This is a genomic window from Pantoea sp. PNT03, assembly GCF_014852515.1.
Classification (GTDB): Bacteria; Pseudomonadota; Gammaproteobacteria; order Enterobacterales; family Enterobacteriaceae; genus Pantoea; species Pantoea leporis.
In genome coordinates, this window is sequence record NZ_JACVBT010000002.1 from 519,045 (window position 1) to 576,715 (window position 57,671).

Sequence of the window (57,671 nt, forward strand, 5' to 3'; positions counted from 1 at the left end):
ACGTGATGGTGGCGGGTATTGAATCTGAAAACACACCTTCAATCGCGTTACATCGTAAGTTAGGATTTACCGACGCCGGACAGATTCATCAGGTAGGAACGAAATTTCACCGCTGGCTGGATCTGACATTCATGCAATTACGGCTGGATAACAGGGACAATCCTTAATTGACGATGACGTGCTAAATGGAGGAACTATGACGCCAGAAATCAAAACGCAACGATTAATCCTGAAACCTCTGGAAAGCGGTGATGGGCAGGCGATGCAAATCGCCTTTCCGCGCTGGGAGATCGTGCGTTATCTCAATGCTGCCGTGCCCTGGCCTTATCCTGAAGGTGCCGCACAGAATTACGTTGATAACGTGGTGTTGCCCGCCGTTAAGGAAGGTCGAGGCTGGTGCTGGAGTATCAGACGTCAGGAGAAGCCTGAGGAATTAATCGGTCTGATCGAACTGCGCGATGCAGAAAATGATAACCGCGGATTCTGGTTAATACCTGAGTGGCAGCAATGTGGCTATATGAGTGAAGCGTGCAACGCCGTGAATGATTTCTGGTTTAAAACGCTGGGTCGCGAAGTATTACGTGTGCCAAAAGCGGCGGTGAATACAGGCTCAGTGAAGATCTCACGTAAATCCGGCATGCGTCTGATAGAAACCGGCAAAAAAGAGTATGTCGCGGGTGTTCTCGATTATGAATTGTGGGAAATAACCCGCGATGAGTGGTGCGCCAGAGAAATAAACTTATGAAACCATGATTTCCTCTATATCCAGGTGGGCATTAATGCGCGCACTATATTGTTTTGGCGCGGTTTTTCGCAAGGTTGCCATTTATGGCGTAATGCTTGTCAGTTAAGACATGAAAAACCCTAATTACCGAAAGCACGCATTGTAGCGGCGCAATTTATTGCGCGATAAATCGCGCCACTACGGAAGGTGCGGCGATTTGATTCAGCGCTTAACTGATCGGTATTACGTCATTAGAGTTGACCGATTAACACGTATTTCACCGCTGCTCCGTTACACATACCCCATCATCCGCAGCATCGACTGCGCCTGATTCATCGCTTCCGCGCGGTGCGTTACGCCCAATTTTTGGTACAGATTGCGGATATGCGTTTTGATGGTGGTAGCAGCGACATCCAGCTCGCCAGCAATTTGGTCGTTGCTGTATCCCGAATAGATCAGCCCCAAAACCTGCCATTCACGTTGGGTTAGCGGGCTGGTGCGGATCAGCTCCGGCACATCGGGATGATTAATCAGGCGGCTAACAAAGCCTTCGTCAAAATGGGCAAACTTATGGCGATGATATTTATTAATCTCGCTGAGAATGCGTCTGGCACGATGATTATCGAGTTCATCCAGCGTGTTGAGCTGAATCAGCTGACGCAGCTGCTGCGCCATCGCTTCACCTTCAATCACAAAATGGCTGACGAAACCGGTGCTGCGCGCCAGTTTCAGCGCTTCGGTCAGCGCCTGCTGCGCTTCTGCTTTGCGCTGAGTTTGCCAGTAAATCTGATTTAGCAGCAGCAGATTGCGATTCATATCGCTCATCAGATTCAGCGCGCGCGCATTGTCATTCAGCTCATCGAGCACCACTTCGGCCTGGCTCATATTTCCCAGCAAGATCTGCGCGCGCGCGACATTGCGCCACTGGCCTTGCAGGAAATGATTGTTGGCAAATTCCGGTTTCACCGTCTGGCGCATCCAGCTACTGGCGCTTTGGCTGTCGCCGGTCATCTGCCAAAAAATCACTCTCACCTTATCGGCATTGGCGATCCAGTCGCTGTGCAGCGATCCGTTGTTAAGCAGATTCTCCAACCGACTCAGGTGGCTGCGCGCATTATCGAGATTGCCGCGCGCCAGCGAACACTGCACCAGCAAACCGAGGCACTGAATCTGCTGCTGCGGCTGATAGCCTTTCAGCACTTTTATCCCTTCGCGCGCCGCCTGTTCTGCTTCGTCAAGCCGGCCCCACGCCCACAACAGTTGAGCGCGAATTCGCAGCAGGAATTCATGCATCGGGAACTGTGTCAGATGCTGCTCTTTCACCAGCACAAATGCCCGCTCCTGTATCTCATATGCGGACTGTAAAAACCCCTGCGCAAAGAGAATCTCACTCTGCTGAATCAGACTCCACAACGCGTAATTCCACGCTTCCTCACGGCGCGCCATCTGCTCGGTCTGGCGCATCAGCTTCAGCGAACTGCTCAGCTCGCCTTTGCAGTGCATCACTTCGCCCAATACCGACGTCGCTACGATGCAGCTGTATTGACGGCTTTCCGGCAGCGCACCGAGCGCCAGCAACGCCAGCCGCTCGGCTTCTTCGGCGTTACCGTCATTTATCGAAACCTGTGCCAGCAGCGCGTTGAATTCGCCGCGCAGCACATCATCAATCTGTTCGCTGCAGGAGTGCTCAAAACGCGTGAGCAAACTGCTCACCTCGGAAAACCGGTGCTGGCTTTGCATCAGCCACGCCTGTAACAGCACTAACTTTGGATTTTCCAGCAGAATCTCCCATGGCAGTGCCTTGAGAGAATCTTCCAGCAGCGTGAGTTCGCTCTGATTAAACAGCGTCCAGGCGTATTGCAGCAGCACATCGCGCAGCATCAACGCATCACCGGCGGCCAGCGCATGATGGATCGCTTCGCCAGGGAAACCCAGCCGCATCCAGCTTTCAGCCGCCGCGCGATGCAGCGCAGGCAGTTCCGCCGCCAGTTCCCACTGACAGCGCTGACGCAAAAAACTGCCAAACAGCGGATGATAGCTAAACCACTCGCCCGAGTTATCCATGCGCTGCAAAAACAGGCCCTGACGTTCAATCTCTTCCAGCCGCATCTGCCCTTGTTCTTCGCCGGTTACGCAGGCGATCAGCGTATCGTTCATAGATCGCAGCAGCGCGCTTTTCAGTAAGAAATGTCGTGTGGCGCTATCCACGTTATTCAGCACCTCCTCAACCAGATAATCCGCCAGATGGCTGGCGTTAATGCCGGAAAGGCGGCGCGCGGAATCCTGAGCGGAGCTCGCGCCCTGACGCGTCGAGAGCGCGATCAGCTGCAGCGCCGTCGCCCAACCCGCCACGTCATCGCACAGACGCCCGCTCTCTTCCGATTCCAGCGGCGTTGTCAGGCGGCAATCAAAAAACTGTTTGGCTTCGTGATGGTTAAACGCCAGCTGCTGGCTACCTAACTCAATCAGCTGTTCGCGCACGCGCAGGTTGGCAATGCCGAGCTGCGGCAGATTGCGCGACAGCAAAATCAGCGTCACATTTTCCGGCTGGTTACGTAAAAAGAAGCGCATTGCGTCGTGAATCGCAGGATTAGTGATGTGATGGTAATCATCGATGATCAGCCAAATCGGTTGCTGCCACGCCGCCAGCTCACTGAACAGTTGAGCGAACAGCGCATTTAAGTTGATGTACTGCCGTTTCTGCGCCAGCGCTTCGCTGGAGGCGCAGCCGCCCTGCGTTGCCTGCTGCAGAGCCGCGATGAGGTAATCGACGAAGCGTTCTGGCTGATTGTCGCCCTCATCCAGTGAATACCAGCCCAGATTGGCTTTCCCCGCCGCCCATTGGGAGATCAGCGTGGTTTTGCCATATCCCGCCGGACTGGTCACCAACACCAAACGGTAATTGCCCGCTGCGCCGAGTTTTTGCATCAGGCGCTCGCGCGCAACCGTGTTCTCAAGGCGGACCGGTCGGCTAAGTTTGGAGGGTATTAACATCGGTAAACGCTTCTCCCTAAACGTGGCGCATCATTATTTTACGCTTCGTAATTAATAGTCACATACGTTCAGATATTCGTTTACCTAATGCAAGCTAACCCATTAAGCAGTCTTAACAAAAGCGACGGTTATCACATTCCTGTCACACTTTAAGATTTCCCTCAGCCTCTCCTCCCCGCTCATCCTCCCCGCTGAATTTGGTGCAGGAGGAGGAGCGCGTCATGGCTGACGCGCAGAATGAAGCACATTCACCTCCGCCCTGACAGGACTGATTATGAAATTTGATCGCACCCGTTTTAAACACGCGCTAACCCGACAATGGCAACGTTTTGGTCTGCACGATGCGCAAGAGATGACGCCAAACCAGTGGTGGCAGGCGCTGAGTGGCGCACTGGCCGACATGCTGGCGGAGATGCCTGCGCCACCAGCGGCCACGCCGCAGCGTCACGTTAACTACATCTCGATGGAGTTTTTGATTGGCCGACTGACCGGCAACAATCTGCTCAACCTTGGCTGGTATGACGAGGTGAACGAGGCGCTGGCCGAGTGGAATATCACGCTGAGCGACGTGGAAGCGTGTGAAACCGATCCGGCGCTGGGCAACGGCGGTTTGGGCCGGCTCGCCGCCTGTTTTCTCGATTCGATGGCAACCGTGGGACAACCCGCCACCGGCTACGGACTCAGTTATCAGTACGGTCTGTTCCGCCAGCACTTTGTTGATGGTGCGCAACAGGAGATGCCGGATGACTGGCAGCGCGACAGCTATCCGTGGTTTAACCATAACGCGGCGTTAACTGTGCCGGTGCATCTCGGCGGCAAAGTCAGCACCCATAATGGCGTTGCGCGCTGGGAGCCGGCGGTGCAAATTCTCGGCGAAGCCTGGGATCTGCCGGTGGTCGGTTATCAGAATGGCGTCACTCAGCCGCTGCGCTTGTGGCAGGCGAAACATGCGCAGCCGTTTAATCTGCAGCGCTTCAATAACGGGGATTTTCTGCGCGCCGAGCAGCCGGGCATTGAAGCTGAAAAACTCACTAAAGTGCTCTACCCCAACGACAATCACGACAACGGCAAAAAGCTGCGCCTGATGCAGCAGTATTTCCAGTGCGCTTGCTCGCTGGCGGATATTCTGCGCCGTCATCAGCGCGCCGGCCGTAGCATTGCCAGCTTGCCGGATCATGAAGTGATTCAGCTCAACGATACCCATCCCACGCTGGCGATCCCCGAGCTGATGCGCCTGCTGTTGGATGAACACGCGCTGAGCTGGGACGAGGCGTGGCACATTACCCAGCGCACCTTTGCGTACACCAATCACACCTTGATGCCTGAAGCGCTGGAGTGCTGGGATGTGCGCATGGTGCGCGCCCTGCTGCCGCGCCACATGCAGATCGTTACCCAACTCAATGCTCAGTTGAAGAAGCAGGTGGAAGCGCGCTGGCCGGGCGACGAAGCGACCTGGGCGAAACTGGCGCTGGTACACAATAACCAGCTGCGTATGGCTAATCTCTGCGTCACCAGCGGCTTTGCGGTGAACGGTGTGGCGGCGCTGCACTCGCAGCTGGTGGTGAAAGATCTGTTCCCGGAATATCACGCGCTGTGGCCGGAGAAATTCCATAACGTCACCAACGGCATCACGCCGCGCCGCTGGATTAATCAGTGCAATCCGGCGCTGGCGGCGTTGATCAGCCAAACCCTCGATCAGCCGTGGCTCACCGATCTCGATCAGCTGAAAACGTTAGAAACTTACGCCGATCACGCCGCATTCCAGGCGCAGTATCGCGCCATCAAGCAGCAGAACAAGGTTGCGCTGACGCAATGGATCGCAGAACGCACCGGCATCCAGGTGAATCCTGAGGCGATGTTTGATGTACAGATCAAGCGCCTGCACGAGTACAAGCGTCAGCATCTGGCGTTGCTGCACATTATCGCGCTGTGGCAAACGCTGGTGAGCGATCCGCAGGCCAACCTGACGCCGCGCGTGGTGCTGTTTGGTGCCAAGGCCGCGCCGGGTTACGTGCTGGCCAAAAACATCATCTATGCAATCAACAAAGTGGCGGCCACCATCAACAACGATCCGCGCATTGGCGATCGCCTGAAAGTGGTGTTTGTGCCTGATTACAACGTTACGGTTGCCGAGCGGCTGATTCCGGCGGCGGATCTCTCCGAGCAGATTTCTACCGCTGGCAAAGAGGCATCCGGCACCGGCAACATGAAGCTGGCGCTGAACGGCGCCTTAACCATCGGCACGCTGGATGGCGCCAATGTGGAGATCGCTGAGCAGGTTGGGCGCGACAATATCTTTATCTTTGGTCATACCGTTGATCAGGTCAGCGCGTTGCAAGCAGAAGGTTACTCGCCTGACGCGTGGCGCAAAAAAGATGCGCAGCTGGATCGGGCATTGAAAGCGTTAGAAGACGGCACCTTTAGCGACGGCGACGTCACCGCGTTCGAGCCGCTGCTGCACAGCCTGAGCGCCAAAGGCGGCGATCCTTATTTGGTGCTGGCCGATTTTCGTCACTATCTCAACGCGCAGGCACAGGCAGAAACCTTGTGGGCCGATCAGCATGGCTGGACGCGCGCCGCGATTCTCAACACCGCGCGCTGCGGCATGTTCAGCGCCGATCGCGCCATCCGCGACTATCAGCAACGCATCTGGCAGGCCGCGCGATGAACAGCACTATCACGCCAACCGCCGAAATCGCCAGCGAATACATCGACGCCCACGGCCAGCTGCAATCGGTTTCTGCCGTTACCCGCCAGCGTTTGCTGGCGGCGATGCATCCCACGCAACCGCACGCTTCGCCGCTGCCGCAGGTATTGATCGTGCAGGAAGAACACGCGGAGATTGTGCTGCCTGCGCCCGGCATAACAGGCGAATGGCAGCTGATCGCGGAACAGGGCGAACGCTGGCAAGGGCGCGCTATCGCCAACCAACCGATCGCTTTGCCTGGACTGCCTTTGGGTTATCACCAGCTCAGCTTTAGCGCCCAGCAACAGGCATTTCACTGTCGGATTATTGTCGCGCCCGTGCGATGTTACGAGCCGCCAGCCATCCAGCAAGGGCAATCGCTGTGGGGCGCCTGCATTCAACTTTATACGTTGCGGTCGGCGTCCAACTGGGGAATCGGTGACTTTAGCGACTTAAAGCAGATGCTGGTTGAGGTTGCGCAGCGCGGCGGTGCCTGTATTGGGCTGAACCCGCTGCATGCGCTGTTTCCGGCAACGCCGGAAAGCGCCAGCCCTTACAGCCCTTCGTCGCGGCGCTGGCTCAACATGCTGTATATCGATGTCGCCGCCGTTGAGGATTTTACGCTGAGTGAAGAAGCGCAACGCTGGTGGCAGGCGACCAGCACGCAGCAGGCGTTACAGGCGGCGCGGGACGCTGAGTGGGTCGATTACTCAGCGGTTACTCACCTCAAGCTGGAGGCGCTGCGTCTCGCCTGGCAGCAGTTCAGGCAGCGCGGTGCGGATGATGACCTGGTTGTCGCCTTTGAATGTTTTATGCAGCAAGGCGGTGAAAGTCTGCTGCATCAGGGCGTGTTTGATGCGCTGCACGCTGCGCAGATCGCCGAAGATCCTCAGCGCTACGACTGGACAACCTGGCCTGCGGCGTTGCAGTCGCCCAACAGCGCGGCGGTACGCGCATTCCGCATCGAACACACCTATGAAGTGCGCTTTTATCTGTGGCTGCAATGGCTGGCCGCGCGCCAGTTTGCTGATTGCTGGGCGGTGTGCCAGCAGCAGGCGATGCCGATTGGCTTATACCGCGATTTGGCCGTGGGCGTGGCGCAGGGCGGCGCGGAAACCTGGAGCGATCGCGAGCTTTACTGCTTACAGGCCAGCGTCGGCGCCCCGCCGGATATTCTCGGTCCGCTGGGACAGAACTGGGGATTGCCGCCGATGGATCCGCAGATTATGCAGGCGCGCGCCTACCAGCCATGGATTGATCTGCTGCGCGCCAACATGCACGACTGCGGCGCGCTGCGCATCGATCACGTGATGGCGCTGCTGCGACTGTGGTGGATCCCACAGGGCGAAAGCGCGGCTGAAGGCGCGTATGTGCATTATCCCATCGACGATCTGCTGGCGATTCTGGCGCTGGAGAGCCAGCGTCATCACTGCATGGTGATTGGTGAGGATTTGGGTACGGTGCCGGAGAAGATCATCGGCAAGCTCTACCACGCGGGCGTTTACTCCTACAAAGTGCTCTATTTTGAGCAGACGTCCAAAGTGGCGTTTCGCGCGCCCGCCCGCTGGCCGCGTCAGGCGATGGCGGTCGCTACTACCCACGATATGCCGACCCTGCGCGGCTGGTGGCAAAGCGACGATTTACGGCTGGGCAGCGAGTTGGGGCTTTATCCTGACAAGCAGATTCTTGCCGGTCTGAGTAAGTCACGCTTAGCCGCGCGCCGCGCGCTGTTTAAGAGCCTGCAACGCAGCAATTGCTTGCCCGAACAGGCCGAACCGCAGGTAATGGATCGCGCGTTAAGTGCGGCGATGCAGCGTTATCTGGCCGACAGCAATAGCGCGCTGCTGGGCCTGCAACCTGAAGAGTGGCTGGATATGGCTTCCCCGGTGAATATTCCCGGCACCACCAGCCAATATCCCAACTGGCGCCGCAAACTCAGCGCTTCGCTGGAGGCGATGTTTAACGACCCGCAGATCAATGCGTTGTTGGCGGATATCGATCAACGCCGGCGGAAAGTGAAATAATTCACAGCGGTCGCCATGGAAGGCGATCTTAAAAACGCACACATCCGTAGCGGCGCGATTCATCGCGTTGTTTTGACTTTCGTGCTCCGACACAGCATTGCGCAATAAATTGCGCCGCTACGAACTTTGGCTCCCAATAAAAAAGGTGCGCCGAAGCGCACCAGATGGGACAAATCAGCACTGCCGGGGCGGATTACCCCTTGCCTTTAACACTGCTGATAAACACCTGTCTGGCCGACGTGGAGCCTAAACGCTCGGCCTCGTCCAGCAGCTTCAACGCCTTATCGATATTGCCCTTCTCAACCGCCTCGCGGATGTTCTGATTAAAGTAACCTTCGGTATCCGTCATGATCGGTTTAGGTTTTGCATCCGAAATCGGGGCAGCACGATAAGTCGCCGGCGCAACCGGCTGCGTATTGCCCACCGTTACCGGCGCAGGACTCGATGATCCAAACAGCGGTCCAACCAAAATGGATGAACCTGAACTGGTTTTCACTTTCAGTTTCAGGGTGCCATCGCGGCTGTGCTGCGCAATCGGATCGGGAATATCCGGCACCGCATTGCCGGTACCGCGGGCGTAGGCTTTCGCCGGATCCAATAGCGTGGTGGTTTCGGTCAAATCCTTCTCGGTGGTGAATACCAGCAGATAGATCTTTTGCTGACCCAGCGCAGGCGTCAGTTTCATCACGCCTTCCAGCCTATCAGCCGCCATCACGCCCGGCTGCTGATAGGTGAAAAAGCGCGCCGGGAACCAGGCCGCCGGACGCATGTTCTCATCCAGCACCAGCACATTCGGTGCGAACACCTGATTTTGTTTCACTTCACTGCTCAGCGTAATGGTGAGTTCACCGATATTGGCTGGCAAGCTGTAGGCCGCCACCGAACCCGTCACGCCCGCTGCATTCAGATTGCTGTGGCTCTCGCTCAGCGTAGTGACCTGCGTGCGGGAGGTATCGACCGGCAGCCAGCTCAGCGTTTGCAGGCTGGCGGCAGGGAATGTGGGCGCGGCAGAGAGATCCTGTGGCACCAGATTGACATCCGCGAGCGCCGGTAAACTTTGACCGGCCAGCAGCGCGGCGCTCAGGCAGAGCGCAAAAACCGTTTTTTTCATTCTCATTGTATAACCTCAAAAAACTGTCAGGCGGCGGCGCGAACCAGGCAATGGCGCGCCGCGCCGAAAAGAGATCGTCTCAGTTAAGCCACATGCGGGAGCATTACCACCAAATCTCCATCTGCGCCCCGAATGTCACCTCATCGTCGTTGCCACGGCTGTTGGTCAGAATGCCGTTGCCGCTGCTGTCGTTAGAAGCAAAGGAGGTCAAATCACCTGAGCTGTCTTTGCTGTAGCCCCATTTCTCATCCCACTTGGCGTAGGTCGCGAACAGACGCAGCGCCGGACGCGACCAGATGCTGTCGCCCGCCTGCCACTGTTGCGCCAGCGTCACTTTGTACTGGCCGTTGCGCTCGTTAACCTGCTGCGACTTCACGTTGTCGTAGCCCACTTCAAGCAGCGTGCTCATGATTGGCGTCCATTTGTACATGGGGCGCACGCCCACGGTGTACCACTCGGTACCACGGTTGTTATCGAGATCGGTGTTCTGGTACATGGCGACATACATCAGATCCCAGCGATCGGCGAGGCTAATTGCACCGTGATCGAGTACGCGATACATGCTGCCGCTGTTGTTGATGTTGGTGCCCTGCGGCAGCCCTTTACCCTGTGAAGTCAACGCATCAGTGGCGTACTGCAGCACGAATTTGTTGTAGCCCTTCAGCATGCTCTGCGTGTGTTCGGCGGTGAACATCCAGCCATCTTTGGAGGCGTTATCTTCCAGGCGATAACCGTCACGCGCGTTGGCGCGGCCATAATCGACGCCCAGCTCCAGCACGCCGTTCGGGTTGGTTTCAAGACCTGCGAGGCGCACATCAAACACGTCGTTGGCGGTGCTGGTGGCGTAATCACGAATCTGATCGCTGGAGAAGGTGTAAGAACCGCCCGCTTCGGAGGAGCGCGTGGCGGCGAAAGAGAGTTTGCCAAAGCCGAGATCGACATCTTCCAGACCGGCACCGGGACCGGAAATATCCCAGTAGTAGAAGTCGATCATATGCACGTCATGACGCTGGTAGAAACGCTTACCGGCCCAGATGGTGGAACCCGGCAGCGATTCGATCAGGTTTTTGCCCTTGACGTTGGCCTCGCGGAACGCGGGCGAGGTCGCTTCCCAGTCATTCTGCTGAGAAACCGAATAGGCGACGTTGGTATCGAAATAGAAGCTCTTATCGCCCTCTTTCCACACTTCCTGGCCCAGCTTCAGTTCAGCGTAGGTTTCACATTCGTTGCCCAGACGGTATTTACTTTGAGTGCCGGTGGCCTGAAAACATTGCTGTTCCCCGCCGCTGCCGGTCCAGCCGATGCCGGAACGGGCATAGCCGGTAAAATCGACTGCCATCGACGGGGCAGCGAGCGTGCCTGCCGCGATAGCAACCGCGATAGGGAGTTTGCGCAGAGTTAACATTTTCTATCTCCTGAGGTCATTGCTTTTATTGTTTTGCAGGGCTAAACACCGGGTTCCTGATGTAGCCGGCGACAGGCGCTGCCATCTTCACGGAAAAGATGGCAACGCTCTGGCGGCAGGCCGATGCCCATCAGGGCGCCCTCTTCTACCAGCACGACGTCCTCCTGGCGATAAACCAGGCTTTGACGAATGGCGGGAATCTGGATGTGAATTTGCGTTTCGTGTCCCAACTGCTCCACCACCGTCACCTCGCCTTCGAGGGTGACGTCAGCGATATCGCTGGAGAGCAGATGTTCGGGACGAATGCCTAACGACATGTTGCTGCCCACCTGCACACCGGCGCTGTCGACCGGCAGCCACACCAACTGGGTATTGGGTAAACGCACCTGAACCTGATCGATGGCGGTGGCGGTGACTTTTACCGGTAGGAAATTCATGCGCGGTGAGCCGATAAAACCGGCGACGAAACGATTGGCGGGATAGTGATACAGCTCGAGCGGCTTGCCGACCTGGGCAACGTGGCCGCCATCCAGCACCACGATCTTATCGGCCAGCGTCATCGCTTCGGTCTGATCGTGGGTGACGTAAATCATGGTGCGCTTCAAACGCTTATGCAGGCGTGAGATCTCGATGCGCATCTGCACGCGCAGCGCCGCGTCAAGGTTGGAGAGCGGCTCATCAAGTAAAAACACGCGCGGTTCCGCCACCAGCGTACGGCCAATCGCCACGCGCTGACGCTGACCACCCGACAACGCTTTCGGACGGCGATCCAGCAGATGCGCCAGCTGCAGCACTTCCGCCACCTGATTGACCCGCTGCTGAATCTCCGCTTTGCGCGTGCCGGCCAGCTTCAGGCCGAACGACATGTTCTCAGCCACCGAAAGGTGGGGATACAACGCGTAGGACTGAAACACCATGCCGATGCCGCGCTCGGCGGGCGGCACCTCATTCATGCGTTTGTCGCCAATAAACAGATCGCCGCTGGTGATGGTTTCCAGACCGGCAATCATGCGCAGCAGCGTCGATTTGCCGCAGCCTGAAGGTCCGACAAAAACCACGAACTCGCCTTCAGCGATCTCAAGGCTGATGTTTTTCGACACCTCGGTTTCGCCCCACACCTTGGAGACACTGCGCAACGTAACGCTCGACATGATGCTTTCCTCTCAGCTTGCTATTCCTTGTCCGCAAGTCGGCGGACAGACCCCGGCGACCACTATGGGCAAGGAGATAACCGCCGACATCCTCCACCGCACGGCGGCAGCGTGGGGGAGGAGACGGGAGGAGGAGATCGCGCAGACGCGTCTGATAAAACGCGGCAGGCAACCATTTTTGTGAGCTATGACGCAGAGCAGAGCGACGATTGTGTGCGCCAGCCCGTGATAACCGGGTGGTTTTGCAACGCAGATCACATCAGTTGTCGGGCAGGCGTAGAGCCGGGGAGGATGAGAAGCGGCGGCAGATACTCACAATGTGGCAGGTAAAACGATTTCCGTTTCCGCTAACAGGATGGAGTTATGACAATGAAAACCGGTGCACGCATTCTTGCCCTTTCCGCCCTGACGGCCGTGCTGTTTTCAGCTTCTGCCGTTGCAAAGATTGAAGAGGGAAAGCTGGTCATCTGGATCAACGGCGACAAGGGCTACAACGGCCTGGCTGAAGTGGGTAAAAAGTTTGAGCAGGAGACCGGCATCAAAGTGACGGTTGAGCATCCGGACAAAATGGAAGAGAAGTATCCGCAGGTGGCCGCCACCGGCGACGGCCCGGACATCATCTTCTGGGCGCACGATCGCTTTGGCGGCTATGCGCAGTCAGGCTTGTTAGCGGAGATCTCGCCGGATGCGCGCTTCCAGGAGAAAATCTTCCCCTTCACCTGGGACGCGGTGCGCTTCAACGGCAAGCTGATCGGTTATCCGATTTCGGTTGAATCCTTGTCCCTGATCTACAACAAAGATCTGCTGCCTGAGCCGCCAAAAAGCTGGGAAGAGATTGCCGCCATTGATAAAAAAATGCGCGCGCAGGGCAAGAGCGCCATGATGTTTAACCTGCAGGAGCCGTACTTCACCTGGCCGCTGTTGGCGGCGGGCGGCGCTTATGCCTTTAAACTCAACGATGGCCGCTACGACGTAAAAGATACCGGCGTGGATAACGCGGGGGCCAAAGCGGGCATGAGCTTCCTTGTTGATCAGGTGAAGGCCAAAACGCTGAATGCCGATACTGATTACTCCATCGCTGAAGCCGCCTTTAACAAGGGGCAAACCGCCATGACCATTAACGGGCCGTGGGCGTGGAGCAACATCGATAAGAGCAAAATCAACTACGGCGTCACGCTGCTGCCCACGCTGCATGGCAAAAATTCGAAAACTTTCGTCGGCGTGCTGAGTGCCGGCATCAATGCCGCCAGCCCGAATAAAGAGCTGGCCAAAGAGTTCCTGGAAAATTACCTGCTGACCGACGCCGGTCTTGATGCGGTCAACAAAGACAAACCGCTCGGCGCGGTGGCGCTGAAATCGTTCCAGCAGACGCTGGAAAAAGATGAGCGTATTGCCGCCACCATGACCAACGCGCGCAACGGCGACATCATGCCGAACATTCCGCAAATGGCTGCCTTCTGGTACGCGATGCGCACCGCCACGTTGAATGCGTTGAGCGGACGTCAAAGCGTTGATGCGGCGCTGAAAGATGCGCAGGCACGACTCAACAAGTAATCCTCTCTACCAGAGCCGGCGCAATCCGGCTCGTTACTGGCTGTTAAGGAAAACCGCATCATGTCAGGAAAACCGAAAACAGCACGGTTCAGCGCCGTGCTGAAGGCTCTTTTTCTCGGTATCTGCTGTCTGCTGGTCGGCTATCTGCTCGTGCTGATGTATGCAAAAGGTGAATATCTGTTTGCGCTGGTGACGCTGATTATCAGCGCCGTCGGCATCTGGATTTATGCCAATCGTCGCGCTTACGCCTGGCGCTATGTCTATCCCGGACTCGCCGGTATGGCGCTGTTCGTGCTGTTTCCCCTCGCCTGTACCGTGGCGATTGCCTTTACCAACTACAGCAGCACCAACCAATTGACGCTGGAACGTGCACAACAGGTGTTGCTGAGCCGTCAATATCAGGATGGTTCGGCGCTGAACTTCTCGCTGATCCCGGCGGGCGATCGCTGGCAGCTGGTGCTGACCGAAGCCGCCAACGGGCAAACCTTCGTTTCGCCGACGTTTGCCTTTGGCGGATCGCAAAAACTGAAACTCACCAGCGCCCCGCCACCGCCGGGCGAACGCGCCACGTTGCGCATCGTCACCACCAATCGTCAGGCGCTGAACCAGATTCAGGCCGAACTGCCGGATGGTCGTCTGGTTGTGATGAGCTCACTGCGTCAGTTCTCCGGTACGCGGCCATTGTATGTGCTGCAAGCCAACGGCGACCTGAAAAATCAGCAAAGCGGCGCGCTTTATCAGGTCAATCGTGAAAGCGGTTTCTATCAGAACAGCAGCGGCGAAGCGCTGAGTCCGGGCTTTACGGTGAATACCGGCTGGAAGAATTTCATTCGCGTGTTTACCGATGAAGGGATTCAAAAACCGTTTCTGGCGATCTTTGGCTGGACGCTGCTGTTTTCGTTTGTGACGGTAATTCTCACCGTGGCGGTCGGCATGGTGCTGGCTTGCTTAGTGCAGTGGGAAGCACTGAAAGGCAAAGCGGTGTATCGCGTGATGCTGATTTTGCCCTACGCCGTGCCCGCGTTTATCTCGATATTGATCTTCAAAGGCTTGTTTAACCAGAGCTTCGGTGAAATCAACGTGATGCTGAAAGCGCTGTTTGGCTTCCAGCCCGCGTGGTTCAGCGATCCGACGCTGGCGCGCACCATGCTGGTGATTGTGAATACCTGGCTGGGCTATCCCTACATGATGATTCTCTGCATGGGGCTGCTGAAAGCGATTCCGGACGATCTTTATGAAGCTTCGGCGATGGACGGCGCCGGGCCGCTGCAGAACTTCTTTCTGATTACCCTGCCGCTGCTGTTGAAGCCGCTGATGCCGCTAATGATTGCCAGCTTCGCCTTTAACTTTAATAACTTTGTGCTGGTGCAGCTGCTAACCAACGGCGGACCGGATCGTATCGGCACTACCACGCCAGCGGGTTACACCGATTTGCTGGTCAATTACACCTGGCGCATTGCGTTTGAAGGTGGCGGCGGACAGGACTTTGGTCTGGCGGCGGCGATTGCCACGCTGATCTTCCTGCTGGTAGGCGCGCTGGCGGTGATCAATCTTAAAGCCGTGCGGATGAAATTCGATTAAGGAGACGTTATGGCTATGGTGCAACCCAAATCGCAAAAGCTGCGTCTGTTGATGACGCATCTGCTGTTGCTGACGTTTATTGCGGGAATTCTGTTTCCGCTGCTGATGGTGTTCGCTATCTCACTGCGCGCCGGTAACTTCGCCACCGGCTCGCTGATCCCGGAGCAGATTTCCTGGGAACACTGGCAGCTGGCGTTAGGTTTCAGCGTGGAGCACGCCGATGGCCGCGTGACGCCGCCGCCCTTCCCGGTGCTGCTGTGGTTGTGGAACTCGGTGAAAATCGCCGCCATCAGCGCGATTGGCATTGTGGCGCTTTCTACCACCTGCGCGTATGCCTTTGCGCGCATGCGTTTTGCCGGGCGCGCCACGCTGCTTAAAGGCATGCTGATTTTCCAGATGTTCCCAGCGGTGCTGTCGCTGGTGGCGCTCTATGCGCTGTTTGATCGCCTGGGACAATATCTGCCATTTATCGGCCTGAATACGCATGGCGGCGTGATCTTTGCCTATCTCGGCGGCATCGCCCTGCACGTCTGGACCATTAAAGGCTATTTCGAAACCATCGACGGTTCGCTGGAAGAAGCCGCCGCGCTGGATGGCGCCACGCCGTGGCAGGCGTTCCGGCTGGTGCTGTTGCCGCTCTCGGTGCCGATTCTGGCGGTGGTGTTTATTCTGGCATTTATCGCTGCGGTTACTGAAGTGCCGGTCGCGTCGCTGCTGCTGCGCGATGTGAATAGCTACACACTGGCGGTCGGCATGCAGCAATATCTCAACCCGCAAAACTATCTGTGGGGCGACTTTGCCGCGGCGGCGGTGCTCTCTGCAATTCCGATTACGCTGGTGTTCCTGCTGGCCCAGCGCTGGCTGGTCAGCGGCCTGACGGCTGGTGGCGTGAAAGGCTAACCCGTTTATTATCCTCCTTCCTCAATGTTCACTGCAGTTGAGGGTTTTGGCGGCCTTAGGGCCGCTTTTTTTATGGGTGTGGGGTTATTACAGATCCTTTTGTCACCCGATATAGACTGAATCAATGCGGTTGCGTCAAATTTGGTTAGGGTTTCCGAGTAGTAGAGGCCGCGATCATCTTCTCAAACAATAGGTGTAACGGGTTGAAAAATGAATGTTGCGCTCATGCGACGCTGTGTTTGGAATTTATCAAAAGCGTCAATCGGGCTGACATTTTCCAGATTGCTAAAGTTGAGCCGTTCAAATAAATAACGTTCAATACGTGAGGATAGGATGTATTCATCATTTAAGTGCCCGGTCTGTTTACTGATTCGCTGAGTAAAGCCGCTAATGATAACGGTATTAAATGGCAGCGCGCAAAAAGCCATACCAGCCAGCCGCAATACGATACCGTGCACATGCAAAGCATAACGTTCTCGCATCGCCTTTTGTGACAACTCTTTTTCAATAATCTCTGTTCCACGGGCATTCACCCGTACTGATGAAGTAGGCAGCATTTCATATTCTGGCAAATCTACTTCAATGAGAATTTCAGATGTGGAGGCATTCACCTGAAACGACACCAGCGTCTCGCGTGGCCAGTCTGCAGCTTGAATGACTTTGGACAGAAGTGATTCGAAATAGCTGTTATCGGTGGCGAATTGCGATTCAATATTTGCCAACTTGCTTGCAATCTTCTTTTCATGTTCAGCCGCATCGAATTTCCAGTTAGCGTATAGCTCCGCCCAGCGCTGACGCATCGCCTGATATCGCTTCAGAGAAAGTTCGTTTTCCTGTTCGCACTCTTTTACTTCTCGTTGCCATTGCTCAATATTACGTGTTTGCCGATCCTGGCGAGCAGAAGCTGATTCAAATATTCGTCCAATAAGACCACGACCTTGATTGTCTTCAGGTTGTTCAGGTGCAATAAGAGGAACGGGCTTTTCGGGACGGACAGGTGCAGGCACATTGTAGGGCTGCAACATCAACTGCCGATAATGCGCTTCGAGCTCGGAGTAGGAATGCCCCGTACGAGGATCAGGTGTAAGTAGATAGATATTCACAATATCGTCTACAGCCTGATTAAGCGCTTCCACCTCTTGCTCAAGCTCTTGCCGTAAATAGGGATCCTCTTGTCGAGAAGCATTGCGTTTTCTGCTCGCTGCACTTGCTCGATCTAAACGAGTTCGATAGCTCAATCCCGTCCCTGGAAGTCCCAGATTGGCATAAGTACCGCGTTTGCCGAACGAAACGGATGCCCCTCGCGGCCCAACACTCATACTCGCACCCGAGGAGCTCAGGTTCATCCTTACACCGGGAATAATGCTTATCGATTTTCGAAATCTAAACCCCATGTTATTAACCATTCCTTTTGATTATTGAGTAAGGGTAAAAAATTGCCATTTTTCCCGGCTTAAGATGGCGATAAGATAGCCATCAATGTTGTTTAGCCAACCGTAAATATATCGTTATTCGAGTGCGGCTGAATGAAATTATACAGAACTTTATTGCCCAAGCATTTTTGAATACAGGTCGTAATTTTCCTCATCAAAGCAGACCAAATTGACTTGCTCGAGATTGGCGTTCTCACGCAAACACTGATCAATCACGGCTAGTGCGATTTCAGCCGCCAGCACTTTCGGAAATCTGTATATACCAGTGCTAATATTAGGAAACGAAACGGTTTGAATGCCGTATTCTTTTACCAGTTTAAAACAGCTCAGATAGGCATTTTTCAACAGCGTTTCTTCGTCATGTTGCCCGTCATGCCAGTGTGGACCAACGGTGTGAATGACATATTTTGCTGGCAAATCACCCGCCGTGGTGATCACTGCATTTCCGACTTTGCAGCCACCTTGTCGATTCCTGATTTGCTGACACTCAGCCAAAATCGCCGGCCCGCCCGCACGATGGATGGCGCCATCAACTCCGCCGCCGCCCAGCAAGGAGGTGTTGGCGGCGTTTACAATGGCTTCCACTGGGACTTTGGTTATATCGTCTTTAAGCAATATTATTTTGTTCATGTATTTCTGATCCTCAGCGTCAGCAATCTTAGCCAGAAGCTAAGCAATCATCCTCTCATTCCATCCATCCTTAAACACAATATTTCCGTCCACGTATTTCCATGTGATCGTTTCATATCGTAGCTCAATATTTTCCAGATGCGTGCTGGTCTGGCCGTTTGGCAGCAGAGCCGGTGAAATGCTGGAGATTTTGACGTTATCCAGGTGGATATTAAAATACTCAACCTCAATACCCGCTTCGTTAATTCGGTACATCTTGATGGTTGCTGACTTCAGCGTTCTGGCCTGACACAATGCACGAAACAGCACCGGCGTTGTTCTATCAAACTCCTTTTGAACGGATATCGGTGCATGAATGCGTGTGGCTGTCAGCTTTCCAGTGTGCGGATCCACCGGGATGGTAATATTGTGCATGACCGAATTGAGCTCTATCGAACCGAGTCTGGTCGGCATCATGCACGAACCCACAATTGGCGATCCGCTTTCATCTTCTAACCAGATATGTGCTGGAATTGACATATTTAATCCTTTAAATTAACGAAACTTATAAATAAAGAATGTCAGAGCGCACAAATAAAACACCCCTACGCTCAACATTCCACTATCTGGATAATAAATTACCTTTAACACTCCAAATATTAAAGTAGTAATTACCGGGCCATAAATACATAGCAAAAACTTTCCTTCAGTAATTAACCACCGTTTTAAAAATCTCTTCATGTTTTCCCCATCAATTTCATTAAAACTGCAGCGATCTCATAATCTGATAGCCATTCGTTTTTAAGTGCGCCTGCACGTATTAATGAAGTTTCAACAAGGAAATACATCATTTCGAGCTCACGAACATATAATGCGTGATAATAAGGCGGATGCATTAACTGCAGGCGCTTCGCGCTGTCTGCTGCATTCTGAACTACACCATATATTCCCAAGCCACCAGCCACAACCCCAACGACTTGTCCAATGTTCCTTCCAATAGGTAGCGTAATGTTAAGTCCCGCTACGACCGCAAGAGTTGCGCCCAGACTAAACGAAGATGAAGTGAGTGTACTTGCAGCGATATGGATGTTAGCCCGCATAAGATGCATTTTTATTACTTCAAGCTGCCGGAAGTTTCTGTTTTGCAGTTGATAATCTAAGTATGTTTTTAGCAGTGAGAAAACAATATTTCGCTCTTTTACTAACTGCGCTACCCCCATCAGGAATCGATTATCCTCAAGCGCCTGTTTTTTACAAACATCATAATACTCATCAGTAAAGCACGATGTATAAAATGAAAGCCGCGTCGCCCCTTTATTAATCTTACTGACCTGATCGGAAACTGCATCAATAACGCCGGAAACGGCGTTGTCGAGCTTTTCTGCCAGAATCCTTTGCGCCTGAAGCTGCTTTATGACCGCATCACTGTGATACATGTATATCCCTGAAATTTCCTCCGTTAACCACGAAAACTATAGGGTAATGGTATAACTCAGGGAAGCTGAAATTTAGCCAGACGTGATCCTTATTCATAAAATAAGGATGTATAAATTCTCACTTAATTGTGTGTTTTACTCATTTCAGTAAAGAAAATACTGAGAGGCGATAGCGTGTGAAATATCTATTATTTAATCCGTGATTGCGTAGAGATGTATATCATTCGTCTTAAGCTTATTAATGCGGAACGGTCGCCATGAATTAATGGCAACCGTACGGTTCAATTCATCACTAATCCGCCATCAACGTACAACGTTTGCCCGGTGACAAATTCGCTCCAGTCGGAGGCCAGAAACAGCACCGGGCCGGTGACATCTTCCGGTCGCGCGATGCGCCGCAGCGGGGTTTGCGCGGTGAGGAAATCGCGCACCGCTTCGCGCGTTGCCTGGCTGGCATCGGTGGGATACACCAGGCCGGGCGCCACGCAGTTTACACGGATCCCTAGCGGGCCCAGCTCCGTCGCCAGCGTGCGGCTAAAGCCGGTCAATGCCGCTTTCGCGGTGATGTAATCGTGGTAAGGCACTGAAGGACGCGCCACCAGATCGCTGGTGAGATTAACGATACTGCCGCGCACGCGCGCACGCATTGAAGGCAGCGCCGCCTGGCAAACGTTATAGGCGGCTTTTACCGCGCCATCGAACTGTGACTGATAGCCCGACCACGACGTTTCCCAGAAACGTGAACGATTTTCAGTGTCGAAAACGTAGGGTGCGAAAGCGTTGTTGATCACGGCATCGAGGCGACCGGTGGCGTTGACGATCTGCTCCATCATCGCGTTGACCTGATGCTCACAGGTGACATCTGCGGCAATAGCCAGCGCATCGCCGCCCAATGCGCGGCACTCCTCAACCACGCCCGCAGCAGCAGCTTCATTGCGCAGATAGTTCACCACCACAAACGCGCCTTCTGCGGCGAAGGCTTTAGCGATCGCCGCACCAATGCCGCGACTTGCGCCGGTCACCAGAACTGTTTGATTGGAGAATTTCATTTTGGCTCCAGGTTGATATGGTCACGCAAAATCTGCAGCGGCGCGATTTATCGCGCACAGCTGATTGATGCGCTATAAATTAGCCGCTACGGTATGTGCGATCTGTTATCGCGTCACTCCGCATACGGTGCGTAACGCTCGGCGGCCGCTTCTGCGCCCTGCTCGATCTCCGTGATGGTCACCAGATCGAGCAAACTAAAGCGTCCATCGTGATGCCAGCCCGCTTCCGGCGAGGTCATATTGCCGAACGCCGCGATGCGCGTAACGCCCACTTGCCCGAGCAGAGCCGAAATGCCGAACAACGCCTGCGGCGCGGCCGCCACGCCTGCGGTTTGCAGAAAATGCCGCTGCTGCGCCACCAAATCGACCACCTCCTCCAGCGCATCCACGCACACCACTTTCAACGTACGGCCCAATGCCGCCGGCGATAAAGGCTCCGCATGATCAACGCTCACCACCGCCCAATTGTCTGCCGCCTCGCCGTAAAGCCTACGATCGCCGCCCAGCGCCCGAATCTCCTCGCCATTACGCCACGCGGCAATGCTGTTGATCTCTTCGCTCGCCAGCGGACGGCGCGGATGTTTGTGCGCCAGCGCGGCGAGTTCATGGGCGATGTAGCTGGCGAACTCATCCGGCGACACCTTGCCGCCGCGCTCGACAAACAGCATTTGCGGCGAGTAACAACCGGCCTGGTCGTAACGCATCACGTCGTAAGCCACGCGACGCGCCAGCTCCGCGCCTTGCCGTACATTCAGCGCCGAACGCGCCACCATTCCGAAGCTGATTTTATGGCCGTGCGGCAGAAAGCGCGTGGTAACTGGCAAACGCTGTTGGATCGCCGCCAGCGTTGAATTTCCGCCATAAGCCACCAGCGCATCGGGCTGACGCAGCCACGTTAGTTCGGTTTGCGCATCGCCGCCTTTCCACCACACCACCGCGATACATTCGCCCAGTTTAGGATCGATCTCCGCCAGCAACTGCGCGAACCAGCTTGCCATCAGCGGCTCATTACCTGGCAGTTTACCGATGGTTCCCGCCTTAACCAGCAGACCGCAAATCAAACTCCACAGCGGCAAGCCCGGCACGTTGCCCGCCCAGATATGCATTAACAATTGCGGGCCAAATGCGCGCGCAAAGCCGCCTTTGGGGCGCGGCTGAAAATCGTCGAGCATCTGCGCATCGGCGAAATCCTCCGCTAGAAAGCGCTTTAACTGCGGTTGACGAAAGGTTTTCAGATAGCCGGTAAGGCCAGGCCGCACCATCTCGGCATCGTAACCGGTGACGATGGGCAGCAGCTTTTCGGCCTTGATGCGCACTGGATGATGACGATCGAGCAGTCGCGCCACCGCTTCATCAATGATGCCCATGATCTGCGCCACGCTCAGCTGCTGGAGATAAGCGCGGGCGTTGGTGCGGATGCGCGCTGCGAGCGCCTTTATCTGCGCGTCATCAAGTTGCGGAACGCAAACCTCGAGGCTTTCGCCACGATGATTGAAACTCAGCGTGTGCCAATGCACTTCGTCAGCGGAGAGGCCCGGCAGATGTCCGGCAATTTCTTTCACGACTGTGCCTGCGCGCTGGCGAGAAACGCTTCCATGGTCAGCGAACAGCCTTTGGCATCAGCGCCGGTCGCACGTCCCAGCAGATTGAATCCGCCGGGCACCCTCACGCCCGCATCTTCCGTTAACAACGCAGACACCGAGTTGAAATGTGCCAGATCGTGATGCACTAGCACGCCAACCTCGCCGTCCGGCACATCATCACCGGTAAGCGGATTGACCACAAGCGTGCGGATCCAGTGCGGCCCGGATTTCACCGGCGGGCAGCGCTCATTGCCCGCGTCATAAAACTGCGTGCTGATTTCCGTCATGCCGTACATGTTGATGCAGTGGGAACGCGGAATGCCGAAGGCATGAGAGAGCGAAGCGTAGAATTCTTCCGCGCCCATCTCGCGCGACTGGCCTTTGAAACCGCCGGTATCGAGAATGCGACTGCCTGCCGGCAGCGCGAAGCGGCGTTTTTGGCGCTGCATGTCATCCAGCAGAGGCACAAAGCTGTAACTGGCGCCCAGCAACGCGTAGGGTTCGCCACCCGCTTCGGCCTGTTCCAGCGCACTGAACAGACGACTGGTTTCGAGGCCATGTTCGCCCACCATCACTTCACTGTCCGGCGTGCCACACTCCTTCATCGCCAAATCAAGATAGGTCGCCAGCGAGGAGTTCGGCATCGCCACGGTATTCGGGAACAAAATGCCCATGCGGATGCGATCGCGGCCCGCCATAAAGCGACGGCGGAAATTGAGCAGCATCGATTTTTTCCACACCTCCAGCGTCGAATGGTAACTGCGCCCTTTTACCGTGCCGGTGGTGCCGCTGGTCATGAAGATCTCGGCTATTTGTTCGGTGGGACGGCAGCTGAGCGTCAGATCTTTGAAGGCATTAATCGGGATGGCGGGAATGTTGCGCCAGTTTTTCACCGTCAGCGGCGTGCGTCCGCGCTGAGTGGCGAAGCGGCGATAAGGGGAATTGTGTGTGAACTGATAAGCGAAGATTTCGAGGGCCAGCTGGTTGAAGTCGTCGTCTGAGCTATCTTCGCGCTGCAGGAATGTCAGCAGAGCCTGGATGATGTGTGTTTCGTTCATGTGCGTCGCCACCTTTGCGATTGCGCAGAGACTCTCAGGCAACGCCTGAAGAGCGCGAACTGTCCGCTACAAAGCACAAAGAGGGAATCAGGGCGCGATATCGCCCTGCGGTTCCGCATCCCTACGCCGGTATTAGCCGGATCAGGTTCGGAGGGTCACTACGTTGCCCGCGCATACACGCCAGCCGGTAGAATCTCAGCCCCTTAACAGAGCACCCCTTGGAACAAGCCGCAGTCTAGGATGGGGCGCGATGATGTGTCAACCATGTTAAATACGCGTGAAAATTTGAGCTGCCCGGCATAAATCACGTCATGTCTTATACTCAGAGCATGAGTATTTGCGGAGGTGAAGTATGGCTGGCGGTTGGTCAGAAGACGGTGCGGTGCACAAACAAATTGATGCCACGGTAGATGATGCGGTGGCCCGCGCTCGTGAAAATCTCGGGCACGGTGAAAGTGCTGAATTTTGCGACGAGTGCGGCGAACCGATCCCGGAAGCGCGTCGCGCAGCATTGGCTGGCGTGCGTTACTGCGTGAATTGCCAGAGCAAGATCGATAAAAAACAGGCGGCGATCAGCGGTTATAACCGCCGCGGAAGTAAGGATAGTCAGTTGCGGTAGTTATTTAAATTAATGATTCACTAACACCGGAATGCGCACCTGAATACACAGGCAATTCATTGCTACGTGGTATTGCAGGTGAATGCTTAATCAATCAGTTCAACGTCTGCGTCATGCTAAATCCGATTAGCTCTCAAATTAATAACCGCACATACCGTAGCGTCGCGATGTATCGCGTAATGCTTGTCAGTTAAGCAAGCATTTTGCTTTTAATCTGGTGCGGGCGCTGCCACATCTGCTGCGGCAAATGAGCCCTTTTTAGCAGCACTCACTGAAGCTTCCGAGCAGGCCGGGGACGCTTTTGGACCGGCAATCCGCAGCGCTGAACGAAGCGAGGATGCCAGGAGAGCCCGCAGGACGCGGGCGAAAGGCGGAGCCGGGACAAGGAAGTCCCGTCTCCGCCGGTCCGTCAGGCAAACGAGCGAAGTGAAGGTACCGCTCTCGCGGCGCGAGGACCGCCGGACCAAAAGTGGCCCCCGGCCTGCGCACTCGTCGTTGGCTTAACTTACAAGCATTACGCGATGTATCGCGCGTTTCCATAGCGGCAGCACGCAGACGCATAAGCGCTTAAACCTGCATTACGCGGCCTCAACCGGCTGGCAAATCTCCAGAATGGCCAGCAGATAGATGCGCACCATGTCGAGGAATTCACTGATTTCAACGCGCTCATCCGGCATGGTGTTGTATTTGCCGCCTGGCCCACAGACGATCCCTTCCATGCCCGCATGCTGATAGAGATGTGCCGCATCGGTGCCGAAGAACGCCGGAGGCGTGATCACGCCGGTGGGCTGTTCGGTGCCGCGCACGGTTTTCCAGCCGCGATTCACCGCTTTGACGATGGCGGACTCCGGTGACACTTCGAACGGTAACATGGTGGGTTTATCACGAATGCCATCATCATAAAGCTCGGCTTTCAGGCCCGGATAGCGTTGGCATAAGGCATTCAGCAGCGCCTGCAGATCAGCGAGCACACCTTCCACCGTTTGTCCTGGCGCGAAACGTGCCGAGCCTTTTAAGCGCACAAAGTCAGCCACCTGCGGCGGTCGCCACTCTTCCAGATCGCGGCCTAACGCGCCATGCACGGTACCGATATGCCCACGATTAATCTTGCGATGCTCAGCGGTTTTCGCGCCGCTAAAGGTTATGCCGTTAATCTGCGGGATCAGCTCGACGGCGGCGCTGATCGCATCCACCGCTTCTTCCCGTTTTGACAGATGCCGCGTATCGCCAGTGAGCTCAATAGTAAACATCAGCGAACCGGCGTGCATGGTCAGCGCTTGCAGATCGGTGGGTTCGGCATTGATGAAGTAGTCGGCGCGCACACCTTGCTCAATCGCCGCCAGCGTACCAATGCCGCCCTGCAACTCACCCACCACATAGGTCAAAATCACATCGCCTTTCAGCTTTACACCGGCATCAATCAGTGTTTTCAACGCGCAAAAATAGGCGGCATCGCCCGCTTTCATGTTCGAAACGCCAATACCGTAGATAAACTGTTCGTCGATTTTTCCTTCCCAGGGATCGACGGTCCAGCCTTCGGTGACTGGATTGGTATCCAGATGTCCGTTGAACAGCAGGCTTTTGCCGCCGCCGCTGCCTGCCAATCGTCCGATGGCATTCAGCCTGTCGCCGGGCACGTTCTGCAGTTCGGTTTCCAGGCCCAGCTGCGCCATCTGCGCGGCCATGTATTTCGCCAATTCACGCTCGCCATCGGTGGCGCTGTAGCTTTTGTGCTGCACCATTTTTGCCAGGAATGAGAGGCAAAAATCGCGATCGATATGATGAATCAACTGTTCAGGCTTCATGTTTCTCTCGTCATGCAACGGACTTGGATAAGTCGGGAATATGCACCGCATCAAGCAGTGCACGGGTATAAGGATGTTGCGCCAGCGCCGTCATGTTGTCGCCGGGCAGCACTTCCACCACGTCACCGCGATACATCACGGCGACACGATGGGCGATTTGGCGAATCAGGTTGAGATCGTGGGTAATAAACAGATACGCGGTGCCGTAGCGGCGGCGCAGTTCCAGCAGCAGCTCGATAATGGTGGCCTGCACCGAGACGTCGAGCGCGGCGGTGATCTCGTCACAAATCACCAAATCCGGCGGATTGGCAAAGGCACGGGCGATTGCGACGCGCTGCTTCTGCCCGCCGGACAGGGCATGCGGATAACGCTGCGCAAACTCCGCCGGCAAACGCACTTCCTGCAGCAGGCGCGCGACCGCCTGCGCCTCGCTTTCACCTGCGGGTAAACCATACAACCGCAGTGGCCGTGCGATGATTTCGCCAATGGTCATGCGCGGATTCAGCGAGGCATCAGGATGCTGGAAAATCATCTGCACGCGGCGGCGATACTCTTTATCCATTTGCGCCCGGCCATGCAGCGCGTAGCCACAAAAGTCGAGCTCGCCGCTGAACGGCACCAGGCCGGTAATGGCTTTACCGAGCGAGGATTTGCCGGAACCCGATTCACCAACCACGCCGAGAATTTCTCCCTGATGCACGGTGAGCGCAACCGCATTGGCGGCGCGCGTGGTATTGCCTTCACGCTTCAGTAGACGATCAAGAAAACCTTGTTTGCCGTAATCGATGGTCAGCTGCTTCAGGCCGAGTAACGGTTGGTTGCCGGGCGCGTCCTGCACCAGCCGGTGCTGCGGATTGGGTACCGCCTCAATCAGCTTGCGCGTATAGGCGTTTTGCGGCGCGTTAAACAGGCTGCGCGTGTCGGCCTGTTCGACAATGCGTCCCTGTTCCAGCACACAGACGCGATTAGCCACTTTGGCCACCAACGCCAGATCGTGCGAGATGTAGAGCGACGCAACGCCGGTCTCTTCGCGCAAACGCTCGTACAGATCGAGGATTTGCGCCGAGCTGATCACATCCAGCGCGGTGGTTGGCTCATCAAAAATCATGCAGTCCGGCTGGCAGGCAAACGCGGTGGCGATCAGGATGCGCTGCTTCTCGCCACCCGACACCTGATGCGGATAGCGGCGCATCATGCGCGCCGGATTTTTAAGTTCAACGTCGTGCAGCAGCGATTCGCCCATCTCCTGCGCTTCACGCGCCGATAAACCACGATGCCGGCGTAACACTTCGGTGACCTGCTCACCCAATGTCAGCGTGGGATTGAGCGAGGCGCTGGGATCCTGAAAAATCATGCCGAGTTTGGCACCGCGCAGCGCTGTCAGTTTGGCCACGGGTAAAGTCAGCAGGCTCTCGCCGTTGAGACGAATATCGCCCTGCAACTCGCGCGCATTGCCCGCCAGCCAGCGCATGATCGCCCAGCCGAGCGTGGTTTTGCCGGAACCCGATTCGCCCACCAGCCCCAACACTTCGCCGGGCATCACCTGCAGGTTGATGTCACGCAGTACCGGTAGCGCATGTCCTTTGGCTAACGCGTAATCGAGGCTGTAATTTTCCACCGACAGCACCGGTGTAAGCTTGTCACTCATCAGTGGCTCCTTGGGTTGAGCACATCACGCAGCCCGTCACCCAGTAAATTAAACCCAATGGCGACCAATGCGATGGCGAGGCCCGGAATCATCATCATCCACGGCGCATTAAAGAAGTAAGCGCGCGCTTCAGAGACCATCAATCCCCATTCTGGCTCTGGCGGCTGCGCGCCCAAACCCAGAAAACTCAGGGTGGCAAACAGCATGATGGCGAAGGCGACGCGAATGGTGGCTTCCACGATGATCGGCGCCAGAATATTCGGCAGCATTTCTCGCAGAATGATGTAGTGCCCGGCTTCGCCGCGCGCGATGGCGGCGTTGATGTAATCCTGCTGGCGGGCCGCCAATGCCACGCTGCGCGAGATGCGCACCATGCCCGGCACAAAGGCGATAGTGATCGCCAGCACCGCGTTCATGCTGCTCTGCCCAAGCGTGCTGACAATCAGCAACGCAAACAGCAGGCTGGGAATCGCCATCACCGCATCCATGGTGCGCATCATGAACTCATCAAATTTGCCGCCCAGATAGGCGCTGGCGGTACCGAGCACCGAACCGATTACCATCGCCAGCGCGATCGCCAGCAGCGACAGTAGAATGGTTGAGCGTGCGCCCACCATTACGCGGCTGAAGATATCGCGGCCCATCTGATCGGTACCAAACCAGTGTTCCGCGCTGGGCGGCTTATAGCGCGTCAGGATAGAAATTGATTCGGGATCAAAAGGCGCGACGTGGGCACCGCCCACCACCATCAGCAGCGCCAGCAAGATAATCAGCACGCCAGCGGCACCCTGCGGTGAACGCAGCAAACGTTTCAACATATCAGGCATAGGAGATCCGCTTATCGAGAGTGACATAGGCCAAATCAGCCAGGAAGTTCACCACTGAATAGGTCGCGGCGAGAATCATCACGCCAGCCTGAATGGTGGGCAGATCGCGCGCCTGCACGGCGACAATCAGTTCGCGGCCAATGCCGGGAATGGCGAAGATCTCCTCCACCACCACAATGCCGCCCAGCAGATAACCAACATCCAGCGCCACAATAGTGATGGTCGGCAACAAGCCGTTACGCAGCGCATGTCGCCAGAGAATGCGGCGACGCGATAAGCCTTTCAGCCACGCGGCGCGGATGTAATCGGTATGCAACACATCAACCATTTCTGAGCGCACCATGCGCGAGACGTGCGCCACCAGAATCAGCGCCACGGTCACCGAAGGTAGAATCAGGTGCTGGATCCCGCTGACGACGTTCTCACTGAGCGGCACATAGCCGGTGGCGGGCAAAATCTGCCAGACATCAGCAAACAGCAGCAGCACCAGCGTGGCGGTGACGAACTCCGGGAAGGAGATGCCGATATAGGAGATGACACTCACCAGCACATCGGCGGTTTTGCCACGGCGCACCGCCGCCCAGATGCCGAGGGGTATGGCGATAATCAGCATCAGGATTAAGGCGCACACCGCCAGCAGCAGCGAGCGTGATAATGCCGTCAGCAGCGTCGGCGCCACTTCAAGGCCATTGCGCATCGATACGCCAAAGTTGCCTTGCAGCGCCTGCGTCAGCCAATGCCAATATTGCAGCCACGCTGGGGCATCCAGCCCCAGACGTTCACGCACCGCCGCTAGCGCTTCCGGCGTGGCGTTTTGTCCCAGCAAGGTGACAGCCGCATCGGCCGGTAACAGTTGCGTGATGCCAAAAACCAGCAGCGACACCACTAACAAGGTGTAAACCATCAGCAGAAGGCGTTTGAGCAGATAACTTGCTGTCACGTTCGCTCCTTACGCTGCGCGCTTCGGCGCTTTGTCGGTTAACCAGATATGGTCAAGACGGAATACCGCACCGCGCGGATGCAGATGATATCCGCCGACATAATCACGGCTGGCGGCGAGCAGATCGAAGAAGGTCGGGATCACCGATGGCACTTCGTCATGCATCAGCTGCTGCGCTTTGCCATACAGCGTGGTGCGCTGTGCTTCATCACGGGTTTCACGCGCCGCACTTACCGCTTTATCAAACTCCGCGTTGTTCCAGCGCGTTTCATTCCAGGATGCGGTTGAGGTGTAGAGCAGCGAGAACACCGCGTCTGGCGTCGGCTGCATGTTGTAGAAGCCAACGTAGAAGTTGCCCTTCTTCCACACCTGATCGAGATAGGTGCTGTGCGCCATGGTCTGCACGTTGATGCGGAAACCGCCCTGTTTCGCCATCTCGCGCAGGGCGATGCCCAGCTGCGTGCGGGTGGCCGGTTTGTCGGAGGCGATAAGTGTTAAATCGATCCCGTTGGGATAACCGGCCTCCGCCAGCAGCGCTTTGGCTTTGCTGTAATCCACCGCTTTTTTCGCCAGGTTGGCGAAGAACGGATACGCGCCGTTAATCGGCGTGTCGTTGCCCGGTGAACCCAGGCCATCCGCCACGAAATCCACCGACGCCTGACGATCAACGCACAGTGCCAGCGCCTGACGTACCCGCACATCGTTAAACGGTTTTTGGTCGCAGCCCATGTTCACATTGAGGAACTGACCGGAGGCCACACGCAGCGGCAGCACGCCGGAAGATTTGGACAGGCGCGCGAACTCGCTCGACTGCGCGCTCAGCATCAGATCGGTGTCACCGGAGATCAGCGCGGAACTCTCCGCGATGCCATCGGGATAGACCATCACTTCCACGCCATCCAGATAGGGACGCGCCGGATCGTAGTAATGCGGATTGCGCTTCACCACAATTTTGCGTTCTGGATCGTAGGAGACCAGCTGGAAAGGACCGGCGCCGAACGAGGCTTTGCTCAGCTTGTCATACTGGCCTTGCGCGATACTGGCGGGGATGATTTTCGCATCCGGATAAGCCAGCATCACCGGCAAATCGGCGTAAGGCGCATCAGTTTCAATCAAAACCGTGTTGGTATCTGGCGCGCTGACGGCGTTAATCGGCCCAATGTTATGCAGTGCTGGCGAGGCATTTTTCGGATCGAGCAGCGCCTGCAGGCTGGCGACCACATCGGCGGAAGTCAGCGCGGAACCGTCGCTGAACTTCAGGTTCGGGCGCAGGGTAAACGTCCACTGTTTAAGATCGGCGCTGGCCTGCCAGGATTGCGCCAAATCGGCTTCGGCTTTCATCTCCTGCGTCAGACGCGTTAAGCCGCTGTACAGCAGTTCCGCTACCAGATATTCCGGGTTGACGCGCACCTGATGTGGATTTAACACGCCGACGGCTTGATCAACGCTGATGCGCAGCACACCGCCTTTACGCGCCGTGCCGCCCGGCGTGGCGCTCGCCACCTGCGCGGCATGGGCCGAGAACGACCAGGGCAGCATCGCTGCGCCCGTCAGAGCGGTAGAACTGGCGATAAACTGTCTGCGGTTTAACCCTTTCATTGCGCACATCTTCTCTTCCTCGTGATTAGTTAATTACCCTGGATTGGCTGAAAATCATCGGCGAGATACGCCAGAATGGACTGCGAAAGTGCGATCACATCTGCCAGCGTGGTGTACTCATCGGCGGCATGAATGCGGTTGTCAGGACGGGCGAGGCCGCCGAGTAAAATCTCCTGAATCCCGGCTTGCTGGACCCAGCCCATATCGGAACTGGTGGACGATCCCCAGGGTTTGAATTCGCTGGGTTGGAAGCCAAAACCCTGACTCAGCGCCGCCTGCCAGCGCGGCCAGTGCGGACCGTCCGGATTAGCGACCGGCGCCAGATGGCCAATCATTTGCAGCGTGACGTCGAGCGCGGGGCTGTCGCGCATCGCACTTTCCACACAGTGCGTCAGCTCCTGCCACACCGCGTCAAAGCGCTCTTCCGGCGCGTAGCGGCGGTTAATCAGCAGCTCAAACCGTTCAGGAATGGTTGATCCTTTGCTGCCGCCCTGCGCAGCGGCCAGCGTTAACAGTGACGTCAGCGGTTTGCCGTGATAGTGCGGCGGAGAAGGCATCGCCGAGGTGCGTTGTTCCACCTCGAGCTTCAGCTGATAAAGCGCGTTCATCATTGGCAGCGCCGCTTCAATAGCATTAACGCCGTTAACCGGATCGCCGGAGTGCGCCGAACGTCCGGTGATAATCACTTTGAGATCGATGCTGCCAAAGCAACCGGCCCAGATACGCGGCACCGCGCCGCCGTTGAAACTGAGCAGGTGACCGGAGAAAAGCTGTTGTTCCGCCAGATAACGAATGCCGGGATACAAGCCGCCCTCTTCATCGCTACACAGCAGAAAAACCGGATTAAAACGCAGCGGGATGGCCGCCGCCTGTGCCGCGCGCACTGCCGCCATCGCGGCAACGATGGTGCCTTTCATGTCTGCCGCGCCACGCCCAAACAGCTTGCCATCTGCTGCGGTCAGCGTGAGCGCTGGAAAACGCCAGCCATCGCCGGCGGGCACGGTATCGGTGTGGAAATAGAGATTGCAGTTTTCAGCGGCACCAGCATCAAGTGATGCCAGCAAATTGACGCGTTCACCGTACGCGCTGCCGTCCGGTGCCTGCCATAAATGTTCCGGCACGGAGAAGCGCGCAAAGTGAAAATCCAGCGGTGCTAACAAGTGCGTCATCAGGTCAGCAAATGCGCCATAACCGTTGCCTGGCGGGAAGCAGGTATCCACCTCCAGCATCTGTTTAAGGTCATCCGTCATTTGCGCGCCGTCATGAGCAATCATCGCTAATGCGTTGTTAAAGCGTGGATTTTGCATCATAGGATTATCGTCTGTTGTATTTCTATATAGTTTATAGATAATGCAATTCAACGACTGAGGTCAATCGGTAATCGGAAACATGCAAAAAAACTATGACGCGAACCACGCTCAACCGTTCGCCAGACTCAGCGAAGGTGAAGGTGCGCCGCTGTACGAAGTGGTCAAGCGCCATATCAGCGAATCGATCCTGCAAGGTGAACTGCCCGCAGGCACGATTTTGCCGAGTGAAAATAGCCTGGCGGCGAAGTTTGGTGTGTCGGTGGGCACAGTGCGCAAAGCGCTGGCGGCGCTGACCACGGAAGGCATGCTGATGCGACGCCGCAAAACCGGCACCGTGGTAACCGGCTGGGCGCCGCTGCACAATCTCAGCCACTTTTTCCAGTATTTTCGCCTGCATGATAAAACCGGCGGATTGCTGCAATCCGATACCCGATTACTGGATTATCAACTGAGTCTTGCCAGCGCCGACGAAGCAGAGAAACTGCAAATTGGTCAGGGCGATGAAGTGATCCGGCTGAAGCGTTTGCGTCGCGTGAAGGGCATCGCCGCGATGCATGAAACGCTGGTGCTGCCCTCGGCGCGACTGGCCGATTTCCCAGCAGCCGATCAGTTACCGCCGCTGCTTTATCGCTATTTGTTTGAGCGCTACGACCTGCGCGTCGCCGCCGTGCGTGAACAAATTACCGCTACGCTGGCGAATGAAGAGGATGCGGCGCTGCTGGAGCTGAGTTTGCCGCACGCCGTGATGGTGATTGATGAAGTGTCGTTTGATCAAAGTGCCCTGCCGGTAATTTTGGCGCACCACCGTTTTAGTACTGAACACTTTATGTATGCGAATGAGATCCGCTAAGCGCGCGGCATGAACCGCCATCTGAGTAGGGTTAAACAGCGCAGATGCGCCGGGTTTCTGGCTGTTTCGGGAAAATGTTCTAAGCTATTTAGGTAGTTAAAACTTATTCCACTGAAAGGAACTCATCACGATGAAAAAAACAGTACTGACAACGGCATTTCTTGGAACTTTTATGGCAATGACATTGACCGCTTGCTCTTCAAATCAGGCGATTAAGACCACCGACGGACGCACGATTGTGACGTCTGGTAAGCCGCAAATCGACAGTGACACGGGCCTTGTTTCTTACAAGGATGCGCAAACCGGTAAAACTGAGCAGATCAATCGCGACAAGATTACCAACATGAGCGAACTGGATAATTAATATCCTTTTAACAGCCTGGAGAGATTAATGAAAAAATCAATTTTGCTTTCTATTACTGCGCTTATTGCCCTGTCCGCTTTAACCGGATGTACGCGTACCTCGTACGCCATCCACACCAATGATGGACGCACCATCGTCACCGATGGCAAACCACAGGATGCTGAAACCGGCCTGCTGGGTTACGTCGATGCCAATGGCGTGAAGCAGCAAATCAATAAAAGTGACGTGAAAGAGATCTCTGAAGTTCCGCATTAATAATCTTTCTCACTCAAGCCGCCCGCTGTAGTGGATTTCCTTACAGCGGTGCGGGCTTAAACACCATTAAATCTTAAAAAGTATAGGTCACCGCCGCTGTTGCGGTCAGCTGATTCTGCCTGAACACGATGGGACTGTCCGCCGCGTGATCGTCCAGCCACGTGTAGCCCGCACTTAACGCGCCGCCCCAATGCTGGGTAAACTGATGACTCCATGTCAGGTCGGTTTCTACCCCATAAAATCCCGCTGCCGGTGAGTAAGTCGCATAGCCACTTTTCACGCTTTGACGCGCACTAACGCCGTACCAGGTTTGCATGTAACGCGCATCCCCAAACAACGCGGACGTCTGCAAGGAAAGGCTATCCTGCTGGCTTTGCAGCGGAATTAATGTTACCGAGGTGCGATAATTCACGCCCTGACTGTCTGTCAGCGGCAGCACGGCTTTCGCTTCGAGGACCAGCCACGGCGAGACCGCCCAACCGGCCGCAATAGCGGTGTTGAGTGTGGCATTGATCGTGCCCATGCCACGCAGCTTGTCAGAACCGTCGCGCCAGTCGGAATCCTTGTCTGCCCTGCCCAGGCCATATCCCAGCGAATGCTCCAGATACAGGCCGCTGTCGTTTTGCAGATCGTAGCCGACCCCCTTTTGCGAATCGACGAAAAAGGCGCCTTTTCTCGCCTGCAACATCGGCACCGCTTGCCAGCGTTGCTTATCTGCGCCGCTGTATGTCGGCGTGGTCTGCGCGCCCACACCAATCATCACGCCATCCTGCGCTGCGCTGTCATCAGCGCGGCTGCTGGTACTGATACTGACCAGTAACAAACAGCCACTGTACAGCGCCTTTTTTCTCGTTATCATCGTGTCACCTCAGTTACCCATCTGTTTTTAGCCCCTTGCCCGGGCGTTGCGTCACGGATTGGAGTATCCCGAAGCATTGTCAATAACGTGCCAGGGATTTATGAAGAAACTGTCAAGGTGAGCCATGAACAACAGACGAGTATTGGTTATTGAGGATGATGCAGACGCGGCAGACGTGCTGGAAGCCTATCTGCTACGTGAAGGATACGCCGTGGAGATTGCCGGCGATGGGCATAGCGGACTTGAGCGCGTTGAGAAGTGGAAACCCGATCTCATTCTGCTCGACATCATGTTGCCCGGCATGAACGGCACCGAGGTGCTGGCTGCCGTGCGACGCCGCGCGGACACGCCGGTGATTATGATTACCGCGATGACCGACACGCCCGACAGAATCGGCGCGCTGCGCTTAGGCGCGGATGACTACGTCGTGAAACCCTATCATCCGGGCGAAGTGGTGGCGCGCGTGCAGGCGGTGCTGCGCCGCAGCCGGGCGGCCGTTGCGGAGGATGAAGTGCTGCGCTGGCAGGCGCTTGAGGTCAATACCGCCGCGATGACTGCAATGGTCGCGCAGCCAGAGCAACAGCCAACACGCGTTGAACTCACGCCAACCGAATTTTCCCTGCTGGTGACCCTGATGCGAGCGCCGGTGCGCGCACTCAGCCGTCACTATCTGATCGAAACCTGCATGCCTGAAAGCGAGGCGCTGGAAAGGGTGATCGACACACACGTTTACAACCTGCGTAAGAAGCTCGAAAACGCCGGTTTATCCGAGATATTACTCAACGTGCGCGGCGTGGGTTACAGGTTCAGACAGCCATGAAAAAGTCACCTCCTCAAACGCTGTGGCGCTGGATCTGCGTGCGTATTTTGACGCTGGCCATCGTCACGGTGATTGCCGTCGCCGGCATTATGTTCCTGCGCTTTGCGCTGCAAAACCTGTGGATCATCCACCATATGCCGCCGGCGATGCGCCAGGAATTTCTGACACTGCGTGCGCATCCGCAAACCAATCTGCCACGCTTCCACGAGATCGTTGATGAACGCTGGGGCGTGCGCTACTCCGATCCTTCGGTGGGTGCCGCTGACTGGCTGATGGTGATCATCCTGATTTTCATCATTACGCCGTTTGTTGCCTTCACCGTTCTGCGCAACGCCCGCCCGCTGGCGTTGCAGTTTAGCCACCTGAAAAAAACCGCTGATCGGGTATCCGAAGGGCAGTTTGGTTCCGCCGCCACCATTGTAAAAAGCGCGCCGGCGGAGCTGTTGCACTTCGCGCACGACTTTAATCGCATGAGCCAGCAGCTGGCGCTCTACGATCGTGAACTGCGCGCCTCGCACGTGGCGCTGGCACACGAACTCCGTTCGCCGCTGACGGCCGCCATTGGCCGGTTACAAGGTCTGCTGGATGGCGTGTTTCAGCCCGAACCGCAGCAGATGGAGATGATCATGAAACAGCTGCGCCACATGAGCCGACTGATCGATGAGCTCCACCTGCTGTCGCTGGCCGACGCCGGGCAACTCAAGTTGGATCTGCATGAGATCAACCCCGGAGAACTGGCGCGGGAGCGCGTGGCCTGGGTGCGACCGCAAGCCGAAGCCAGCGGCATGATCATCAGCGTGGCAGCAGACAGCACGCTCACCTGCCGCGCCGATCCCTTCCGCCTGGGTCAGGTGTTTAGCGTGTTAATTGAAAATGCGTTGCGCTATGGCAAGCCTGCGGGACAGTTGCAAATTATTGCCCGCGCAGTGCCGGGAGGTTGCAGCATCGAATTCAGGGATGATGGCCCCGGCGTGGCGCCTGAATTTCTGCCCGAGATGTTTGAACGTTTTACGCGCGGTGAATCCTCGCGCGCGCGCCACTCAGGCGGTAGCGGGCTTGGCCTGTCGATCGCTCGCGCCATCTGCGCGGCGCACGGCGGCAGGATCAGCGCCAAACTACCCAAAGAGGGCGGCCTCAGCCTGGCGATTTTCCTGCCGGACGTCAGTCCGGCACCGTTTTAAGCGCTCTTGACAGGATCTTGACTCGCCGTACAACGAATCTCGACAGTTAGCCGTTTTAATGGCGCCAAATCCTTGTACGGAGTGGCGCCATGACTGACTCTTTCACCGGCCTGGTCAAACAGGCCGCCGACCATCTTATCGATGCACAACGCCTGATAACGTTGCTGCCATTGTTGCCCTGCATGGTGGCCATCGCCTTGTCGCTGACTGCCTGCGGGCCACGCGATCCCTTACCACCCGCGCCTCCCCGACCGGTAAAATTCATCACCGTGAAGCCCGCCCTGCAAGGGCAACAGGTGCAGATGACCGGCGATATTCATGCCCAAGACGAAACATCATTGGGTTTCAGGCTGGATGGGCGGATTCTGACGCGCCCTGCCGAAGTGGGCGATCGTGTTGACGCCGGTCAGGTGCTGGCAACGTTAGAGAGCAGCACTACCGCCAATGCGTTACGCAGCGCGATGGCGGACACCGACAGCGCGCGGGCAGCTGAACGCGTTGCGGCGCTGAATCTACATCGTATGAAACAGTTGATGCCTTCCGGTGCGATTGCACGGGCGCAGCTCGACAGCGCGCAATCCGATTGGCAATCCGCTGCGGCGCACCTGCAAAGCAGCGAAGCCGCACTCAACAGCGCGCAGGAAAATCTACGCTGGACGCAGCTGACGGCTCCTTTTAGCGGCGTGATCACCGCCGTCAGCGCCTCTGCCGGACAGGTCGTGAGCACCGGTCAAACGGTGATGTCACTGGCAAGCGGTGCGCGGCGGGATGTGGTTCTGGATGTGCCTTTCCCGGCAGCATTTTCCTCGCTCCCCAGCTATGCCTTTCGCGTAACTCTGCTCTCTTCACCGGCGATCGCCGCGCAGGCGCATCTGCGCGATATCAGCCCGCAGGCCGACCCGCAAACGCGGACCTGGCGGGTTCGATTAACGCTAGACGATCCACCGCCAGCGATGCTGTTGGGCGCCAGCGTCAGCGTGGCACTACCGGAGAGCGATCCCCGCACCTTTATCCTTCCTGCATCCGTGCTGACGCGCCTGGCGGACAAACCGGCGGTGTTTGTGCTGGATGCGCAGCGCGGCAAGGTCACACGCCGCACGGTGGTGATTTCCCGCTTCACCGCCAGCGAAGTCTATATCGCCAGTGGTCTCACGGCAGGCGAAAGCGTGGTCACGGCAGGCGTCAGCACACTGCGCGATGGCGAAGCGGTTGCGCGGGGAGATGAGCAGCCATGAGTGAACCTTCCGCTCGCGATAAATTCAACCTTTCCGCCTGGGCGCTGGCTCATCAACAGCTGATGGCTTTTCTGATGCTGATGATCCTTAGCGCTGGCGTGCTCAGCTATCAGGCGCTGCCGCGCAACGAAGATCCCGCCTTTACCATCAAAACCGCCGTGGTCTCCGCGCAATGGCCCGGTGCCGATCTCGACGATACGGTGCAACTGCTGACTGAACCGCTGGAGAAAAAGCTGCAGGAAGTGCCCTATCTGGATTACGTGCAGAGCGAAACGCATCCCGGAAAAACCGTTATCTTTGTCAATCTGCGCGACAGCACGCCACCCGGCAAAGTGCAGGACATCTGGTATCAGGTACGCAAGAAAATGCAGGATGTCAGCTCCGCGCTGCCTGCGGGCGTTGCGGCACCGGCGGTCAATGATGATTTTGACGATACTTTTGGCACGATTTACGGTTTTACTGCTGAAGGATTCAGCACGCGTGAACTGCGCGATCGCGTTGAGTCGATTCGCGATCGGCTGATGAGCGTACCGGATGTCGGCAAAATTGCGTTGCTCGGCGTGCAGGAGCAGCAGATTGTGGCGAGCTTCTCTCCGCGCACGCTCGCGGGAATGGGCCTGAGCCTGCAACAGGTCACCGATGCCTTGCAGGCGCAGAATGCCTTGTCACCCGCAGGCGTCATTCGCACCGACAGCGATAACATCGCGCTGCGCGTCAGCGGTGCCTTCAACTCGGAACAAAGCCTGCGCGCCGTGACGCTGCACATCAACGATCGCTACATTCCCCTGACCGATATCGTCACGCTGACGCGTGTGGCGGCGGAACCGCCAACGCCGCTCTATCGCGTCAACGGTAAGCCAGCGATTGGGCTGGCGATCTCCATGGCGCCGACCGGCAATATGCTGGATTTTGGCCACGCGTTAACGGACAAAATGTCGCGGATTGCCAGCCAACTGCCGCACGGAATTGAGGTAACGAAAGTGGCGGATCAGTCGCGGGTGGTCAACGACGCGGTCAGCGGATTTGTGCGGGTGCTCGGTGAAGCCATCTTTATCGTGCTGGCCGTCTCTTTCGTCTCGCTCGGGCTGCGTGCCGGTTTAGTTGTGGCGGCGGCGATTCCTCTGGTGCTGGCGATGACCTTTACCGGCATGATGCTGGCGGGCATTGGGCTGCAACGCATTTCACTTGGCGCGCTGATCATCGCGCTGGGGTTGTTGGTGGATGACGCGATTATCGCCGTGGAGACCATGGTCGCCCGACTCGAAGCCGGTGATTCCCGCTGGCGCGCCGCTACCGTAGCCTTTGAAACCACCGCATTTCCGATGCTCACCGGCACGCTGGTGATGATTGCCGGTTTCATTCCCGTCGGCTTCGCCGCGTCCGGCGCGGGGGAGTATTGCTACTCGCTGTTTGTGGTGGTGCTGATTTCGCTGCTCAGTTCCTGGGTCGTTGCGGTGCTGTTCTCTCCGCTGACCGGCAGCTGGATCCTGTCATCAAGGCCAGGTAAACCGCACGCTGAGCCCGGTTGGTTGCTGCGCCTCTATCGCCGTCTGGTTTCACAGGTGTTACGCCATCGGGGCTTGACGCTCGGCCTGGCGGGCGCATCGCTGCTGCTCGCCATCTGGGGCATGAGCCACCTGCAGGGCGAGTTTTTCCCGGCATCCGATCGCCCGGAGCTGCTGGTCAGCCTCACGCTGCCGGCGAACGCCTCGCAGGCGCGCACCTTAAGCGTGGTAGAACAGCTCGAAGCGAAACTCAGCGGCAACACCAATATCGACCATTTCTCCTCCTATAGCGGCAGCGGCGCCGTGCGTTTTTATCTGCCGATGGACGTGCTGAACGATGATGAAAACATCGCCCAGCTGGTGGTGGTAGCCAAAAATCTGGCGGCGAGGGAGCGGTTGAAAGCTGAACTCGATCGCCTGCTGGCACGCGATTTCAGCGATGTGGTGACGCGCGTATCGCCGCTGGAACTGGGTCCGCCGATTGGCTGGCCGATCCGCTATCGCATCAGCGGGCCGCACTACGAGCGGGTGAAACAGTATGCGGAAAAGCTGGCCAGCATCCTCGGGCAATCCCGCGCGACGCGCAGCGTAAACCTGACAGCGGGCGAGCCGGAACGCGTCATCACCTTTGCGGTGAACCAAACCGTAGCCCGCGCGGCTGGCGTCTCTTCACAGGATATCGCGCAGCTGCTGAACCGCGTGTGGTCCGGTCAAAGCGTGACTACCGTGAGAGATCATAACCGGCTGGTTGATGTGCTGTTGCGCGCCAACGATGCTGACCGGCTGGATTTAACCAGCCTTGCTGCGTTGAAACTGACCACCGCGTCAGGCGCGAAGATTGCCATCGGCCAGGTTGCGACACTGCAGTGGGGATTGCAGGATCCGGTGATGTGGCGTCGCCAGGGTTTTCCCTATGTGGTGGTACAAACTGATGTAGCGGCGGGCATGCAAGCGGAGACCACATCCGCGCAGCTCAGCGCAGATGTCCAGCAGCTGCGTGCCGGATTAGCGCCGGGTTACACCCTTGATGAAGAGGGCACGGTTGCCGAATCGGATAAAGGTAACGGCTCAGTGTTTGCCGTTTTGCCGGTGACGTTGTTTGTCATGCTGATACTGCTGATGGTGCAGCTGCAACGCGTATCGCGCATGTTGCTGGCATTGGCGATGGCGCCTTTTGGACTGCCTGGCATTGTTCTGGCAATGCTGCCCAGCGGCACGCCGATGGGATTTGTCGCCCTGCTCGGTATGATTGCGCTGGCTGGCATGATCATCCGCAACGCGGTGATCCTGATCATGGAAGCCGATAGCAATCTGCGTGCTGGCATGTCGCGCAATGATGCAGTAAGCCAAGCGGCTGAGCATCGTGCCCGCCCGATTCTTCTCACCGCCTGCGCCGCGATTTTAGGCATGATTCCCATCTCACATCAGGTGTTTTGGGGGCCGATGGCCTACGCCATCATTGGTGGATTGCTGGTGGGAACGCTGATGACGCTGACGGTGTTGCCCGCTGCGCTCAGTCTGGTGATGCAGCGTGAATCAGCGTCTTCCGCTGAATGAAAAAGGGTTGGCTGGCGTTGCGCCAGCCAACTTACGTTAACGTGCCAGGCGCCAGCCGCGTGTCAGGCGCTTCTCTATCTCCACCAGCACAAAGATCCCGGCGCTCACCGCCAGCGAAATTAGCCAGTATTTGAACGGCAATGGCGCGGTGCCAAACAGCGTATTCATCAAGGGAACATAGATAATCATCGCCTGCAGCGCGATAAGCACCACGGTGACCAGCCAGATGCCACGGTTTTTCAGCAAACCGGCATCCAGCGAGAATCCGTTGCTGTTACGGCAGTTCAGCATGTAAACCCACTGCGCGGTGACCAGCATCTGCAGCAGCACGGTGCGGATGAACTCCGGCGTATAGCCGCGCGGCTGGAGCCAGGCTTCCAGCACAAAGGCGCTAATCGAAATCAGCAGGCCGACGAAGATGACGCGCCAGATGGCGTAAGCGTCCATCACCGGGCTGCGTGCGTTACGCGGCGGGCGGCGCATGATGTTGCGCTCTGCCGGTTCAAATGCCAGACCAAACGACAGCGTTGCCGAGGTCGCCATGTTCATCCACAGAATCTGCACCGGTGTTAGCGGCAGCAGGTTGCCCATCAGAATCGCAATGATGATCAGCAATCCCTGCGCGAGGTTGGTCGGCATGATAAACAGAATGGTTTTCTTCAGGTTATCGTAGACGCGTCGGCCCTCTTTCACTGCCGCCGCGATGGTGGCGAAGTTGTCGTCGGCGAGGATCATATCCGCCGCCTCTTTGGTCACTTCGGTGCCTTTGATACCCATCGCGATACCAACGTTGGCCTGCTTCAGCGCGGGCGCATCATTGACGCCATCACCGGTCATGCCGACGATCTCACCGCTGCTCTCCAGCGCTTTCACCAGACGCAGCTTATGCTCAGGGCTGGTACGGGCAAAAATGTCGTATTTACGCGCAGCCACGCCCAACTCGGCATCATCCATGTGCTCCAGCTGGTAACCGGTGATGGCAGAATCGCTGTTACCAATGCCCAGCATCTGGCCAATCGCCATCGCGGTTTCCGGGTGATCGCCAGTGATCATCTTCACGCGAATCCCTGCCTGCTGGCAGTCGCGAATCGCGGTGATGGCCTCCGGACGTGGCGGATCCATCATGCACGCCAGGCCCAGCATCTTCATGCCGTTGCGTAAATCCTCATGCTCGATGTGGTGCTGCGCTTCCGGCAGCCAACGCCACGCGGCGGCGACGGTGCGCAACCCTTCGCTGGCGTAGGTGGTGATCGCCGCTTCCCAATATTCGCGATCAACCACTTCCGCATCGGTAGCACCCTGCTGCTGCTGACACAGCGACAGCAACACATCGGGCGCGCCGGTCATTAGCAGGCACGGTTTGCCATCAATCAGGCAGCTCACCGCCATGTATTTGTAGGCCGAGTCAAACGGCAGCTTGCTCAGGATCTGCACCTTGTCATTGTGAATGCCCGCCTTGGCGACCAGCACTTTCAGCGCCCCTTCCGTTGGGCCACCGACAATGCCCCAGTTGCCGTTGGCATCCTGACGCAGCTGGCTTTCGTTACAGATATCCACCACCTGCAGGAAGCCCTGCATCAGCGCATCGCTCTGCTGGCCCGCTTCAAGGGTGAATTCGCCTTTGGGTTCATAGCTGTTGCCGCTGATGCGCCACTGGCTGTTCGCCAGCACCACCGCTTTCACCGTCATCTCGTTCATGGTCAGCGTGCCGGTTTTATCCGAGCAGATCACCGTCATGGCACCGAGCGTTTCGACCGTCGGCAGCTTGCGAATGATGGCGTGATTGCGTGCCATCGACTGCACGCCAAGCGACAGAATGATCGAAATAATCGCCGGTAAACCTTCCGGCACCGCCGCTACCGCGAGGCTGATCACCGACAGCAGCAGCTCCGTCACCGCGATGTCGCGCAGCAGATAACCAAACACAAACAGCGCCGCCATCATCAACATGATGATGCCGAAGATGGCTTTTCCGAGTTTGTCGATCTGCACCAGCAGCGGGGTTTTCGCCTCTTCAATCGCGGAGATCATCGCATTGATGTGGCCCAGCTCGGTGTCGCCGCCGGTGGCGATCACCACGCCCAGCGCGGTACCTGAACTGACGGTGGTGCCGGAATAGGCCAGATTCAGGCGATCGCCGAGCCCTTTTTCACCTTCAAGTGCCACGGTGTTCTTTGATACCACCGTGGATTCGCCGGTCAGAATCGCCTCTTCGACACGCAAGTTATGTACCTCGAACAGCCGCAAATCCGCCGGGATCTTATCGCCAGGACGCAGCATTACCACATCGCCGACCACCAGATGCTGTGTAGCGACGGTGATCTGCTGGCCATCGCGCAGCACCATGGCATCGCTCGACATCATGTTCTGGATGCTTTTCAGCGACTTTTCGGCGTTGCTTTCCTGAATGAAGCCGATCAGGGCGTTGATCACCGCCACGCCGAGAATCACAAAGGTATCCACCCAATGGCCCATCACCGCGGTGATCACCGCCGCAGCCAGCAGGATGTAGATCAGTACATCTTTGAAATGCGCCAGAAAACGCATCAGCAGTGACTTATCCGCCTTTTGCGGCAGCACGTTCGGCCCGTTGGCATCCAGTCGTTGCTGGGCGTCGGTGCTGCTCAACCCCGCGGGTGAGCTGTTGATGGCTTTAAATACGGCGGCGTTATCCTGCTGATAATAGGGACGCGCGGATGCTTCCGGACGTTTTGGCTGAATAGGAATAACGGTCATAATTAACCCCGTGACATTGAATTGAAAATAAAAAAGCGTGCGAAAATAAAAACCACATTTTAATTATATTTTCCCAAAGCATACTGACCGTGGTCATGTTTTTACCGATTCAGAAGTGTGATGCTAATAGTGATAGCACTGATTGCGTAATGTTATTATTTAAAAGCAAATAGAAAGGCACATGACACATATTAATTTTAGTTTCATCTCGAAATGTATTAATCATAGGGGGAATTATTATGAATAAATTACACAACCTGACAATACCGATGATCATTTCCTTTATTATCATTGCGGTATCATCAGCTACCGCCATCGGCTTACTCTCTTATCATGTGGTTTCGCGCATGGTGGCATAATTGATTTCGCCAGACATCGCTAAATTAAACCAACCTTAAACGCACATAATTGTTTCCACCTAATGACCCTTATTTTGCGGAGGGTCATTATTCCCTCTTTCAGGCAATGGCATATTTTCGCCCTTTCTTTCTTATTGAGGCAGGGGCATGAATAATTGGCCAGTGCTGGGCGCACTTGTAATTTGTTTGGTTTTGATCGGTTGTGACAATAAAAGCGGTGATGAACTCAGCGCACCGCGCGTAATTAAAGCGCTAACACTGACGGAAAATACCACAGAGAAAGTCAGGGTATTTCCAGCGCGTATTTCGGCGGGCGATTACACCGAACTGGCGCTTAAGCGTACCGGGCGGCTGGCGCAGTTGCAGGTGCGTGAAGGCAGCCATGTGAAGGCTGGCGAGGTGATTGGCCGACTGATCGATACCGATGCGCAGCTGCGCGTCAACGATCAGCAGAACAGATTCCAGCTGGCGGATCGTCAGTATCAGCGCTTCAGTGCGCTGGCCACGCGCAGTGCGGTTTCGCAGGCAGATATGGATGTGCAAAAGGCGAACCGCGACTCCGCCGCCGTGGCGCTCAACATCGCCAAACAGGAGCTGGATTATCACACCTTGCGCGCACCGTTTGACGGCATCGTCACCAGCGTGGCCTCACAAAATCATCAGGTGGTCACCGCCGGACAAACGGTGGCGGTGATCAGCCGCAATGATGTGCTGGATGTGATTTTTAGCGTGCCGGAAAACCTGTTCACCAGCCTTGACGTGCAAAACGTGAGTTATCAGCCAGAGATCAGCCTGAATGCGCTGCCGGGCCGCACGTTTCGCGCGGCATATAAAGAGCATCGCGCAGCAGCTGATGCCGCCACGCTAACCTGGCAAGTGGTGCTGACGATGCCGCGTCCGACGGATTTACCGCAGGTCAGCGGACTGAGCGGCACGGTGAAAGTGCAGATGCATAACCTGCCCACTTCCGACGGCACGCCGCTGCTGCGCGTGCCGGCCAATGCGGTATTTAACCCGGATCACAGCCTGCCGAATCAGCCTTACGTGTGGCTGATCAGCGGTGACGGTGATGTGGTTAACGTTCAGCAGCAGCCGGTGGTGGTGGGAAAACTCAATGCGCAGGGCATCGAAATTCTCTCCGGCCTGCGAGTGGGCGATCGCATTGTGGTCGCGGGCGTCAGCGATCTGCGTGATGGTCAGGCGGTGCGCCTGTGGGCACGCGAGCGAGGTCTGTGATGCGCCTGCTGGAACCGTTTCTCAAATACCCGATTCGCAGTTGGCTGGTGATCCTGCTGCTGGGCGTGGGCGGCATTTTTGCGCTGCTCAACATTGGCCGTCTGGAAGATCCGCTTTTCACCATTAAATCGGCGGTGATTGTGACGCACTATCCCGGCGCGTCGGCCCAGCAGGTGGAAGAGGAAGTCACGCTGCCGCTGGAGAACGCCTTGCAGCGCTTGCCGTCGCTCGACAACGTCAGTTCGATCTCCAGCAACGGTTTGTCGCAGATCACCGTTACGATTCATAGCCACTATCGCGCCGACGACTTGCCACAGGTGTGGGATGAATTGCGTCGCCGCGTTGACGATGCCACGCGCCAGTTTCCACCCGGCGTCAGCGCGCCGCTGGTGAATGACGACTTTGGTGATGTCTACGGCTACTTCTTTACCCTTTCCGGCGAGAACTTCACCAACAGCGAGCTGCGCACCTACGCCGATCAATTGCGGCGTGAGCTGAATCTGGTGCCCGGCGTGGCGAAAGTGGCGATTGCCGGTATTGAGCAGGAGCAGGTGAATATCACGCTCTCCAGCCAGAAGATGGCGGTGCTGGGCGTGACGCCACAGCGCGTGGCCGCTTTGCTCAACAGCGTCAATGCCGTCTCCGATGCGGGCCAGATTCGCCTCGGCAATGAAGCGATTCGTTTCCATCCGACCGGCGAGTTTCACTCACTGGATGAGATCGGTGCGCTGCCAATCTCTGCGCCCGGCAGCAGCCAGCAAGTGTTGCTGCGCGATATCGCCTCGCTCAGCTATGGCGTTACCGATCGGCCGGGCAATCTCTATCACGCTAACGGCAACGCCGCGCTGGCGATGGGCGTCTCCTTTGCGCCTGGCGTCAACGTGATTGATGTCGGCGATGCGTTAAGCGCCAAAATTCAGCAGCATCAGCAGGCCAAACCGCTCGGCATCGATCTGAACGTGTTTTATAACCAGGCGCAGGAAGTGAAGCAGTCGGTGGATGGTTTCATCAATAACTTTCTGATGGCGCTGGCGATTGTGGTGGGCACGCTGCTGCTGTTTATGGGCGTCCGCAGCGGTATGGTGATCGCCGCCTCGCTGGCGCTTAATGTGCTGGGTACGCTGCTGATCATGTATCTGTTTAAGCTTGAGCTACAGCGCGTGTCGCTGGGTGCGCTGATTATCTCTCTCAGCATGCTGGTGGATAACGCCATCGTGGTGGTGGAAGGCATCAAGGTTGATCGCCAGCGTGGCAAGCCGTTGCAACAGGCGATGATGCAGATGGTGAAACGCAGCGCGCTGCCGCTGCTCGGCGCCACGGTGATCGCCATCATCGCCTTCGCGCCAATTGGTTTATCGCAGGATTCCACCGGCGAATACTGTAAATCGCTGTTCCAGGTGCTGCTGATTTCTCTGCTGCTCAGCTGGATTACCGCGCTGACGCTGACGCCGGTGTTCGTGCAGTGGATGGATGGTCGCCAGGCGATCAGCAAAGAGACCACGCAGCCGTATCAAGGCGTGGTGTTTCGCCTGTATCGCCGCGTACTCACCACGCTGCTGCGCTTCCGCATCACTACTTTAGTGCTGATGGCCGCGTGCCTGGCCGCCTCGGTCTATGGCTTCGGCTACGTGAAGCAGAACTTCTTCCCCGCCTCCAATACGCCGATTTTCTTCACCGATCTGTGGCTGCCGTATGGCACCGACATCCATTACACCGCACAAACCGCGCGCGAGGTTGAAGGCTGGATTAACCAGCAGCCGGGCGTCAGCAGTACCGTGACCACCATTGGTCAGGGCGCGATGCGCTTTACGCTGACCTACGATGCAACGCGTCAGTACAGTAATTACGCGCAGATTATGGTGCGCGTGCAGGACGCCAGGCAGCTGGAAATGCTGGCGCAGCACACCGAGCAGCACATCGGCGAGCACTTCCCACAGGTGACGGAGCGCATCAAACGCATCAATTTCGGCAGTGCCAGCGACAGTGCCATTGCGCTGCGGATTACCGGCCCCGATCCCATTACGCTACGGCAGATTGCCAGCCAGATTGACGACATTTTCCTCGCCGAGGGCAGCGCGTTTCCGCCGCGTCATGACTGGCAGGCGCGCAGTAAAGTGATTCGTCCGCAGTATTCGCCGCTGCGCGGTCAGGAGCTGGGCGTGGACAAGCGCGATATCGACCGCGCGCTGCGTATCAACTTCAGCGGTGATAGCGTCGGCTTGCTGCGCGAAGGCTCGCGGCTGATGCCGATCATGCTGCAGACTTCCGAGCTGGAGCGGCAGAATATCGACCATCTTGGCAATATTCAGGTGTGGAGTCAGACGCAGCAGCGCTATGTGCCGCTGGCCAATCTGGTGAACGATTTCCAGCTGGAATGGGAAGATCCGCTGATTATGCGTCGTGACCGCATGCGCGTCTTGACGGTGCAGACCGATCCCGATCCCGCCAGCGGCCGCACCGCCGCAGAGATTGTGGCGCGCGTGCAGCCAGCCATCGATCAGCTGAAGTTGCCCGCCGGCTATCATCTGGAATGGGGCGGTGAGTTGGAGAGTTCACGCGATGCCCAAAGCGGCCTGCTTGGCTCGCTGCCGTTAGGTTTCCTCGCGATGTTTGTGATTACCGTGCTGATGTTTAACTCGCTGCGCGATGCGCTGGCGATCTGGATTACCGTGCCGCTGGCGCTGATTGGCGTCACCTGCGGCTTCCTGCTCACCGGCATTCCATTTGGCTTTATGGCGTTGATTGGTTTGCTGAGTTTGTCGGGCATGTTGATTCGTAACGGAATTGTGTTGGTTGAGGAAACGCACCAGCTGGCGCGGCATCAGCCGTTACAGCAAGCCATTCTCGATGCCGCAACGTCGCGTCTGCGCCCGATTCTGCTCACCGCCTTCACCACCGTGCTCGGCCTGCTACCGCTGCTGCGCGATGTGTTTTTCCAGAGCATGGCGGTGGTGATCATTTTCGGTTTGGGATTCGCCACGGTGCTAACGCTGCTGGTGTTGCCGGTGCTGTATCGGAGTTTTTATCTCTATAAAAAGGATTAAGCGTTTAACACCGCACACTCCGTAGCGGCGCGATTTATCGCGCTTATCATTGGCGGCACCCTGCCCATCCAGATAATGCGCAATAAATTGCGCCGCTACGAGATATCATCAACACGTTGCCCCGCGCTCGCTAATAATATTTTTTTCAACATAAACGTCAGTGGAATCGCAAGAATTGCGCCGATGATACCCAACAAGGATTGCCAGATAAGAAACGCCAGCAGCTGTGTCGTAAGTGCCATATTCAATCGTTTGCCCAATAACAACGGCTCAATGACTGAACTCAGAATTAAATTCAACGCCACGAAGAACAGTGCGACCACCAATGCAGTTTGAATATCGTACAGCATATAACTTTGCAGCACTGGCGGAATGGCCGCCATAAATGAACCCAGCACCGGAATATAGTTGAAGACAAACATCAACACACCCCAGAAAAAGGCGAACTTCAGGCCAAGAAGATGAGCACCCGCCCAGACAATAATGCCGCCGACAATACTGGTCAGGGTTTTAACCTGAGCATAAACGATAACGCTTTGCACGCCCTCTTCAAGCGCCACGTAATAGCGCTGATATTTCCCTTCGGCCTGTTTACGTAGCAAGATTTTTAAATTTCTCATTTCATACAGCATGAAAAACAGCATCAGAAATACCATCAGCCACCAGGAAAGAATGCTGGGTATTTGCGTGAGAAAACCCGTGACAAAACGCACCACCGCACCCGCATCAATAAACGCCAGCATGTCGTTAGGCGTTAAAACCAGGCCCAAATGACTAAACGTCTGCGTCACCGGCTCGAAGCGTTCGGCCAGTAGCTGCGGTGCCTGACGGCTGAGCTGGATTAAATCGGGGGTTAATACGGTGAGTTTGATGATGGTGAACACAATCACCAGTAACAGCAGCACAATCACCAGCAGCGATGACAGCAGACGCGGCACGCGTTTTCTTTCGAGCCGACTGATTAACGGATCGAGCATAATCGCCAGAAACAGTGACAGCATTACCTGATTAATTAATGCCGATGCCAGATAGATACCGGTAAGAATTATGGTCAACGTGGCGAGAATTATCAGTACGCGCAAAAGCCTTGACCATAAAGGAAACTCGTTCAGTCCCATTATTAAGATCCTTCATCCTATACAAAATGTATTATAGAGAAAAACCTGTGCGCTGGGCCTTGTTTGAGGTCAAGTGACGAAAAACATTCAGGCCGTAAGAGAAACGGCCTGAATGTCACGCGCTATTAATTGATTCTGAATCTCCGCGTTAATGGCTTTTCGATTTCGACAATTAAAAACATCACGAAGCCAATGATCAAGGTAATAATCCAGTAACGTAACGGTAGCGCGGTGGTACCAAACAGCAGCTGCATAAAGGGCGCGTAGATAATCAGCAATTGCAGAACTAACAGCACGCCGCTGACGATCCAGATGCCTTTATTCATCAGCAAACCTTTGCTCAATGAGAAGCCGTCGGAAACACGACAGTTCAGCATATAAAACCACTGCGCCGTTACCAGTGTTTGTAATAAAACGGTACGAATAAATTCCGGTGAATAGCCGCGCGGTTGCAGCCAGGCTTCCAGTACAAAAGCGCTGATGGCGATCATCGAACCGACAAAAATCACGCGCCAGATGGCGAAACCATCCATCACATGCAGTTTGGGATCGCGCGGCGGACGACGCATGATATTTTGCTCACCCGCTTCAAACGCCAGGCCGAAGGAGAGCGTGGCGGAAGTCGCCATGTTCATCCACAGAATCAGCACCGGGGTCAGCGGAATGAGATTACCGGCCAGCAGGGCAATGATGATCAGTAAGCCCTGCGCGAGGTTGGTCGGCATGATGAACAAAATGGTCTTTTTCAGGTTGTCATAGACACGGCGCCCTTCCCGCACCGCGCTGGCGATGGTGGCGAAGTTATCGTCCGTCAGTACCATATCGGCGGCTTCTTTAGTTACTTCGGTGCCTTTAATCCCCATGGCGATACCGACATCCGCCTGCTTCAGCGCGGGCGCATCGTTAACGCCATCGCCGGTCATCCCGACCACCTCTTTTTTGCTTTGCAGCGCCTGCACCAGACGGAATTTATCTTCCGGGCTGGTACGGGCAAAGATGTCGTACGCCTGCGCCGCCTCACTCAATTGCTGGTCATCCATCACTTCCAGCTCGCGACCGGTGATGGCGGTGCTGGCGTTACCGATTCCCAACATCTGTCCAATACTCATCGCAGTTTGCGGATGGTCGCCGGTGATCATTTTCACGCGAATGCCAGCTTGCAGGCAGTCGCCAATCGCGGTTATGGCTTCCGGTCGCGGTGGATCCATCATCCCGGCGATGCCGAGCAAAATCATGCCCTGATGCAAATCCTGATGCGTCAGCTCAGTTTGTCCTGGCGTGGCCGGTTTCCAGGCCGCCGCCACCATGCGTAATCCTTCGCGCGCATACTCCTCAATTTTGGCTTCCCACCACGGCAGATCGATCGGCTGCAATCCGGCTTCTGTTTGCTGCTGCTGACAATGTCTGAACAGTACGTCCGGCGCGCCGGTCAGCAGCACGCACTCTTCATCGCCAATCAGATAGTGCGTCGACATGTATTTGTATTGCGAATCAAAGGGGATTTTATTGCGCAGTTCGGTGGTGACTGAAGGCAGATGTCCTTTGGCGGCCAGCACTTTAAGTGCGCCTTCCGTTGGGCCACCGGTGATTTTCCACAACCCGTTTTCGTCTTTAATCAGCTGGCTGTCGTTACACAGATCGATGGTGCGCAGATAGCGCTCGAGGATCGAGCCTTGCGCCACTTTCACCGGCACAGCGTCATCGGCTTTATGGATGGCGCCCACCGGTTCATAGCTCACGCCATCAACGCGGTAAATCTGATCGGCGGTGATAATCGCTTTCACCGTCATTTCATTCATGGTCAGCGTGCCGGTTTTATCTGAGCAGATCACTGTCATCGCGCCCAGCGTTTCCACGGTAGGCAGCTTGCGGATGATCGCCTGCTGCTTCGCCATGGTTTGTACGCCAAGCGACAGAATGATCGAGATAATCGCCGGTAATCCTTCGGGAACCGATGCCACCGCAAGGCTAATCAGAGACAACATCAGCTCTGAAACCGGCATATCGCGGAACAGCAAACTAAAGACAAACAGCGCGGCCATCATCGCCAGGATGATCAGGAAAATGGCTTTACCGAGTTTATCCATCTGCACCAGCAGCGGCGTGCGGTGCTTTTCGATATCGGACATCATCTGGTTGATGTGCCCAAGTTCCGTGGCGCCACCGGTAGCGACCACCAGCCCTTTGCCGCCGCCCGAACTGACGGTGGTGCCGGAGAACAGCAGATTGGTACGATCGCCCAGCGGCAACTCGCCGATGAGCGCGTCCGTGCCCTTCTCAACCACGGTGGATTCGCCCGTCAGAATCGCTTCTTCGACACGCAGGTTATGCGCCTCAATGACGCGCAGATCCGCCGGGATGCGGTCGCCGGCGCGGATCACCACCACATCACCTGGCACCAACGCGGTGGTGGGCAGCGTCTCGTGATTACCCGCACGGATCACCACCGTTTCGCTGGAGAGCATATTGCGGATACTTTGCAGGGATTTTTCCGCATTGCTCTCCTGAATGTGGCCAATCAGGGCATTCACCACCGCCACGCCGAGAATCACCAGCGTATCAACCCAGTGTCCCATGACGGCAGTTAGCAGCGCAGCGGCAAGCAAAACGTAGATCAGCACATCGTTGAAGTGAGCGAGAAAACGCAGCCAAACCGGCTTGCCGGGTTTCTGTGGCAGGGCATTTTCCCCGTACTGTGTTAGGCGCGCCGCCGCTTCAGCACTACTGATTCCCTCGGTGGAACTTTGCGTACTGGCCAGCGTTTCATCGACAGAAAGTTGATAATAGGTACTTTCCGGTTTAGCAGTATTCATCGCTTTCTCCTCAAATCCTGTTTCGGAAATCAAGGCGGTGATATCCCGTATTTAACAAGTCGCCATTGAACGAAAAGATCAGACCTGACTTATCCGGTGGAAGAAGCGGTCCGTTTCAGATTGAAAAATATGTCGTTAATGGCTGCTCAGCGGCAATGTAGCAGCCCTATTTTCTATACGAAATTGAAAGTTTTTTGTAAAATGAACGCTATAAACGTAGCACAGGGATATTCAACGCATTCATTTCTCAATAAAAGTCGCGAGGCGGAAACCATTTATCTCACCAGACTTATCCGATCGCGGATAATAATAAAAATATAGTGTGATAATTCATAAGGCTGGGTAATTCAAAGCCAATATTCAGGTTACTTTAATCTGATATTTTATATCGATATTGCGGATTAAATATCCATGAAAATCAGTTTTATTAGATTTAAATCTGGTTAATTTCATCAAAAATATTACAAGCTATCAGGCTTTACTTTTTTTGACATCTGCGTCTATGCTCATCGATAACAAAAACATCATGTTAATACTTCTCACCTTTCAAGACGATGGCGCAGTTTTTCTGTGGTCATGGTTAATGGAGGCAACGATGTATGGTTATAGCCTGCTCCGTCTGAGTCTTTATGTTGTCATTGCGATCGTTACCTGCTCCGCCGTAGGACTATTCACCTACGCGGTTGTCTCTATGCTTGGTAATTAAATTATCCACTCACATTATTGCCAACAATGGATTCGTTGTTGCTGAGGATAAAACAGTGACTCGTTATATTACGCTGACTGCCATTGTTATATTTTTAACAACGGGTTGCGATCAAAAAACACAAGAAGTTACGCCACCGCCACGCATGGTGAAAGTCGTTGAAGTTGTGGCGTCCGGCGAATCTCAACAACGTATCTTCCCGGCGCGCATTGAATCCGGCGACTCCACCGATTTGTCGTTCAAACGTGCAGGACAGATTGAATCGCTGGATATTCGCCAGGGCAACCGCATCGAGCAGGGCCAGCTCATCGCCAGGCTTACGGCGCGGGAAGCACAGCAGCGCGTTAATGAGCGCCAGACCGCCGCCACCCTCGCCCAGCGGCAATTTGCCCGCTTCCAGACGCTCTCCGGCCGCCAGGCGATTTCGCAGGCAGACATGGACGTGCAGCGCGCCAACCGCGATGCGGCCAATGCCGCGCTACAAATTGCCCGTGAAGAGTTAAGCCAGATGACGCTAACCGCGCCGTTCAGCGGCGTGGCCGCCGTGGTTAACGTGCGCAATCATCAGGTAGTTGCCGCCGGACAAACCATTGCCACCTTGACTCGCAACGATCTGCTCGACGTGGTGTTCAGCGTACCGGAAAACCTGTTTACCGCGCTGGATATGCGCAACCTGACCTATCGCCCGGTGGTGCGCATCAACTCGCTGCCGGATCGCGAATTCCAGGCCGAGTACAAAGAGCACACCGGCAGCAGTAACAGCAACTCGCTGACGTGGCAGATCATTTTAACCATGCCGCGCCCGGCCGATTTCCCGGCGGTGGGCGGCGTCAGTGGCACGGTAACCATTAACCTCGCCAATCTGCCCGCCAACGTGAACCGTGAATCGTTGGTGGTGCCGGTGGAAGCGGTGTTCAATCCCGATAACAGCCAGCGCAATGAACCGCATGTTTGGGTGGTGCAAGGCAGCGGCGATCAGTTGACGTTAGAGGATCGCAAAGTCAGCGTGGGCGAAGTGACCGATCGCGGCGTGGTGATTTCCGCCGGGCTGCACGCCGGTGAACGCGTGGTCGCTGCTGGCGTCAACGAGCTGCATGCTCAGCAACCGGTACGCATCTGGACGCGTGAGCGGGGGCTGTAATGGATATCTCCCGGCAGTTTATCGATAATCCGGTCCGCGTCTGGCTGGCGATTCTGTTACTGGGCGTCGGCGGCATTTTTGCTCTGCTCAATATTGGCCGTCTTGAGGATCCAGCCTTTACCATTAAGACCGCGGTGGTTGTCACCCACTATCCCGGCGCGTCCGCGCAGCAGGTGGAAGAGGAAGTCACCTTGCCACTGGAAAATGCGCTGCAGCAGTTGCCCTATCTGGACAATGTCAGCTCCATCTCTTCCAACGGCCTGTCGCAGATTACCGTCAACATTGACTCGCGTTACCACTCCAACGCGTTGCCGCAAATCTGGGATGAACTGCGGCGCAGAGTCGGCGACGCGGCGCGTTTCTTTCCTCCTGGCGTGGCCGCGCCGTTCGTTAACGATGATTTTGGCGATGTGTTTGGTTTCTTCTTCGCTATTTCTGGCGACAACTTCAGCAACCCGGAACTGGTGCAATACGCGGAGCAGCTACGGCGTGAACTGGTGCTGGTGCCGGGCGTGGGCAAGGTGGCGCTGGGCGGCGTGATCCCACAGCAAATTAATATCGATGTCTCCTTAACGATGATGGCCGCGCGCGGCATTACGCTGCCGCAGCTCGCCAGCGTGCTAAGTCGACTCAACGTGGTCTCCAATGCGGGCGACATCAAAGCCGGCACGGAATCGATCCGTCTGCATCCAACCGGCGAGTTTCAGAACATCGAAGAGTTGGGCGACTTGCTGGTCAGCCCGCCGGGCGATCACGCCACCACCCGATTGCGCGATATCGCCTCGCTGTCGCGTGGGCTGAGTGAATCGCCCTCCAGCATTTACCACGCCAGCGGACGTCCGGCGGTCACCATGGGAATTTCGTTTATTCCCGGTGTGAATGTGATTGATGTCGGGCGCGCGCTGGAGGCCAAACTGCAGCAGATGTCGGCAGAAAAACCGGCGGGCATTCAGATCAATGTGTTTTACGATCAGGCCGCCGAAGTGGCGCACTCGGTGAATGGCTTTATTACCAACTTCCTGATGGCGCTGGCGATTGTCGTCGGCGTGCTGCTGATCTTTATGGGGGTGCGCAGCGGCATTATCATCGCGTTGTCGCTGGCGCTCAATGTGCTGGGCACGCTGCTGATCATGTATCTGTGCGGCATTGAGTTGCAGCGCATTTCGCTGGGCGCACTGATTATCGCGCTGAGCATGCTGGTGGATAATGCGATTGTGATTGTCGAAGGCGTGCTGATCGCGCGTCAGCAAAACTCGCCGCTGATGACCACCATCAACTTTGTGATTCGCCGCACCGCCTTCCCGCTGCTGGGCGCGACGATTATCGCCATTCTGGCGTTTGCGCCGATTGGTCTTTCGCAGGATTCCACCGGCGAGTACTGCAAATCGCTGTTCCAGGTATTGCTGATTTCCCTGCTGCTGAGCTGGTTCTCGGCGCTCACCATCACGCCGGTGCTGATCAAATGGTGGCTGTTTAAAACACAGGAACCTACTAAAGCTGCGGCTGAAGTTTCACCTTATGACGGCGGTTTTTATCGCCTTTATCAGCGCATGTTGCAGGTGTTGCTCAGGCAAAAAACCCTCACGCTTTCGCTGATGGCGGTGCTGCTGGCGCTGGCGATTTGGGGCTTTGGATCGGTGCGACAAAACTTCTTCCCTTCAGCCAATACGCCGATCTTCTTCGTCGATCTCTGGCTGCCGTACGGCACCGATATCAACGCCACCGAGCAGATGGCCAGCGACATTGAAAAATCGATTACCGGGCAGCAAGGCGTGGTGTCTACCGTCACCACCATTGGCCAGGGCAGCATGCGCTTTATCCTCACTTACAACGGGCAGCGTCAGTACAGCAACTATGCGCAAATCATGGTGCGCATGGACGATCAGCGTAATATCGGCGCGCTGTCACACCGTATTGATGCCTACATCGCTCGCCAGTATCCGCAGGTCAATGCCAGCACCAAACGGGTGATGTTTGGTCCTTCGGGCGGTAGCGCAATTGAGGTGCGTATCAAAGGTCCCGATCCCGACAGAATGCGCCTGATCGCCAGCCAGGTCGGCGACATCCTGACCGCCGATCCCGCCACCGACAGCGTGCGCAACGACTGGCAAAACCGCAGCAAAGTAATTCGCCCGCAGTTTAACCTGGCGCTGGGTCGCGAGCTTGGCGTCGATAAGCAGGAGGTGGATAACGCGCTGGAGATGAATTTCACCGGCAGCCGCGTTGGGCTGTATCGTGAAGGCGCTGACCTGCTGCCAGTTATCGTGCGGCCACCGGCCAGCGAGCGGCAGGACGCCAATCATCTCAATAACGTGCTGGTGTGGAGCCAAAGCCAGCAGCAGTACATCCCGCTCAGCAATGTGGTGAGCGGTTTTACGCTGCAATGGGAAGATCCGCTGATTCTGCGCCGCGATCGCAGCCGCGTACTCACCGTGCAGACCGACCCGAATCCGCTCAGCAATGATACCTCCGGCGATATTGTGGCGCGCGTGAAGCCGCAGATTGAGCAAATCTCGCTGCCGCACGGCTACAGCATTGAGTGGGGTGGCGATGCGGAGAGTTCCAGTGAAGCGCAGCAAGGCGTGTTTACCTCGCTGCCGCTGGGTTATCTGGTGATGTTCGTGATCACCGTGCTGATGTTTAGCTCGCTGAAAAACGCCGTCGCTATCTGGCTGACGGTGCCACTGGCGCTGATTGGCGTGACGCCGGGCTTTTTGATCACCGGAATTCCGTTTGGCTTCATGGCGTTAATCGGCCTGCTGAGTCTTAGCGGTATGTTGATTCGCAATGGCATCGTGCTGGTCGAAGAGATTGAACAGCAGAAACTTGTAAAGCCGCAGGCTGACGCGATCATCTACGCCGCCACCTCGCGTCTGCGCCCTATTCTGCTGACCGCCTTCACCACCGTGCTCGGGCTGGCGCCGCTATTGCGCGATGTGTTCTTCCAGAGCATGGCGGTGGTGATTATGTTTGGTCTGGGTTTTGCCACGGTGCTAACGCTGCTGGTGCTGCCGGTGATTTACGCCTGTTTCCATCGCCAAACGGTGGCTAGCGCATCATGAATGTGACCGGCCTCAACGTGATTAAAACGCTGGGATGTATGACGGCGGTGACATTTTTCACCGTGTACAACACCTGGGATCGCTACGATTACGATTATCACTGGATTCTGGCGTTTCTGACCTTTATCTCCACCATCGCGACGCCGCTGTTTTTTGTCGTCGCCGGGATAATGGATGCCCGTTCCGAGCAGGATGTTAACTGGCAGATAGGCAAGATTCGCAATTTGGTGATCGTGTTTCTGTTCTGGATGACGGTCTATTACCTGTGGGAACCCTATCAGCGCGGCTACCTGATCCAGCCGTGGTTCATCTTCTCGTTCATTATCATCTACAGCTTTCACCCGCTGATGATCTGGCTTAGCCTGCATCGACGCGCGTTCATTGCGCTGGTGTTTGCGCTGCTGGCGTTCTCATATGGCTACGATTTGCTGGCGGTGCTGCATCCGGACGACCCGCTGTTCCGGCTTGAACCGCAGTATCGGCTCTGGACCTGGCTGCTGTTTTACTTAACCGGCCAGCTGTTGTGCGATCCGCTAATTAATGACTGGATGGAGCGCAAAAAAGTGGCGCGCGGTGCGGTGATCGCCCTGCCCTTTATCTATCTGTTTACCTGGTTTTATGAGCAGCACTTCTTCTTCGCGCTATTCAAAGCCGATCGCAACGCCTTTATTCTCACCGGCTCGCAGATTTATCTGCTGGTGGTGGTGCTGGTGATTGCCGCCAGTCAGGTGCGCTTTCGCCGCAATGTGGCGGTTAAAGAGACCATTCTGGCGACCATCAGCAA

The 57,671-nt window shown here is 56.2% G+C and carries 41 protein-coding genes and 1 riboswitch (2 of these 42 cut by a window edge); of the genes, 20 read left to right on the forward strand and 21 right to left on the reverse strand.

The annotated features are described in order from the left end of the window. Both IB226_RS10460 and IB226_RS10465 read left to right on the forward strand, forming a co-directional pair. Positions 1-167 carry the 3' portion of a GNAT family N-acetyltransferase gene (locus IB226_RS10460; RefSeq protein ID WP_304465974.1) on the forward strand. Its footprint begins 343 nt before the window's first position, so 167 of the gene's 510 nt are visible here — the last part of the coding sequence; its start codon lies off the left edge, out of view; the stop codon is at positions 165-167. A 29-nt stretch (positions 168-196) separates the two neighbouring features. Continuing rightward, positions 197-745 (forward strand): GNAT family N-acetyltransferase, encoded by a 549-nt coding sequence (locus tag IB226_RS10465; protein ID WP_192235177.1) that lies wholly within the window; start codon positions 197-199, stop codon positions 743-745. 270 nt (positions 746-1,015) lie between these two features. On the opposite strand, the gene malT is transcribed toward IB226_RS10465, so the two are convergent. After that, positions 1,016-3,718 (reverse strand): HTH-type transcriptional regulator MalT, encoded by a 2,703-nt coding sequence (malT, locus tag IB226_RS10470; protein ID WP_192235180.1) that lies wholly within the window; start codon positions 3,716-3,718, stop codon positions 1,016-1,018. A gap of 274 nt (positions 3,719-3,992) precedes the next feature. Here malT and malP point away from each other — a divergent pair, with 274 nt between their 5' ends. Together malP and malQ are read left to right on the forward strand one after the other, a co-directional pair. Then, on the forward strand, positions 3,993-6,386 hold the full coding sequence (gene malP / locus IB226_RS10475; protein WP_192235182.1) for a maltodextrin phosphorylase: 2,394 nt from the start codon (positions 3,993-3,995) through the stop codon (positions 6,384-6,386). Beyond that, positions 6,383-8,428, forward strand: coding sequence for a 4-alpha-glucanotransferase (gene malQ, locus IB226_RS10480; RefSeq protein WP_192235185.1), 2,046 nt, complete (start codon positions 6,383-6,385; stop codon positions 8,426-8,428). Before malP ends, malQ begins: the two co-directional genes overlap by 4 nt. A gap of 193 nt (positions 8,429-8,621) precedes the next feature. Here the strand turns inward: malQ and malM are convergent, their stop codons facing one another. The 3 genes from malM to malK form a co-directional block, all read right to left on the reverse strand. Continuing rightward, a complete protein-coding gene (malM, locus tag IB226_RS10485) occupies positions 8,622-9,545 on the reverse strand; it encodes a maltose operon protein MalM (RefSeq protein WP_192235187.1) in 924 nt (307 codons plus the stop codon). A gap of 97 nt (positions 9,546-9,642) precedes the next feature. Further along, entirely contained in the window at positions 9,643-10,944 is a 1,302-nt protein-coding gene (locus tag IB226_RS10490) for a maltoporin (RefSeq protein WP_192235190.1), read from the reverse strand. A 41-nt stretch (positions 10,945-10,985) separates the two neighbouring features. Continuing rightward, on the reverse strand, positions 10,986-12,095 hold the full coding sequence (malK, locus tag IB226_RS10495; protein ID WP_101761287.1) for a maltose/maltodextrin ABC transporter ATP-binding protein MalK: 1,110 nt from the start codon (positions 12,093-12,095) through the stop codon (positions 10,986-10,988). Positions 12,096-12,458: 363 nt separating this feature from the next. Between malK and malE the strand changes: the two genes are divergently transcribed. The 3 genes from malE to malG are packed head-to-tail and all read left to right on the forward strand — an operon-like array spanning position 12,459 to position 16,130. Next, the gene (gene malE, locus IB226_RS10500; protein ID WP_192235192.1) at positions 12,459-13,649 is read left to right on the forward strand and encodes a maltose/maltodextrin ABC transporter substrate-binding protein MalE; all 1,191 of its coding nucleotides are present in this window, start codon (positions 12,459-12,461) and stop codon (positions 13,647-13,649) included. A 60-nt stretch (positions 13,650-13,709) separates the two neighbouring features. Continuing rightward, a complete protein-coding gene (gene malF, locus IB226_RS10505) occupies positions 13,710-15,230 on the forward strand; it encodes a maltose ABC transporter permease MalF (RefSeq protein ID WP_192235194.1) in 1,521 nt (506 codons plus the stop codon). 9 nt (positions 15,231-15,239) lie between these two features. Continuing rightward, complete coding sequence (gene malG, locus IB226_RS10510) at positions 15,240-16,130, forward strand: maltose ABC transporter permease MalG (RefSeq protein WP_101761284.1); 891 nt, start codon at positions 15,240-15,242, stop codon at positions 16,128-16,130. A gap of 182 nt (positions 16,131-16,312) precedes the next feature. Here the strand turns inward: malG and IB226_RS10515 are convergent, their stop codons facing one another. The 7 genes from IB226_RS10515 to IB226_RS10545 all read right to left on the reverse strand — a co-directional run bounded on the left by IB226_RS10515 (position 16,313) and on the right by IB226_RS10545 (position 23,298). Continuing rightward, the gene (locus tag IB226_RS10515) at positions 16,313-17,524 is read right to left on the reverse strand and encodes a DUF4236 domain-containing protein (protein WP_192235197.1); all 1,212 of its coding nucleotides are present in this window, start codon (positions 17,522-17,524) and stop codon (positions 16,313-16,315) included. Positions 17,525-17,674: 150 nt separating this feature from the next. Next, positions 17,675-18,193, reverse strand: a complete 519-nt coding sequence (locus IB226_RS10520; protein ID WP_192235199.1) for an O-acetyl-ADP-ribose deacetylase — start codon at positions 18,191-18,193, stop codon at positions 17,675-17,677. Between the two features lie 39 nt (positions 18,194-18,232). After that, the gene (locus tag IB226_RS10525; protein WP_192235201.1) at positions 18,233-18,712 is read right to left on the reverse strand and encodes a type VI secretion system tube protein TssD; all 480 of its coding nucleotides are present in this window, start codon (positions 18,710-18,712) and stop codon (positions 18,233-18,235) included. A 197-nt stretch (positions 18,713-18,909) separates the two neighbouring features. Beyond that, a complete protein-coding gene (locus IB226_RS10530; protein ID WP_192235204.1) occupies positions 18,910-19,608 on the reverse strand; it encodes a hypothetical protein in 699 nt (232 codons plus the stop codon). A 281-nt stretch (positions 19,609-19,889) separates the two neighbouring features. Next, positions 19,890-20,657 (reverse strand): 3-oxoacyl-ACP reductase, encoded by a 768-nt coding sequence (locus IB226_RS10535; protein WP_192235206.1) that lies wholly within the window; start codon positions 20,655-20,657, stop codon positions 19,890-19,892. A gap of 113 nt (positions 20,658-20,770) precedes the next feature. Continuing rightward, a complete protein-coding gene (locus tag IB226_RS10540; RefSeq protein ID WP_192235208.1) occupies positions 20,771-22,219 on the reverse strand; it encodes an acyl-CoA reductase in 1,449 nt (482 codons plus the stop codon). Beyond that, positions 22,216-23,298 carry a long-chain fatty acid--CoA ligase gene (locus tag IB226_RS10545; protein WP_192235210.1) on the reverse strand — a complete coding sequence of 361 codons (1,083 nt, stop codon included), beginning with the start codon at positions 23,296-23,298 and terminating at the stop codon, positions 22,216-22,218. The genes IB226_RS10540 and IB226_RS10545 overlap by 4 nt, the downstream gene beginning before the upstream one ends. Positions 23,299-23,399: 101 nt before the next feature. Beyond that, positions 23,400-23,527, reverse strand: a riboswitch (TPP riboswitch). Between the two features lie 123 nt (positions 23,528-23,650). Here IB226_RS10545 and IB226_RS10550 point away from each other — a divergent pair. Further along, a complete protein-coding gene (locus IB226_RS10550) occupies positions 23,651-23,917 on the forward strand; it encodes a DksA/TraR family C4-type zinc finger protein (protein ID WP_008110643.1) in 267 nt (88 codons plus the stop codon). A 578-nt stretch (positions 23,918-24,495) separates the two neighbouring features. On the opposite strand, the gene IB226_RS10555 is transcribed toward IB226_RS10550, so the two are convergent. The 6 genes from IB226_RS10555 to IB226_RS10580 are packed head-to-tail and all read right to left on the reverse strand — an operon-like array spanning position 24,496 to position 32,046. Next, positions 24,496-25,722, reverse strand: coding sequence for a M20 family metallopeptidase (locus IB226_RS10555; RefSeq protein WP_192235230.1), 1,227 nt, complete (start codon positions 25,720-25,722; stop codon positions 24,496-24,498). A 10-nt stretch (positions 25,723-25,732) separates the two neighbouring features. Further along, positions 25,733-27,370 (reverse strand): ABC transporter ATP-binding protein, encoded by a 1,638-nt coding sequence (locus IB226_RS10560; protein WP_192235232.1) that lies wholly within the window; start codon positions 27,368-27,370, stop codon positions 25,733-25,735. Then, positions 27,370-28,197, reverse strand: a complete 828-nt coding sequence (locus IB226_RS10565; protein ID WP_192235234.1) for an ABC transporter permease — start codon at positions 28,195-28,197, stop codon at positions 27,370-27,372. Before IB226_RS10565 ends, IB226_RS10560 begins: the two co-directional genes overlap by 1 nt. After that, positions 28,190-29,137 (reverse strand): ABC transporter permease, encoded by a 948-nt coding sequence (locus IB226_RS10570; RefSeq protein WP_192235236.1) that lies wholly within the window; start codon positions 29,135-29,137, stop codon positions 28,190-28,192. Before IB226_RS10570 ends, IB226_RS10565 begins: the two co-directional genes overlap by 8 nt. Positions 29,138-29,146: 9 nt before the next feature. Then, the gene (locus IB226_RS10575) at positions 29,147-30,745 is read right to left on the reverse strand and encodes an ABC transporter substrate-binding protein (protein WP_192235239.1); all 1,599 of its coding nucleotides are present in this window, start codon (positions 30,743-30,745) and stop codon (positions 29,147-29,149) included. Between the two features lie 20 nt (positions 30,746-30,765). Beyond that, a complete protein-coding gene (locus IB226_RS10580; RefSeq protein WP_192235242.1) occupies positions 30,766-32,046 on the reverse strand; it encodes a M20/M25/M40 family metallo-hydrolase in 1,281 nt (426 codons plus the stop codon). Positions 32,047-32,125: 79 nt separating this feature from the next. Here IB226_RS10580 and IB226_RS10585 point away from each other — a divergent pair, with 79 nt between their 5' ends. From IB226_RS10585 to IB226_RS10595, 3 genes are all read left to right on the forward strand, one after another. Further along, positions 32,126-32,896 (forward strand): GntR family transcriptional regulator, encoded by a 771-nt coding sequence (locus IB226_RS10585; protein ID WP_192235244.1) that lies wholly within the window; start codon positions 32,126-32,128, stop codon positions 32,894-32,896. Between the two features lie 130 nt (positions 32,897-33,026). Continuing rightward, entirely contained in the window at positions 33,027-33,260 is a 234-nt protein-coding gene (locus IB226_RS10590) for a YgdI/YgdR family lipoprotein (protein ID WP_176972737.1), read from the forward strand. A gap of 27 nt (positions 33,261-33,287) precedes the next feature. Continuing rightward, positions 33,288-33,515 (forward strand): YgdI/YgdR family lipoprotein, encoded by a 228-nt coding sequence (locus IB226_RS10595; protein WP_101761264.1) that lies wholly within the window; start codon positions 33,288-33,290, stop codon positions 33,513-33,515. 73 nt (positions 33,516-33,588) lie between these two features. Here the strand turns inward: IB226_RS10595 and IB226_RS10600 are convergent, their stop codons facing one another. Further along, on the reverse strand, positions 33,589-34,374 hold the full coding sequence (locus tag IB226_RS10600) for a MipA/OmpV family protein (protein ID WP_101761263.1): 786 nt from the start codon (positions 34,372-34,374) through the stop codon (positions 33,589-33,591). Between the two features lie 124 nt (positions 34,375-34,498). On the opposite strand from IB226_RS10600, the gene IB226_RS10605 reads away from it, so the two are divergent. The 4 genes from IB226_RS10605 to IB226_RS10620 all read left to right on the forward strand — a co-directional run bounded on the left by IB226_RS10605 (position 34,499) and on the right by IB226_RS10620 (position 40,672). Then, complete coding sequence (locus IB226_RS10605) at positions 34,499-35,194, forward strand: response regulator transcription factor (protein WP_101761262.1); 696 nt, start codon at positions 34,499-34,501, stop codon at positions 35,192-35,194. Then, positions 35,191-36,375, forward strand: coding sequence for a cell wall metabolism sensor histidine kinase WalK (locus IB226_RS10610; RefSeq protein ID WP_110867128.1), 1,185 nt, complete (start codon positions 35,191-35,193; stop codon positions 36,373-36,375). The genes IB226_RS10605 and IB226_RS10610 overlap by 4 nt, the downstream gene beginning before the upstream one ends. Before the next feature lie 89 nt (positions 36,376-36,464). Further along, complete coding sequence (locus IB226_RS10615) at positions 36,465-37,610, forward strand: efflux RND transporter periplasmic adaptor subunit (RefSeq protein WP_192235246.1); 1,146 nt, start codon at positions 36,465-36,467, stop codon at positions 37,608-37,610. Further along, positions 37,607-40,672, forward strand: coding sequence for an efflux RND transporter permease subunit (locus IB226_RS10620; protein WP_192235248.1), 3,066 nt, complete (start codon positions 37,607-37,609; stop codon positions 40,670-40,672). Before IB226_RS10615 ends, IB226_RS10620 begins: the two co-directional genes overlap by 4 nt. A 36-nt stretch (positions 40,673-40,708) precedes the next feature. On the opposite strand, the gene IB226_RS10625 is transcribed toward IB226_RS10620, so the two are convergent. Beyond that, on the reverse strand, positions 40,709-43,408 hold the full coding sequence (locus tag IB226_RS10625) for a cation-transporting P-type ATPase (protein WP_192235250.1): 2,700 nt from the start codon (positions 43,406-43,408) through the stop codon (positions 40,709-40,711). A gap of 506 nt (positions 43,409-43,914) precedes the next feature. Between IB226_RS10625 and IB226_RS10630 the strand changes: the two genes are divergently transcribed. Beyond that, entirely contained in the window at positions 43,915-45,003 is a 1,089-nt protein-coding gene (locus IB226_RS10630; protein WP_192235253.1) for an efflux RND transporter periplasmic adaptor subunit, read from the forward strand. Beyond that, on the forward strand, positions 45,003-48,047 hold the full coding sequence (locus tag IB226_RS10635) for an efflux RND transporter permease subunit (RefSeq protein ID WP_192235255.1): 3,045 nt from the start codon (positions 45,003-45,005) through the stop codon (positions 48,045-48,047). The genes IB226_RS10630 and IB226_RS10635 overlap by 1 nt, the downstream gene beginning before the upstream one ends. A 95-nt stretch (positions 48,048-48,142) precedes the next feature. Here the strand turns inward: IB226_RS10635 and IB226_RS10640 are convergent, their stop codons facing one another. Both IB226_RS10640 and IB226_RS10645 read right to left on the reverse strand, forming a co-directional pair. Further along, on the reverse strand, positions 48,143-49,165 hold the full coding sequence (locus IB226_RS10640; RefSeq protein WP_192235257.1) for an AI-2E family transporter: 1,023 nt from the start codon (positions 49,163-49,165) through the stop codon (positions 48,143-48,145). Between the two features lie 125 nt (positions 49,166-49,290). Beyond that, positions 49,291-51,978, reverse strand: coding sequence for a cation-transporting P-type ATPase (locus IB226_RS10645; RefSeq protein ID WP_110867122.1), 2,688 nt, complete (start codon positions 51,976-51,978; stop codon positions 49,291-49,293). Between the two features lie 761 nt (positions 51,979-52,739). Here IB226_RS10645 and IB226_RS10650 point away from each other — a divergent pair. The 3 genes in view from IB226_RS10650 to IB226_RS10660 are tightly spaced (each overlapping or abutting the next) and all read left to right on the forward strand, a layout consistent with a single transcriptional unit that may run on beyond the window. After that, on the forward strand, positions 52,740-53,825 hold the full coding sequence (locus IB226_RS10650) for an efflux RND transporter periplasmic adaptor subunit (RefSeq protein ID WP_192235259.1): 1,086 nt from the start codon (positions 52,740-52,742) through the stop codon (positions 53,823-53,825). Continuing rightward, entirely contained in the window at positions 53,825-56,887 is a 3,063-nt protein-coding gene (locus IB226_RS10655) for an efflux RND transporter permease subunit (RefSeq protein ID WP_192235260.1), read from the forward strand. Before IB226_RS10650 ends, IB226_RS10655 begins: the two co-directional genes overlap by 1 nt. Then, positions 56,884-57,671: the 5' portion of an acyltransferase gene (locus IB226_RS10660; RefSeq protein WP_192235262.1), read on the forward strand. The gene runs 178 nt beyond the window's last position; 788 of the gene's 966 nt are visible here — the first part of the coding sequence; its start codon is at positions 56,884-56,886; its stop codon lies beyond the right edge, outside the window. The genes IB226_RS10655 and IB226_RS10660 overlap by 4 nt, the downstream gene beginning before the upstream one ends.

What these genes read in the sequence shown, in the direction of transcription:
- IB226_RS10465 (WP_192235177.1), top strand. Translation starts at nt 197, where the DNA reads ATGACGCCAGAAATCAAAACGCAACGATTAATCCTGAAACCTCTGGAA.
- malT (WP_192235180.1), bottom strand. Translation starts at nt 3,718, where the DNA reads ATGTTAATACCCTCCAAACTTAGCCGACCGGTCCGCCTTGAGAACACG.
- malP (WP_192235182.1), top strand. Translation starts at nt 3,993, where the DNA reads ATGAAATTTGATCGCACCCGTTTTAAACACGCGCTAACCCGACAATGG.
- malQ (WP_192235185.1), top strand. Translation starts at nt 6,383, where the DNA reads ATGAACAGCACTATCACGCCAACCGCCGAAATCGCCAGCGAATACATC.
- malM (WP_192235187.1), bottom strand. Translation starts at nt 9,545, where the DNA reads ATGAGAATGAAAAAAACGGTTTTTGCGCTCTGCCTGAGCGCCGCGCTG.
- IB226_RS10490 (WP_192235190.1), bottom strand. Translation starts at nt 10,944, where the DNA reads ATGTTAACTCTGCGCAAACTCCCTATCGCGGTTGCTATCGCGGCAGGC.
- malK (WP_101761287.1), bottom strand. Translation starts at nt 12,095, where the DNA reads ATGTCGAGCGTTACGTTGCGCAGTGTCTCCAAGGTGTGGGGCGAAACC.
- malE (WP_192235192.1), top strand. Translation starts at nt 12,459, where the DNA reads ATGACAATGAAAACCGGTGCACGCATTCTTGCCCTTTCCGCCCTGACG.
- malF (WP_192235194.1), top strand. Translation starts at nt 13,710, where the DNA reads ATGTCAGGAAAACCGAAAACAGCACGGTTCAGCGCCGTGCTGAAGGCT.
- malG (WP_101761284.1), top strand. Translation starts at nt 15,240, where the DNA reads ATGGCTATGGTGCAACCCAAATCGCAAAAGCTGCGTCTGTTGATGACG.
- IB226_RS10515 (WP_192235197.1), bottom strand. Translation starts at nt 17,524, where the DNA reads ATGGGGTTTAGATTTCGAAAATCGATAAGCATTATTCCCGGTGTAAGG.
- IB226_RS10520 (WP_192235199.1), bottom strand. Translation starts at nt 18,193, where the DNA reads ATGAACAAAATAATATTGCTTAAAGACGATATAACCAAAGTCCCAGTG.
- IB226_RS10525 (WP_192235201.1), bottom strand. Translation starts at nt 18,712, where the DNA reads ATGTCAATTCCAGCACATATCTGGTTAGAAGATGAAAGCGGATCGCCA.
- IB226_RS10530 (WP_192235204.1), bottom strand. Translation starts at nt 19,608, where the DNA reads ATGTATCACAGTGATGCGGTCATAAAGCAGCTTCAGGCGCAAAGGATT.
- IB226_RS10535 (WP_192235206.1), bottom strand. Translation starts at nt 20,657, where the DNA reads ATGAAATTCTCCAATCAAACAGTTCTGGTGACCGGCGCAAGTCGCGGC.
- IB226_RS10545 (WP_192235210.1), bottom strand. Translation starts at nt 23,298, where the DNA reads ATGAACGAAACACACATCATCCAGGCTCTGCTGACATTCCTGCAGCGC.
- IB226_RS10550 (WP_008110643.1), top strand. Translation starts at nt 23,651, where the DNA reads ATGGCTGGCGGTTGGTCAGAAGACGGTGCGGTGCACAAACAAATTGAT.
- IB226_RS10555 (WP_192235230.1), bottom strand. Translation starts at nt 25,722, where the DNA reads ATGAAGCCTGAACAGTTGATTCATCATATCGATCGCGATTTTTGCCTC.
- IB226_RS10560 (WP_192235232.1), bottom strand. Translation starts at nt 27,370, where the DNA reads ATGAGTGACAAGCTTACACCGGTGCTGTCGGTGGAAAATTACAGCCTC.
- IB226_RS10565 (WP_192235234.1), bottom strand. Translation starts at nt 28,197, where the DNA reads ATGCCTGATATGTTGAAACGTTTGCTGCGTTCACCGCAGGGTGCCGCT.
- IB226_RS10575 (WP_192235239.1), bottom strand. Translation starts at nt 30,745, where the DNA reads ATGTGCGCAATGAAAGGGTTAAACCGCAGACAGTTTATCGCCAGTTCT.
- IB226_RS10580 (WP_192235242.1), bottom strand. Translation starts at nt 32,046, where the DNA reads ATGATGCAAAATCCACGCTTTAACAACGCATTAGCGATGATTGCTCAT.
- IB226_RS10585 (WP_192235244.1), top strand. Translation starts at nt 32,126, where the DNA reads ATGCAAAAAAACTATGACGCGAACCACGCTCAACCGTTCGCCAGACTC.
- IB226_RS10590 (WP_176972737.1), top strand. Translation starts at nt 33,027, where the DNA reads ATGAAAAAAACAGTACTGACAACGGCATTTCTTGGAACTTTTATGGCA.
- IB226_RS10595 (WP_101761264.1), top strand. Translation starts at nt 33,288, where the DNA reads ATGAAAAAATCAATTTTGCTTTCTATTACTGCGCTTATTGCCCTGTCC.
- IB226_RS10600 (WP_101761263.1), bottom strand. Translation starts at nt 34,374, where the DNA reads ATGATAACGAGAAAAAAGGCGCTGTACAGTGGCTGTTTGTTACTGGTC.
- IB226_RS10605 (WP_101761262.1), top strand. Translation starts at nt 34,499, where the DNA reads ATGAACAACAGACGAGTATTGGTTATTGAGGATGATGCAGACGCGGCA.
- IB226_RS10610 (WP_110867128.1), top strand. Translation starts at nt 35,191, where the DNA reads ATGAAAAAGTCACCTCCTCAAACGCTGTGGCGCTGGATCTGCGTGCGT.
- IB226_RS10615 (WP_192235246.1), top strand. Translation starts at nt 36,465, where the DNA reads ATGACTGACTCTTTCACCGGCCTGGTCAAACAGGCCGCCGACCATCTT.
- IB226_RS10620 (WP_192235248.1), top strand. Translation starts at nt 37,607, where the DNA reads ATGAGTGAACCTTCCGCTCGCGATAAATTCAACCTTTCCGCCTGGGCG.
- IB226_RS10625 (WP_192235250.1), bottom strand. Translation starts at nt 43,408, where the DNA reads ATGACCGTTATTCCTATTCAGCCAAAACGTCCGGAAGCATCCGCGCGT.
- IB226_RS10630 (WP_192235253.1), top strand. Translation starts at nt 43,915, where the DNA reads ATGAATAATTGGCCAGTGCTGGGCGCACTTGTAATTTGTTTGGTTTTG.
- IB226_RS10635 (WP_192235255.1), top strand. Translation starts at nt 45,003, where the DNA reads ATGCGCCTGCTGGAACCGTTTCTCAAATACCCGATTCGCAGTTGGCTG.
- IB226_RS10640 (WP_192235257.1), bottom strand. Translation starts at nt 49,165, where the DNA reads ATGGGACTGAACGAGTTTCCTTTATGGTCAAGGCTTTTGCGCGTACTG.
- IB226_RS10645 (WP_110867122.1), bottom strand. Translation starts at nt 51,978, where the DNA reads ATGAATACTGCTAAACCGGAAAGTACCTATTATCAACTTTCTGTCGAT.
- IB226_RS10655 (WP_192235260.1), top strand. Translation starts at nt 53,825, where the DNA reads ATGGATATCTCCCGGCAGTTTATCGATAATCCGGTCCGCGTCTGGCTG.